Below are 57,671 nucleotides of genomic sequence, written 5' to 3'. Positions count from 1 at the left end.
TTGATAATAATTGGGCTGAGAGATCACTGCGTACCATTATTTTACAAAGGAAGAATTCATTATTCTTTAAAACAATCAATAGTGCTGAGATACATAGTGGTCTGTATAGTATAGTAAAGACTTGTAGTGAGAACGAGATCAATGCCTTTAAATATTTAAATTGGCTACAAGAGCATAGTAGCAAAGCAAAGAAGCATCCTGAGGATTATACGCCTTTTGCCTATGCAAGATATATGAATAATACGGAATTAATCGAGACAGCAGCTTAAACGACAGGAAGCCAATCATTAGAGAATTTGGCAGAACTAGGATCGCCATTATGAATAAGAATGTGTAAGGTTCTATAACAAATTTGGTAAGATGAATTATCAGATGGGAAAAGTTTTGCCGTAAATTTACCTTTGGATAGGCGTTTAGAGCATAGCCAAAAGCCTTGACCGTCAAAGGACAAAATTTTAATGGCAGTTCTGTTTTTATTATAGAATAAAAACAAGGAACCATTAAGAGGGTCAGAAGAAAGTTTTTGTCTACAAACAGCGATTAAGCCATCGATACCCTTGCGAAAATCGATGGCAATAGTGGCAACAAAAATAACTGACGCCGGGGTTAGTTGCAGCATAAAAATGTCTGAATTATAGTTTTTGGCTCTAGTGTTTGGATAATAAGCTTGGTACCATTTGGTTTAATAATGTGACAAGTATAGTGATTTTGCTTGGGAGCAGCTACAGGATCGGTATCTATAGAATTTACTAGTTGAAATGGGAGAAAATTAATATTTTGTTGTAGGGATTGATTTGAAGTTGAGACAGAAGAAGTTTTGATGGTAGGTTCATGGGCTTTTTTAGTTGAACTAATTGTTGCTTTATTAATATTAAGATGTTTAGCTATCTCTTGGTAAGAATAATGATGGAGTAATTGGTGAACTAATTCCTTTAGATGGTTTGGTATAGGATCAAACTTATTAGTTTTAGTTTGACGCCAAGCTTTAAATTGCTGAGCTACTTGCTCAATAGTAATCGATGGTATTTGCATAGTATGAAACCCAAATGTATAAAAAATTCATACTAACAAAAAAATTAGATAAAGTTATGCAGTTTTGCTGCAAGTATACATTGCATCGGCTTTAATAATAAAAAATGGGCTAATACAAAACGAGATAAAACCCATAAGAATTAGAACTCAGAAAACTTATCCAAAACAATTAGTGTCATTTTTTACATACGGATTGGATCATTTAAGGAACTGCTTGAAACAGGCAAGTAACAAGGCAAAAGCGGTATTAAAAAGAATTTTGGAGTATGACTCAATTACCGATTTTGATCCCTACTTCCCTACATTGTTACAAAAATTGTAGGGTACTATGGCTGTCGCCATATTGCTATTATTAAATTTATTCATTATCTATCATTATAACTTATATTAACCTCTATGTTAAGTGCTATAATAATTGATTTTGACGCCACTGATGATGAAATTCACAGCAATCAAGAGGGGAAGTTTTATCATGGATATTATCGTTATAATTGCTTTCTGCCTTTATATGTTTTTTGTGGAAAAAAGCTGTTAGTAAGCTATACTCAAATGATTTGAAGAATTGGAGCGAAAAACAAGGGGTAAGCGAGCTTAGCGTGCAACTAGTCACACTACGCCCTGCCTTGATACGAAGATTTATGCTTATTTCTTTGCGAAATGTCCTGAGCCATTGATGAACACTCAGAGAACTTACTATCATGTCCCCCTAATTCTTTCAACGCTTTTCTAAACAATGCCATTTTTATATTAATATCGCTTGACTTTCCCCTAATAACAGTAGACACAATCGAAGCAGCAGCCTTGATTACATTAACAATTTTTTGCCAAGTTGAAGGCATTTTTGTATCTTGTATTTTTATGCAGTCATCAGCTAATTCTTTGAATCCTTGATCAACACCCTTTATATCGCCTTGCTGATGTTTCTCTTTTATTGAGTTAATTTTGTTTTGCAGAGATTTTCCCCTTTCGTTTCCAATCACTTCAGACAAAGGCTCTTGATTAGCAACTACTGTCTCTACAATATTGATTGTTGATGCAATAGTATTAATACTATTTTGTTGGGTTAAATTATTTGCTATCAGAGTTGCTTTTTGACGTAACTCTTTAGATAATTGGGAATTAAAACCTGGCGTAACAGATTGCACAATAGTAGGTTTTAACGGTGGTATAAGCTGGTTCTGTGGTTCAATAATTGGCGTAACAGATTGCACAATAGTAGGTTTTAACGGTGCTATAGGCTGGTTATCTAGTGTTACATCCTGTTGCTTAGCAGTCTGTAGTTGTATAACCTCCTGCTTTAGTAACTGAGTTATCTTGCCTTGAACTTCCTTGCCTTCAAGGGATTGCAATTCAGCGTCTGTTAATTTTCTTAGGAAACCTATATCATCTACCACAGCTTTAATAGAAGGTTTGTTTTCCATAAAAGCCTTCTTCAGCATTGTTTCTAATTCTTCTTTTCTATAAGATTGTTCAAGAATTTTCTGCAGCTCTGTTTTTTGAAATTTACTCTCAAGGGTTGTTTTTAGTTTTGTTTTATAAAGTTGCTTAGTCAGCACCGCTTCTTTAGCTTCTTGATTCGTTATATTATTACTAAGTAGCTCTAATTCTTGGGTATACAGAGAGCGTTGCTCTCTCGGAATGTTATTCCTAAAAATATCTTCCATTTCACTTTTACCACTGCGGGTTCTACTTAATACCTCTTCATTATAATTGTCAATAAAAATTTCTGCTAGTTGGTTGATATCAAACTTTTTAATAATAATTGTTATCCCTTGCTTCTTGTCTCCGTTTTTAATTGCGCTTAATTCTTTATCAGTAAAGTTATCAGTAATAATTTTTGGAAATAATTCTTCACTCCTGCATTTAGTAATAAATGTGTCTGCTAATTCTTCATGAGTAAAGTTATTAGTAATAATTTTTGCTAGTGCTTTGTTATCAAAATTGCCGCTAGTAAGTAGTTTTATTTCTGGAATATCGTTAAACTTATTCAAAGATTCCTTTAAGCTTTGTTTAACCTTCTCATTAAGGTACTTAACTTGTACGCCAAAGTCATCAACAAAAATTTTTGCTAATTCTGATTTAGAATAACTACCATCACGAATTTTCTTTATTGTTTCTACATCACTGCTATTAGTAAAAAATTCTTTTAAATCTAGTTTCTTGTTAATATCACCAAGAGGAATTTGTTCTAATCCTACTTTCTGCTCATTCTGTTCCATGACCGCACATGTAGCATTAAACCTAGATGATGCCATACGAGATAGCGGAATTTCTTCTGCTGCATGAGTTAATGCCTTATGAACATCAAAATTTTCTTTTATTAAGTCATCCGCAAAAAACATTAATCCATCTAAACATCCAGCCAAATTACCCTCTACCTGGTAGACACCATGCCGAAAATCTATATTCTGTTCATCAATCTTTATATTTTGATGTTGTCCCTTAATAGCCGAGTGGATACCTTTGATAAATCCTTTATATTTCTCTTGGTATTCTGGTTTAGCATCTGAATTATTCTTAAATGATGTTTGATCAAGAACGGTTGTCTTATATTGACCATCCGTATCTTTGTATATTACTACTCCTACACTATGAGCTGAGCTGCTAGTACCTGTTGTAAAGCTTCCCAAAAATATCTCCTTAGATTCTCCGTTAACACTAATTTGTTTAATATCATACATATCACTATTATTAAAAATACCTGTGATACCATTTGCTTGATTATATCCTAATACCATAGCATTAGTTGTTTGGTTCTCAAGCCAGACTAAATATTTGTTATCATCTTTTACACATACAGCATATTTCTGGTTGTCAATATTTACAATAACAGGATCAATCTGTGAAACATTTGGTTTATTTGACCGATCAATTTTGTCATTATTTAACACAGTCCTACTAATTGGAGATTTAATATCTGTTCCAGCATACTGAGTATCATTACGACTAGGCTCTGTAATAGCCGGATTATTTACTGCTAAATCTTGTTGCTTGTCAAATAAGCCATTCAGTTTTGCACGTAAATTTTCTAATTCATTGGAAGGAACATTACCATATTTTAATATTGTTTTAAAACATTCCTCCTTTTCATCAGAATTGATAGTATCAAAAAATTTAGTTAACGCACTTTTTAAGGAGCTTTTAGCTCGTTCATCTTCTTCAGTAAACAGAGAATAATTTTTTACTATCTGCACTGCTTTTGAAATTCTATCATTACTCATAAATATACTCCCTATTTGGTTCATTGTAACGGAACGCGTGAAAAATACAATACATAACTTATATCCATCAGGGCTGCCTCATATAAAAATATGTTGTAAAATATTAATACCAAATCACTATCTAATTAACAAGATACTATCCAATTCCAAGCACATATAGATTTGACAATTGCAGGATTATTTTCATAATAATTACATGCTGTGATTAGTTGATTTTCTATAGCATTCATTGAATCAAAAGCTAGGTTATAAAAGAATTTTTCCCTCATATCATCCCATATATTTTCTTGTGGGTTTAATTGTGGGCTATATGGTGGCAAGTAAGCTAGTTTAATATTATTAGGTAATAATTCTTTATCGAGTTTATGTGCAGCAGCTCCATCGCATACTACTAAAAGAAAATTATCCTTATAACGCTTTGCCATTTCTTGTAGCATTAACATCATCCAATCTTGGTTCATTAAAGGCAAAATAAGGAAACAACTAGCACCGTCAAATGGACAAATTGCCCCATAAGTATAAGTATATTCACGAATAATTTGTTTCTTAAGTAAAGGCCTGATTCCAGCCGGAACCCAGCAACGCCTTAATGAATCTATACGACCAAAACGTGCCTCATCTTGGAAGAATATCTTTAATTCCTTGCCTTCAGTTGCTGCTGATACTCTTGCTTCTTTAACCATATCAGGCCACTTTTTTTAAAAGTTTCTACCGCATCCTTCTTTTGTTTAGGATGGTATGGTCTTGGTGCAATTTTACGCCACCCATGCCTATGAAGCAGCCTATAAGCTGTGTAACGTGCTATTTTACTACCAACCGTTTCCTCAAAAATCTTATGCACCTTGCTAATTTCTACTATCCCACCATTAACGGCATTCTGTTCTATCTTTTTAAGCATCTCACGTTCTTGCTCTTGAGTTAGATAACTTCTGTATCTCCCACCTTTCTTCCTGCTACATAGTGCCTTTAAGCCTTTTTTCCGACATTGACTATGGGTTCTGTGAACATGACTTTCTGATAATCCTGTAACTTTAGCAATCAATGATGTCGGCATTTTTTCACTCACTCTTAGATAGATTGATTGATAACGTCTAAATTCTTCTTTAGTCTTTGCTTCATTCATTAATTGTTTCACTTCTTCTACATTAACTTCTAATACCTTATACCCTCTAGACATCTTAATTAACACTATACTATCTTAAATAACACACTATAGCATCTATATTATTAAATAGATAGTGATTTGGTATAAGTAGTTGATTATTATCCCATCCCGCAGCTTTTCGAAGCCGCTTAATAGAATCCCTTTTTTGTTTGGCTTTTTGTAATAAATTTAATGCCATATGCTTAACAATAGCTATATTATGCGGAGCATTACCTTTTCTAATATAGTCAATTCAGGAGAATTTGGGGCTAGGAGCGATGGAGCGACGCCTATAAGTAATAGGCGAGCGATGAGTGACGACGTCACCAACTTCTCATCAATTGACTATATCCGGTCTAAAACCACTTCCTCTTCTAACTTTCAACAGTTGTGGGGCATAGTCCATTTTTTAGATGCATTTTGTAGGGCTAAAAATATTATTTTCTGGAGTCAATCATTTTATCTTCTCTGAGCCATAGGGCTAGATGGTCTTGATGACACTTTAACAAAGCCCTCCTTTTTTATGGGCAGATTACTTACTGTAGCCACATGAGAAGCTAATGCTGTGGCTGCTGCTTGTAGCTCAGGATTTTGTGCTACATTCGATAATTTAATACGCTCCAGTGGCGTTTTTAATGCAGGATTATCTTTAGCCAATTGTTCTAAAGTCGTTACTAGATACTTTTTTGTTTCCTCAGGGCTGTTGTCTGCTCCTTTGTTAGTAACCTGTCTAGAGATAGCTAATTTGTCAACAAAATCATTAATTGCTTTATTAAACTCCGGGCTGTTATCAGGATATTCCCTTGTTATAGCTTCTACGCATTTTTTTATTTGCTGCTTATCGGCTTTGGTAGGATTAGCTTCATATGTATCTGCTAATTTTTTTCCTTCTTCTAGACCACAATGTTTTAGGAGGGTGAAAGCAACTCCTCTAGCGTAATTTCTTTGTGCCTCATATGATATCAGATATTGTATTTTCCCTAACTCTGTATCCTTTAGATCATCAAATGTAGCACGCTGTTCCTCATACATGTTTAATACAGTTGGTGACATCAAAAGCTTTATTTTATCTGATTCTAAATTTTCTAATTGATCAAATGTTGCATACTTCTCCTTAAATATTTTTACCGCACTATCTGATGTTAGTGCTATAATGTCATCTGGTTGTAATTTTGCTAGCTGAATAAATTTAATACCAGCTGCATACAATTCTGTCGCATTATCTGATGTTAGATATCTAATTTTATCGTCTGTTTTTTCAAAGTCTTGTTGTTCAAGTAATTTTGATGCTAAAACAAATTTATTAGAAGAATTAAGATTTTGTAACCAATTTTCTGAATTATTTATCAATATCTCATTAAGAGTGGTATGGAGAGTATTTTTATCTTGTAACTTAAAAAGCTCCTCTATAAAAAACAATTGTGTGTTTTGATCTAGAACGCTTACTAAATCTTTTGAGCCTTGGATTAATATATCTTTGAATAAGTTTAAAGATTTATCATCTGCACTATTTTGCAATGCAAAGAGTTTATCTATAAAAATCTCTTTATTATAAGGGGATTTACTTTTTAAGAACTCCCATGTTGAACTATTAAGTGTTTCTTGGTTATCTAAGATGTTATCTATATAAAGATTTGGTAATTTTTCAGCTAACGATCCCAAATTACCTATAACAGCCCTAACTAGTTCATTTTTATTGCAAAACTGAAACAATGTTGTAAGTCTTTCAAGGTTACTATCACCCAATAACTCAAATTGACCAAACTGCTCTGGTTCCATTAGTATAATCTTTGCCATATTAGCAACTTTATTTAATTCTGCATTAGAGAATTTGCTCAATAAATCTAACCTATCAACTAATAGCTCTTGTTTTACCTCAGAGGCTTGGGGTTTATTTTCTACAGAAAGTTTATAGCTAATATCTATAGATTTATTTATCATATCTATTAATGATTCAATTTGTTCTTCTTTAATTTTGATTTCATATTCAAATATTCCCTTTTCTTTATCATGACGTGGTGGTATTACAAATTCTATCCCTGCTTTAGTAAATTGAAGGTAAGTATCTAGCGTAATATTATCCCACCTATTCTGTTCATTAAAACCGAGCATAGTAAATTTAACAAATGCTCCATCTTTAACATTATATTTAATACTGGCTATACAGGAATGGGCACGTAGTGGAATATTTTTTTCTATTATTAAAGTCTGATTTTTTAAACTAATCATAGTAGAAAGATTTGATATTCTGTCAGAATAATAAGGATTACTTGAATCTAGAAGCTCATTATTAAAAGCTATATCCAAATTTTTAACCAAATTAGGCAGTTGTTGGTACAGAATTTTATTTGTCTCTGTTGCCAGATCGGTAATAACAACAATCATATTTTGGTGTATTAAGGTCAATATATCTTCTAAAGTATCAGGAATGGTTCTATCTCCTGTAATATTTATCGTTGCTCGGTTTACAGAAAAATAAGGAGAGGGATTGAATTGATTTTTGGTTAATATTTGCTTACCTTGTACTTGAAATGATCTAATTATCTCTTCCAATGAGTTTTGTGCTAACTCATCGCCCTTAAACTTCCCTTCAGCCACCCAGACTTTCATCAAATCATAAAACTCACCGACCATATCTTTGAAATGGGCTACTTGTAGATCATTGCCATTCTTGTCTTTGGCATTGTCTGGATAAAGGGTTGAGCGCTCAAGCGATTTGGTACTTTTATCAAGAATATCAGTTAATTGATTAACTTGCTCTAATATCAAGATTTTTTCTAGATTACTTGCTTGAGAATTCCATTTTAACTGTCGGTTAAGGTTGCTAATATTTTCCTGTAATCCCTTAAATAATTCAGAGAATTTGGCTGGGTCACTCCATTGCGGAATTTGGGCTTGCATACTATCAATCGTTGCTTTAGCTTTCTGGATTTTGCTAAGATCAATATCTTTAAAATCTTGTTCTAATTTATTTAGTGTCTGTAGTGAATGCTCAGGTTTATTATCTGCGGTGAAAATTAAATTAAGCCATTGTTGATGCACTCCCAGCGATACTAGTTGATTTACTAATTTTCCTAATCTTTCAGCTGGCAACTCGTTTAATTTATTATCGTCTGTTCTTGCCGTACAAATCTTTCCACAAAATTGCAGCCATTCTTGCTGCTTTTCTTTACTGAGGAAATAATCTGCAAGCTTTATGCTTTCAGTTAGGTAAGCTTTTTGCTTGTCGGTTGCTGTTCCATCTGGCAAAAATTTATTGATTAGCTCCTCAGCTTGCTTAGCATATTTATTTTGTTTTAAACTAATTGCCAAGGAATCAGCTAAAATATTCTTGCCGCCAACCCCAATAATCATACCGGTAAATTTCTTCTGAACATTAAAATATTCTAGATAAGCTTGCTCTCGCTGTTGTTGAGTATGGCTAGATAGATGCTGCATTTTATCAAGCAGTACCGACAATTCAGCTCCGGCTATCATAGTTTGTTTAAATAGATCAGCCGAGATTGTCCCTTTCTTATAGCTATCAGTTACAGCTCTTAAATTATAGCCTAGTGCCTCTTTAGCTTGATCATTACTCTCACCTATTTTAGGTAACGATAATGCGGCAATATTATCTCGTAATTTTTCAGCATTGTCTTGAGATGGCGCTTCAACATTTTGTGGTAATCTAAAATTCATAGCTTGGTAAGCCAGCGATAATAATTGATCGGCACTAAGCTTATTGCCAGCTTGTGCCTCGTTTGCTAATTTCCCAATACTAGGGTTTTTATCTAAAGTTACTGGATTTTTACTTAGATTTTCTTTAGAAAAACTATAATTAATCGGTGTTACATAGCCAGACAAGCTTGAAGCATATATGCCTTTGGCAACAATTCCTTTATCATATAATGCTTTCTCAATATTTATTTGATCAAGCTCTCGAAACTTTGCTTCTGATAATTGGTAGACACTACTATGTTGTGGATCGATGATTAAATGATTATTTTTCTTCAATAATTCCTGCACTGCCACAATATCACTCACTTGCATTACCGGTATAGCACTAGCATTAAACACTCCAGCCTCATGCGAAGTATCAGGCGATGGTTGTTGCACTATAACCCCTACTATCTTATCATGGTTCTTATTATATTGAGTCAGAGCTTCTTCAATGGTATTACAGATTATTACTTGATTTGGCTCGGTAATAACTACCACCTTATTGATTTCTGGAGTAATCACCTGCAAACCTTGTATGGTAGTCATATTAGCTTTATTATCAGCCAAAAATTGTGGAGAAATAGCGGATGGTTCAAGCCCTTTTCTTGACCCTTCTGGAATTGCCCGAGCTTGTACTATATTAATTTGATGATCATCAGGATTATAAACAAATTCTATATCCATCCTCTTGCCATATTTCCCTACCAAATACTGGGCAAACTGATGGGCGTAATAAGCCGCATCACTAGCAATTGATGGTTGGTATTTCAGCTCAGCTGGATTCTCTTGTCGCTGTAAAATAATTTTCTTATTATTTTCATCTAACTTTGGCTGCAAACGAAAATCTTTAGCAGCAATTTCAGAATATACTACCCCTTGGGTACTAATATAAAAATTATCTACCCGTCCTTTACTATTAACGACATATTCACCATGACCGGGAGCTACTTGCAATCTGCTTGCCCCGTCTTTACTATAGATCACCCCTGATACAGGTACTTTATTTTGCCTATCTGCAGACTGACTAACATCCATGCCCTCACCAATCATTTGTTGAATTAACCCTGGCATTACTGGAAAGTCAGTAATGTGCTGATCACGAGCTATCAAACGTTGTGCCAAAGATTTAGGACCGACATATGAAGCAGCAACTCGACCAAGTGCCTGAGATATCTCGCGAATATTAGCCTTGCAAGGCAGACTCTCATTGCCACCAGGATTAGCCATATCCGCCTTATCCTCATGAACCCCTGTACTACGTATCATTAATAATTGCTCAGGCTGAATCTTATTTTTTTCTAAGAACTTGTTAAATAACCCCGGTTCTAGCTCATGTTGATTAAAACAATTAATAATACACTCTTGTAATTTTTTTAAACATTCAATACTAGCTTCACTTAAAGTGTCTAGATTGGACTGAGCTTTGTAAGTATCAGCAAATTCCTGGAAGAGGTTTACCCATTCCGGAGCATGTGTATCTAAATGCTGTTTTATTATATCACCATTTATTGGCTCAAATGTTGGCACTTGAACCTTGATAATATTATCCCCTAATTGACTATCTTGGTTTGTCGCAAGTAATTCATTAAATTCCTTAACAACCTCCCGCAAATTGAGTAAATTTGCTGCTTTATAACCAAATGATTTAGCATCATCCTCAATCTTCTCCGAGTAACGCGATGTTCCACCTGCAACATCTACAACCTCATTATTCTCTTCTCCTGCCACAATCCCTCAATTGCTATTTTTTAATTATTATAACATATTTTTTACCCTCACTAATATAAATTCTCAGAATATTAAAGGAAAGACAATATGAATTAACTGAATTAATTAAGAGTTATGACAAAGTAGATGATAAGCTTTCTAAAAAGCTTGCAGAGCTTATAAGTATCAGCCAAAACGCCTATGAAACTTTTAAAGGTTCGACAATTGTTGAAAAAAGGGAATTATTAAATTTTATATTTTCGAACCTAACACTCGAGGGCTGTAAACTGCATTACGTTCTGGATTTTCCATTCACAGAATTGCAAAAAGTAGCAAATTGTGCCGAATGGCGGGGCGTAGTGAACAATTTCCGAACCCAGTCAGATACCCAATTGCTTATTATACAAGTGCTTACGCTCTATTATTAGAGCTTCGTTACCTCATATTGCAACTCCATATTTTTTCCACAAAATGCCATCGAAATTTTTAATATTTGTTTTACATGTGAATGCTCTTTTATTTTACTATCATATTTTTTATTAATAATTTGTTGTAAACCAGATTTAGCTATATCTGCTAGCTCTTCTGAGGATTTAGCGATTTTATACTCGATAATCATCGCTTTATCACCTTTGCCAATTTTTGGAATCATCATAACGTCGGCTCTGCCATCCCCTGATTCTTGTTCACTTGATATTATATAATTAGGAGCTAACATATTAACAAAGCCGAGCATAAAGCCACTATAAAATAATTCGGCTTTTTTCTCTCCTGTTTGATGAAAACTAGTAGAATTAACTAACAATTCCTGCAGACGCTCTTTAAACGCCTCTATTTTACCATCTGGTAATAGAGTAACAAAAGAATAATAGCCAGAATTATCAATTTTTATTTGTTTAGTAACCCATTGTAGCATTCTCTTTTCATAAATATATTTCACCTCGTAGTTAGGAGCAGATAAATCATAAATATCTCTTTCTGGCATCTTGGTAGTTGTGTTTAGGTAGCCACTAAATAATAATAAGCTAAATAACCCTTCTGGTTGGTTGATATCAGCAAAATTTATATGTTTAGTAATAGAAGAAGTAATAGTTTTACCTGCAGCTAAAGCCTGAATATCTGTTTGCATCTCATCTGAGAGTAGTATATGATCAATCCAATCAGTTCCACCACTATCAATCCAATAATGATCAAGCTTGCCTTTACTTGCCAAACATTGCATAATCGACCATGGATTATAAATGACTTCTCCGCCAAAATTATAGCCATTATACCAATTTTTAATTTCTTCTGGCTTTGTAGTGGTTGGTACTTTAGTTAATAATTCATCAACTTCTGCTTGAGTAAACCCGTAACTGCTAGAAAATCTTTCATCTAGTAAACTACATTCAGTTAAATTATTCAAATCTGAAAACAAATTAGCCTTAGCAACACGCAATATGCCGGTAATGATGCCTTTTTGTAATGAATCATTGGTTTTAAGACTATTACCAAATATTGCCCGGAATAGTTTAAGTACCTGTTTAAATTCTTCTTTATGACCAAATTCCATGTAGGAACTATTAATTGGCGTATCATATTCGTCAATTAGTATGTAAACTTTCTGATTAAAATGTTTATAAAGTAAGTCGCTTAGAAATTTCAAACTATTCTCAAGTTCTACTTTGTTAAATTCTCCAGAAAAATATCTAGTTAATTGTTTCTTTTGTGCATCATTTAATAAATTTTCCTTATCTGTTAAATAAGTCTCCAAATAACGATAATTACTAAATAACTGTATTACTTGATAATTGATTTTACTTTCAATTTCCTCATAACTACTACCCCTAATCCCCTTAAAACTTATAATAATAACTGGAAATTGACCTTGATAGTCTAGAAGAATATCTGGATACTTAGATATTTTAAGTGGTTTAAGCAACTTTTTTCTACCACTTGCTAATCCCAAATCCACCTCTCCACCAGCAAATAGTTTATAGTTCACTCTTTGTTCTTGTGGTATAGGATTGCCATGTTGATCTACCTCTATCTCAAAAAATCTCCGCACCATATCCATATTTAAGCTCTTCCCCCATCGCCTTGGACGGGTGATTAAGGTGACATCTCCAGCATCAACCAATAGTTCTTTGATCATTAAACTCTTATCAACAAATACGTTGCTATTAAGCAATAATTTCTTAAAATCATCAGTACCAACTAGCATGGTTGGTTGATCATCAACATTATTTTTGTTTGTTTCTTCTATCATTGTTTTCATCTGTTCCTTTCGACTATAATATCACTATACTACTTTTTTATTGTCCACTAATAGCTAATTAGCAAAATTTTTATAATTTTTTGTTTTTTTATAGTGAATTAACCTGAATTAACACCCAGTACGATATAATTATGCAGCCTTAGAAAATGTTATAATTTCAGTGCCGTTGGTAGTTGTTATGTGCAACTCTGCTTTATCCACCTGACTCGGTGTAAAAATCTTTCTGCCCAAATGAAATTTATAGTCAATTTAGAGGAATTTGGGGCTAGGAGCGATGGAGCGACGCCTATAAGTAATAGCCGAGTGACTGTAACAACGTCACCAACTTCTTATCAATTGACTATATCACATACAAATTAAGAATAATGAAAATAAGGTTAATTTATGTACAGCACACTCCACCCCTTGTTTATCGTCCCCATTCTTCAAGTTATTTGAGTATATCTCTTATATTATTTAATAAATAGAAACATTGGTTAACTCCTATTCATTTGACAACATATAAATTTTTGTGAGTTTCTTGACATTTATTAATTATTTTGTGATAATCTATATTAAAGCTATTTATAGTCAATTCAGGAGAATTGGGTAGCAGGAGCGATGGAGCGACGAAGTCACCAACTTCTCACCAATTGACTAAAGTTAAATTAACGCAGTGTGCAAGTTTATTTTGTTGTTCCATCAAAATGCCTAAAGGCAAAGAGAGAATGCATCTTCATGGTCAAAAATCATGCTAAAATCCATAAATTTTTCTAAATTTTCAAATTTAACCACAGAGCAAAGCTTGTCATCCCTACGAAAGCAGGGATATATAAATAATACTCAAAAAGTCATTAGATATAGTCAATTGACGAGAAATTTGTAATGTTGTCACTCGTCGCTCGCCTATTACTTATAAGAATCACTCCGCTTTTGCTGCCCAATTTTCCTGAGTTGATTATAATTTAACTTGACAATGAGTTTTTAATGTGTATATTGCATACAAACCGGATAAAACGGATGACTTTGAATAAAAATGCTCAGATTAGTTATCTCCTAGAAGTCTGCCTACGATAACTAATTAATTATATTTTGAGCTATTTTTCGGCGAGAATATATATGATTTTTGCAGGAATAGTGTAGCTATTTCAAAAAAATTATGTTTATTCGCAGCCAAAGAGAGCCAAATATAGAATTACTTTAGTTATAGTCAATTGATGAGAAGTTGGGGACGTTGTAACTCGTCGCTCGCCTATTACTTATAGGCGTCGCTCCATTGCTCCTAGCCCCAAATTCTCCTAAGTTGACTATATTGCCGGCAGACTCCTATGGAGAAGAAAATGCTACCCCTTATAAATCAAGGGATGTTTAATCAAATAACATAGAGTTATAAGAAACTAATTTATAAAGGTTATTTTCTCAAGACTCTCAAGGTAGGTAGATATGGCGTTAATGAGTCGAAGAAAAGTTATATATGGGATATTATTTGTTATAACAGCGATTGTTGTGGTGATAGTTTTTATCAAAAAAGCAAATGATAAACAAATCCCCGCTCAGCAAGTTGATAATCAAGCGACCATGGTTCCTGTTGAGGTGGTTAAGGCTCAATATTCAGAAGAAACAAATGATATATTGGTTACAACAGGCAAAACCTTGCCATATGAAACACATGCAGTTAAAGTCAATGTAACAGGGAGAATTAAAGAGCTTGATTTGCCGATAGGTAGTTATGTCAATAAAGGTGATATTTTAGCAGTATTAGATACCACGCAAATTGACTACCTGATTGAACTGGCAAATGAAGAGTATCGTCTTAAAGAGAAAAAAGCTAATGCGATGAAACAGCTATCAGATAAGAATCTCATTAGCTATACAGAATATGTAAACCATCGCATAGAATATCTTGATGCTAAACATAAATATTATACATTACTTGATGACAAGACCAATCATTATATTGTTGCTCCGTTAAGTGGCATTGTTGAACGAAAACTTGTTGCTGACGGAGAGCTTGTTACACAAAAGGATAAAATTGCCGTTCTTTACGATATTCATATTATCAAGGTTGCATTTGAGCTCGATGAGAGCGACTATCAGAAATTTAAAAGTTCTCCGGATAGCTATGTTAACATCTATATTCCTGCTTTAGATTTAGCCCTTAAACTAAGCGATTTTAAAACTTCAGAAATTGCTCAAGAGAAGAATCACTCAGTCTATATTGAGGCGTTTATTCCAAATGATGACAATTCAATCACGCCTGGCTTATTTGTTAATGTAAATGTTGTTTTCAATAGCAATAAGCAACGGATAAAATTACCAAACTCAGCTATCTTTTTTGAATCCTATTATTTTGTCTACGTTATTGAAAATAATATAGCTAAAAAAGTAAAGGTTGAAATAGGTGATAGTGATAGTCAAAGTGTAGAGGTAGTTAGTGGCATCAAACCAAATGACCAAGTGGTTATTTCAGGAAAAAAGGGATTGGGTGATGGGGCTAAGGTTCTGATTGAAGATGAGACAACTAGGTCAGAATTATAATATAAGAATAATGAAAATAGCTATTAGTGGATCATAAAAATCTGCTATATTATAGAATACTTAGTAATAGGGTAATGTTAACTTCCCCTTATTTATATTGAAAACTAAAACAAATATTAATTAGATAAATGAAAAAACTATACTTTTTTATAATACTATTATTCTGTAGTTCTGTTCATGCTGGTGAGGTTGATAATCCAGCTCAACTTAGGAGAATGAATGTAATACAAGCTGGGGAAATACAGACACTAAACAAGAAAAAACAGGCTCTTGAGCAAGAACTGAATGAGAAAAAGGCAGAGCTAGAAGATTCCAAAAATAATAATAACGATAATAATAGCTCGAGTAATTCAAATTCTTCATCAAGTACTGGGCAAAGAGCTGCTCCTAGTAATAATCCTACCCCGGAACAATATACTGGTAGTAATAAGCGTATTACTCAAGAGGATACAAACCCTCAAAGGGATTTTAAAAAACATGTAAATGAAGATGAAAATCTTGATATTACTACAAAAGAGCAAAATACTAAAACTAATCAATCACCAAGTCAGGTAACTGAGAATTCTAGTCAACAAGCAATAATTTTAGATGATAATAAGCAACCAGACAGCCAAATTGTTCAAAGGGAAGAAGTAAATTTAGAACGGCAAGCACCTTCAGAAAATACTGTGAAATTGCATGAGGAGGATATCAAAGCAGCTGAAGAAAAATTAGCAAAGTTACTAAGCAACATAAATGATTTGGATGATAAATACACGAAGAAAAGACTAGAACTTGAGAAACTAGAAAAATTAGAATCCCAATTATCTAAGCAACCTGAGATAAAAACTAATTCATTTAGTCAGCAGGCTCAACAAAATAGAGGTGGTTCACAAGATGATTCAAAGGTAAAAAAGGAATTGCTTGCTAATAATTCACAACAACAGATGGCAGGTTTTGTTCAAAAAGAACCAGAATTAAAGAATGCACAGGCTGAGGTTAAAGCAGCTGAAGCTATAATACCAAAGGAGGACAAGGTATTAGCAAAGGCTACTGAAAAAACACAACAACAGACAAAAGTTTTGCCTCGACAACAAAATGCTGCAGATCAAGCTGCAAAAGATGAGGTAGATAACGCTGCACAAGTTAAGAGAGCAGCTTTGGATAAAGAAAAAGCTGCAGCGGTTAAGCAAGAACAACAACGGAAAGCAGATTTGGCTGCAAAAGACGCAGATTTACATAAGGCTAATGATATAATACGGCAACAGACAGCAGACTTGGATATACAAGCATCAGCTTTGAATAAAGCGGTTCAAGATAAGGATCAGGCAAAGAAGAGTTTAGCGGCGGCTAATGAAACAGTACGGCAACAGACAGCAGATTTGGCTAAAGCGAATAAAGAGAAAGATGAAGCGGTTAAAGCTGCAGCAGATGCACAGACTGTGATAGCAAAGAAAAATGAGGAATTAGACGCTTTGAATAAAAAACAAGATGCTGTACAGGCTGCGATGAAAGAGAAAGACAAGGAATTAGAAGATACTAAACTACTTGCCAAAACTGAACAAGATAATTTGCAAAAAGTTCAGGCTAAGCTGGATAAAGCGGAGCAAGATGTACAACAACAGACAGCAGCTTTGACTACACAAGCAGCAGATTTGGCTGCAGCGGTTCAAGAAAAGGAGCAGACGGAGAAGAACTTAGCAGCGGCTAATGAGACAACACGGCAACAGAAAGAAGACTTGGATATACAAGCATCAGCTTTGAATAAAGCGGTTCAAGATAAGGATCAGGCAAAGAAGAGTTTAGCGGCGGCTAATGAAACAGTACGGCAACAGACAGCAGATTTGGCTAAAGCGAATAAAGAGAAAGATGAAGCGGTTAAAACTGCAGCAGATGCACAGACTGTGATAGCAAAGAAAAATGAGGAATTAGACGCTTTGAATAAAAAACAAGATGCTGTACAGGCTGCGATGAAAGAGAAAGACAAGGAATTAGAAGATACTAAACTACTTGCCAAAACTGAACAAGATAATTTGCAAAAAGTTCAGGCTAAGCTGGATAAAGCGGAGCAAGATGTACAACAACAGACAGCAGCTTTGACTACACAAGCAGCAGCTTTGGCTAAAGCGGAGCAAGAGAAAGATGCAGCGGTTAAGGCTGCAGCAGATGCACAGACTTCGATGGCAAAGAAAAATGAGGAATTAGAAGCTACTAAACAACTTGCACAAACTGAGCAAGATAAGTTGGATAATTTGCAAAAAACTCAGACTGAAGTTCAGGCTAAGTTGGCTACAGCGGAGCAAGTTGTACAACAACAAGCAGCAGAGTTGGCTAAACAAGCAGCAGCTTTGGCTAAAGCGGAGCAAGAGAAAGATGCAGCGGTTAAGGCTGCAGCAGATGCACAGACTTCGATGGCAAAGAAAAATGAGGAATTAGACGCTTTGAATAAAAAACAAGATGCTGTACAGGCTGCGATGGCAGAGAAAGATAAGGAATTAGAAGCTACTAAACAACTTGCACAAACTGAGCAAGATAAGTTGGATAATTTGCAAAAAACTCAGACTGAAGTTCAGGCTAAGTTGGCTACAGCGGAGCAAGTTGTACAACAACAAGCAGCAGAGTTGGCTAAACAAGCAGCAGCTTTGGCTAAAGCGGAGCAAGAGAAAGATGCAGCGGTTAAGGCTGCAGCAGATGCACAGACTTCGATGGCAAAGAAAAATGAGGAATTAGAAGCTACTAAACAACTTGCACAAACTGAGCAAGATAAGTTGGATAATTTGCAAAAAACTCAGACTGAAGTTCAGGCTAAGTTGGCTACAGCGGAGCAAGTTGTACAACAACAAGCAGCAGAGTTGGATAAACAAGCAGCAGCTTTGGCTAAAGCGGAGCAAGAGAAAGCTGAAGCGGTTGAGAAAGAACAACAACAGAAAGAAGAGTTGGCTATACAAGCAGCAGCTTTGGCTACAGCGAAGCAAGAGAAAGCTGAGGCGATTAAAGAGACGAAAGATTTTGCAGCAGCTGCGGCTACAGCACAAGGACATGTACAGAGTCTAGCGAGACAGTTAGATGAAGCGGCTCAAGAGAAGGACAAACTGGGGAGAAAGTTAGCAGAGGCTAATGATAAAGAACAACAACGGAGAGAAGAGTTGGTTGCACAAAACGAAGAGTTACAGTCGGTACGGGAGCAGTTGACTGCAACGGAGGAAGAGAATGCTGAAGTTGTTCAAGCTATGCAAACCGCAAGACAACATTTAGACGATTTGATTGGAAAAGAAGAAGAGTTAAAGGGTATTAAAGAGAGTTTTGCTGTATTGGAGCAAGCTTACGAAGATGCGATAGCAAAACAAAAAGGTGATGCACAAAATAAGTTACAGGCGGATAATACAAACGACCAAACTGATCTTGCCAATCAACGCGATAAATTAGCTAAAGATTTAAAGGCAACAAAGGATAAGTTAAACAATGCACGAGCTAAGATAGCACATAATAATCCACAATTAAAACCAAATTCGGTAAAGAAGAAAAGAGTTAACGTTTCACTTCCGTCTAGTGGAGCAAGTAATACACCTTTAAATCAGAAGCAAAATGCTGCAACTATAGACCCTCAGGCAAAAAATTTATTGGCTGGGGCTAATAAGAAGCTTGAGGATGCTAGGCAAGAGGCTAGAACAATAGAGAGCCAAGCAGATATAATAAAAAAAGAGGCTGATAAGAAACTTGAGAGAGCTAGGCAAGATGCTAGAATGAAAGAGAGCCAAGCAGATGGAATAAAAAAAGAGGGTGAAAAGAAGGTTGTGAGTGCTAGGCAAGATGCTAAAATGAAAGAGAGGCGAGCAGATGGAATAAAAAAAGAGGGTGAAAAGAAGGTTGTGAGTGCTAGGCAAGATGCTAGAATGAAAGAGAGCCAAGCAGATGGAATAAAAAAAGAGGGTGAAAAGAAGGTTGTGAGTGCTAGGCAAGATGCTAGAATAAAAGAGAGCCAAGCAGATGGAATAAAAAAAGAGGGTGAAAAGAAGGTTGTGAGTGCTAGGCAAGATGCTAGAATAAAAGAGAGCCAAGCAGATGGAATAAAAAAAGAGGGTGAAAAGAAGGTTGAGAGTGCTAGGCAAGATGCTAGAATGAAAGAGAGGCGAGCAGATGGAATAAAAAAAGAGGGTGAAAAGAAGGTTGAGAGTGCTAGGCAAGATGCTAGAATGAAAGAGAGCCAAGCAGATGGAATAAAAAAAGAGGGTGAAAAGAAGGTTGTGAGTGCTAGGCAAGATGCTAGAATGAAAGAGAGGCAAGCAGATGGAATAAAAAAAGAGGGTGAAAAAAAGGTTGAGAGTGCTAGGCAAGATGCTAGAATGAAAGAGAGGCAAGCAGATGGAATAAAAAAAGAGGGTGAAAAGAAGGTTGTGAGTGCTAGGCAAGATGCTAGAATGAAAGGGGGCAAAACAACTAAGGGGACAAAAGAGATGATGACCCCAAATGTTCATCAAAGAGAACTTGCAAAAACCCTGAAAACGCAAGAGGCTTTAAAGTCAAGCTCAGGAAATCAAGTGGCTAAGAGTGAACAAGTGACTGGAGAAGTAAGTGACTACTCTCCATTGGTCAAGACTCCAAGCAGACTACCGGTAAGACAGGGAAAGGAACTAGCAGTTAATGATAAAGGTCGATTAATAATACAAGAACAAGATCAACATCAACATCAAAAATTACTTAAACCAAAAAATGAAGTTGTGGAGTTAAAGCAAGAAGGCGGGGTACAACCGTTCAATAATCTAAAAACTATAGATGAAACTGTACCCCCTGATACCAAGAGTTCAATTAAAACAGAACCAACTGCGGAAATTGCAGAGCTAAAGAAATTGAAATTTGAGGTAATCAGTCCAGAGATAGTGGTAGGAGCTGCTGTTACTAAAATCGAAAAAAAAGGAGGGGCAAATACCAAGCATAAATCCAGCGTTATGGAAAGAAAAATACCAATAGTAGTACCTAAAGCAGTAGAGTTTAAAAAAACTGGATTGAAGAAAGTTGGGCAACAATAAATGGATATATGATAAAAAAATTGTTGGAACATAGCAGTATTTTTGTGGTGATCAATATTGTGGTGGTGCTGCTTGGGATATACGCATATTTGCAGCTGAAAATTCAACTTTTACCCAATATCCCTGCTTCAAATATTTACATTTCGATCATCAACCCGAACGTCAGACCGGATTTGATAGAGAAATACATTACTAAACCTTTTGAAGAGGTTTTTTCACATGTTGATGGTCTTGAGTCGATTCTTGCTGTTAGTCAGCTAGGAGAAAGTAAAATAACGTTAAGTATTGCCAAAAAAGTTCCGATAGAACAAGCAATTAACCAAGTTAGAGATTTGATACTAAAAAATAAGGCTCTCTTGCCAGAGGGAGCTAAAGACCCGATAATCTCGACTGAAAGCTTTTCTGCTTTACCAATGATGTATATTGCTGTGGGGTCTAATAATAATTTGTTAGTTACCGCTGAGGATATTGAAACAATCAAGAAAAAGCTTAAATATGTTGATGGTGTAGCCAATTCATCTGGTTTTGGTGTGACAGAAAAAGTGGTTAATATCGATATTGATCCGGAAAAAATTGCAAAATATTATATTCCTTTAGATAGTGTCCTTGCTTCGTTAACACTACAAAATACTGATTTTTCTGGTGGTAAATTATCAAATCAATATAAAACAGAGTATATATCTTTTGATACGACAATCAATAAGTTGAGTGATTTTGGCGATATCAATTTGGAAAGTAATAATGTTGCTATAAAATTAAAAAATATTGCTAGCATTACGCTATCAGATAAAGAGGCACTTAGTTTTGCCTATTTTGGCACGAATAAAATTGTTTTATTAGGTATTTTTGCTAAGTCAGATGCCAATCCAGTTGATGTATCAAAAAATGTAAAACATTTCCTAGAATATTACGAAAAAGCTAATCCACACTTTACCTTTCAGGTTGTTATTGATGATAGCCAAGATATTTTACAAGCTTTTCAAGAAGTGAAAAAAACTTTGATTGAATCGGTATTGTTGGTGTCAGTAATTGTTTTACTGCTAATGGGATCAGTGCGATATTCAATTATTGCAATCTGTGCAATTCCAGTCTCAATGGCTGCTTGTTTGGTTATGCTATATTTGTGTGGTTTTACACTCAACTCGATAACGATGTTGGCAATGGTCTTGGCTATAGGGTTGGTGGTTGACGACTCTATCGTAGTGATTGAGAATGCTGAACATTACTATCAGAAAAATAAAAATGCTTTAACTAGTATATTGCAAGCAATTTATGGTCTCTTTTTATCTGTTTTAATATTGATGCTTACGCTAGTAGTAATATATATCCCTATTTTGTTTATTAAAGGAGAGGTAGGAAAAATTTTACAGGAATTTTCTCTATCAATCATTGCTTGTTTAGTGATGTCCTTTATCGTGGCGTTTACTTTAACACCTATATTGTTCTTAAAACTAGCAAATAATACGCATGAAAGCAAATTTGCTCAAATTGTTAATAAGACGCTGGATATGATTACGGACAAATATAAAAGTTCTTTATTTTTTATTATACGCTATGCCAGAGTATTTTTATTCTTAGTAACTATAGTTGTAGCAGCTGGTACATATGTTGCATCAAACTCTATGAAAATAGAAATTGAGCCATTTGAAAAAAAAGATATGATTATACTTACCAACATCTTTATGCCTAATACCAGTTTAAGTTATATCCATCGTTATATGGAGAAAATTACTAAAATAGTCAATAGTAGTGATAATATTAAATATACCCTAAATATTGAAGAATCGCCACGTTCAACAATTTGGATAATATTAAAAGATAAAACTAAAGCGGTGCAAACCTTGCATGAAATTGAAGCTAAACTCGCAAGAATAGCAGTAGGTGGAGATGTTTCAGTGAAGTTTGCCCAGGGGAAAAATACTGGTTCAGCAAAGGGTAACGTTGAGTTGAGCTTTTATGTCAATAACCATTCATCTATGGAGAAGGCTTGGCAGGATGTTCATTTTATACAGGCTAATTCACAGAATTTATTTACTAGTGTTATAGCTATTGCGACTTCACTTGTGCAAGATTATAAAATTTGGTGTAATCAAGATAAATTATTCAAATATGGCTTAAGTCAGAAAGATATATCAAATACTTTAGATATTCTGTTTAATGCTAGAAAGATAGGAAACTTTAAGCATTATGATAATACTTATGATGTTGTTGCTAAATCAGACCCTAAATTTGGTAAAATGCTAAGTAATATACAAAATATGTTTATTACAACACAGAAAAATGGAGAAAACCTTATTCAGCTTAAGGATATATGCGATATTGATAGGGTAAATACAGTTAATCAAATTATGCGTTATAATGAGCAGTATTCCATTGAAGTAATTGCCACTGCTAAACATGGCGTTAAATTGCAAGATGCAGTGCATTCTATTGATCAGTTAAATAGTAAATTGCCAAGTGATAGTGATATTAGCTATAGTGAACAAACGAAAATGCTTATTGATTCAACATCATCATTTACATTACTAATTTTAGTATCTGTATTTGGACTCTACTTATTAATGTTTGCACGCTTTAACGATTTAATGCTATCATTTATTATTCTAATTGGAGGAATTCCAGCTGCTTTAAGTATAGCTTTATTGAGTTTATATTTTACTCAAGGGGGGTTAAATATCTATACTCAAATATCACTTATCACATTAGCGGGATTAATGACTAAGCATAGTGTATTGTTATGTAGTGCAATGCATCAAGGGAAAGGAGGGATAAAATCAATAGTAACAGGAGCCACATCAAGAATCAGGGCAATTTTAATTACTTCTCTGGCTATGAGTATTGGCTTGCTGTCACTTTTCTTTGATAGTGGGAATTATGCCAATAGTCGCTTCCAAATGGCTATGGTTCTAGTAACAGGCATTGCTGTTGGATCGATATTAACACTTTATGTAACCCCTTTACTTTATATTAGTTTTTATCGTATTCGTTACCAACAACAGCTGTCGAAAGTTAGAAGGTAGAGCGGGTTTTAGGTAAGCATCTGGTGAGAGTGGTTTATCAATTGGCATAAGTTTGTAGTAATATTATTTGAGAATAAAATAATTATAGAAATACAAACAATTGTATACTTGCAGCAAAACTGCGTAACACTATCTAATTTCTTTGCTAGTATGAATTTATTGTATAAATTTGGATTTCTACTATGCAAATATCACCGATTAATAAAAAACAGATTAATAAAAAAACTAGTTGAAAAAGTAGCAGTCATATTATAATATTTGAAATATTAATAATAATGATAATTAATCAAATGAAAAAACCAAAAGTAGCGACCTTAAGTGCTGAAGAACGAGAAGAACTAATACAGCATGTCAAGGAAAGTTCATTAACGGGAGATGAACAGCAAACGATAGTAGAGCTTGTGAAATTTTGTAACGAGCTAATAGACAAGCTAGCATCATCAAATATCAGTATAAATAAGCTTAAGGAAATGCTGATTGGTTTTAAGGCAGATCACAAAAAAAAGATAGTTCAGATTCATTAAAAGAACCGCCAGGTGAATCTGATAACGGGAATGGTGGTAATGAAGGAGAGTGCGATAAGCCCAAAAAGATAGATCGTAGTAATTGGCAAGGTAAATATGGGTTTGATGATTATAAGGATGCGAATACCAGCTATTTAACTCCTGAGAATTTTTGTAGTGGTGATAGCTGTCCTCACTGCTATAATGGCAAACTATATAATAGTGAAGCTAGAAAATTGCTACAATTTACAGGTAATGCTCCAATTACAGTCAACAGATATGTAAAGAAAACGTTACGCTGTAATGCTTGCGATTATACAGTTATGAACAATAAAAATATCAACAAATGGACAAATAGTAGCAGAAGTGCAATAGTGTTACAAAAGACCTATGGTACTCCTTTCTACCGTTTATCTAGGCTACAGAGTTTAAGCGGGGTTCCTATAGCATACAGCTCGCTCTGGCAACAATATTTAGATGTTTGGCAAGAAGGTGGTGGAGCTGAAATTTACGGGGTATTATTGGAAATGGCTGCCGAATGTAGTTCACTGAACCTTGATGATACTAGAGCTAGGATTTTAGAAATTACTATAGCCAATAAAAAATTACGTACTCAAAATAAGAAAGGACGCAGCTGTTATACTACTACAATATGTGCTAAGACTGCAAATAATGAGGTAATAGTTTTATATTTTACCGGTAATAGGCATGGTGGAGAAAATATAGGTAACGTACTAAAGAATCGTAAGAATAGAACAGATTCTATCCAATTAATGACTGACGCAAGTAACAATAATAACCCGGTATTATCAGAAGCAGATAAAGAATTACTGGCAATAATAGTGATGATCAATTGTTTGTCACATGGTCAGAGAAAATTTACAGAAAATGAACTATATTACCCTGAAGAATGCGGATATTTTCTCAAACAAACACGTGGGATTTACCACAATGAACATCAATGTAAAGAGATGAGTCCTGAAGAGAAACTTGGGTATCATCAGGAACATAGCAGTAAATATATAGAAAACATATATAACAAAATAGACGAATTATTTAACGACAAGAAAGTTGAGCCTAATAGTAGGCTTGGACAAGCTATGAAATATTGGATAAATAATAAAGAAGGTTTGACCCAATTTTTAAAAATCCCAGTTAGCAATCTTGATAATAATTGGGCTGAGAGATCACTGCGTACCATTATTTTACAAAGGAAGAATTCATTATTCTTTAAAACAATCAATAGTGCTGAGATACATAGTGGTCTGTATAGTATAGTAAAGACTTGTAGTGAGAACGAGATCAATGCCTTTAAATATTTAAATTGGCTACAAGAGCATAGTAGCAAAGCAAAGAAGCATCCTGAGGATTATACGCCTTTTGCCTATGCAAGATATATGAATAATACGGAATTAATCGAGACAGCAGCTTAAACGACAGGAAGCCAATCATTAGAGAATTTGGCAGAACTAGGATCGCCATTATGAATAAGAATGTGTAAGGTTCTATAACAAATTTGGTAAGATGAATTATCAGATGGGAAAAGTTTTGCCGTAAATTTACCTTTGGATAGGCGTTTAGAGCATAGCCAAAAGCCTTGACCGTCAAAGGACAAAATTTTAATGGCAGTTCTGTTTTTATTATAGAATAAAAACAAGGAACCATTAAGAGGGTCAGAAGAAAGTTTTTGTCTACAAACAGCGATTAAGCCATCGATACCCTTGCGAAAATCGATGGCAATAGTGGCAACAAAAATAACTGACGCCGGGGTTAGTTGCAGCATAAAAATGTCTGAATTATAGTTTTTGGCTCTAGTGTTTGGATAATAAGCTTGGTACCATTTGGTTTAATAATGTGACAAGTATAGTGATTTTGCTTGGGAGCAGCTACAGGATCGGTATCTATAGAATTTACTAGTTGAAATGGGAGAAAATTAATATTTTGTTGTAGGGATTGATTTGAAGTTGAGACAGAAGAAGTTTTGATGGTAGGTTCATGGGCTTTTTTAGTTGAACTAATTGTTGCTTTATTAATATTAAGATGTTTAGCTATCTCTTGGTAAGAATAATGATGGAGTAATTGGTGAACTAATTCCTTTAGATGGTTTGGTATAGGATCAAACGTATACTTGCAGCAAAACTGCATAACTTTATCTAATTTTTTTGTTAGTATGAATTTTTTATACATTTGGGTTTCATACTATGCAAATACCATCGATTACTATTGAGCAAGTAGCTCAGCAATTTAAAGCTTGGCGTCAAACTAAAACTAATAAGTTTGATCCTATACCAAACCATCTAAAGGAATTAGTTCACCAATTACTCCATCATTATTCTTACCAAGAGATAGCTAAACATCTTAATATTAATAAAGCAACAATTAGTTCAACTAAAAAAGCCCATGAACCTACCATCAAAACTTCTTCTGTCTCAACTTCAAATCAATCCCTACAACAAAATATTAATTTTCTCCCATTTCAACTAGTAAATTCTATAGATACCGATCCTGTAGCTGCTCCCAAGCAAAATCACTATACTTGTCACATTATTAAACCAAATGGTACCAAGCTTATTATCCAAACACTAGAGCCAAAAACTATAATTCAGACATTTTTATGCTGCAACTAACCCCGGCGTCAGTTATTTTTGTTGCCACTATTGCCATCGATTTTCGCAAGGGTATCGATGGCTTAATCGCTGTTTGTAGACAAAAACTTTCTTCTGACCCTCTTAATGGTTCCTTGTTTTTATTCTATAATAAAAACAGAACTGCCATTAAAATTTTGTCCTTTGACGGTCAAGGCTTTTGGCTATGCTCTAAACGCCTATCCAAAGGTAAATTTACGGCAAAACTTTTCCCATCTGATAATTCATCTTACCAAATTTGTTATAGAACCTTACACATTCTTATTCATAATGGCGATCCTAGTTCTGCCAAATTCTCTAATGATTGGCTTCCTGTCGTTTAAGCTGCTGTCTCGATTAATTCCGTATTATTCATATATCTTGCATAGGCAAAAGGCGTATAATCCTCAGGATGCTTCTTTGCTTTGCTACTATGCTCTTGTAGCCAATTTAAATATTTAAAGGCATTGATCTCGTTCTCACTACAAGTCTTTACTATACTATACAGACCACTATGTATCTCAGCACTATTGATTGTTTTAAAGAATAATGAATTCTTCCTTTGTAAAATAATGGTACGCAGTGATCTCTCAGCCCAATTATTATCAAGATTGCTAACTGGGATTTTTAAAAATTGGGTCAAACCTTCTTTATTATTTATCCAATATTTCATAGCTTGTCCAAGCCTACTATTAGGCTCAACTTTCTTGTCGTTAAATAATTCGTCTATTTTGTTATATATGTTTTCTATATATTTACTGCTATGTTCCTGATGATACCCAAGTTTCTCTTCAGGACTCATCTCTTTACATTGATGTTCATTGTGGTAAATCCCACGTGTTTGTTTGAGAAAATATCCGCATTCTTCAGGGTAATATAGTTCATTTTCTGTAAATTTTCTCTGACCATGTGACAAACAATTGATCATCACTATTATTGCCAGTAATTCTTTATCTGCTTCTGATAATACCGGGTTATTATTGTTACTTGCGTCAGTCATTAATTGGATAGAATCTGTTCTATTCTTACGATTCTTTAGTACGTTACCTATATTTTCTCCACCATGCCTATTACCGGTAAAATATAAAACTATTACCTCATTATTTGCAGTCTTAGCACATATTGTAGTAGTATAACAGCTGCGTCCTTTCTTATTTTGAGTACGTAATTTTTTATTGGCTATAGTAATTTCTAAAATCCTAGCTCTAGTATCATCAAGGTTCAGTGAACTACATTCGGCAGCCATTTCCAATAATACCCCGTAAATTTCAGCTCCACCACCTTCTTGCCAAACATCTAAATATTGTTGCCAGAGCGAGCTGTATGCTATAGGAACCCCGCTTAAACTCTGTAGCCTAGATAAACGGTAGAAAGGAGTACCATAGGTCTTTTGTAACACTATTGCACTTCTGCTACTATTTGTCCATTTGTTGATATTTTTATTGTTCATAACTGTATAATCGCAAGCATTACAGCGTAACGTTTTCTTTACATATCTGTTGACTGTAATTGGAGCATTACCTGTAAATTGTAGCAATTTTCTAGCTTCACTATTATATAGTTTGCCATTATAGCAGTGAGGACAGCTATCACCACTACAAAAATTCTCAGGAGTTAAATAGCTGGTATTCGCATCCTTATAATCATCAAACCCATATTTACCTTGCCAATTACTACGATCTATCTTTTTGGGCTTATCGCACTCTCCTTCATTACCACCATTCCCGTTATCAGATTCACCTGGCGGTTCTTTTAATGAATCTGAACTATCTTTTTTTTGTGATCTGCCTTAAAACCAATCAGCATTTCCTTAAGCTTATTTATACTGATATTTGATGATGCTAGCTTGTCTATTAGCTCGTTACAAAATTTCACAAGCTCTACTATCGTTTGCTGTTCATCTCCCGTTAATGAACTTTCCTTGACATGCTGTATTAGTTCTTCTCGTTCTTCAGCACTTAAGGTCGCTACTTTTGGTTTTTTCATTTGATTAATTATCATTATTATTAATATTTCAAATATTATAATATGACTGCTACTTTTTCAACTAGTTTTTTTATTAATCTGTTTTTTATTAATCGGTGATATTTGCATAGTAGAAATCCAAATTTATACAATAAATTCATACTAGCAAAGAAATTAGATAGTGTTACGCAGTTTTGCTGCAAGTATACGATCAAACTTATTAGTTTTAGTTTGACGCCAAGCTTTAAATTGCTGAGCTACTTGCTCAATAGTAATCGATGGTATTTGCATAGTATGAAACCCAAATGTATAAAAAATTCATACTAACAAAAAAATTAGATAAAGTTATGCAGTTTTGCTGCAAGTATACTATTATTTGAGAATAAAATAATTATAGAAATACAAACAATTTAATGCTATAGTCACATGACTTGGAGAGGTGGCCGAGAGGCTGAAGGCGACGGTTTGCTAAACCGTTATACGGGTAACCGTATCGAGGGTTCGAATCCCTCTCTCTCCGCCATTCGGTACGAGTTGTCGTTTTTTCAAAAATATCGAACGGGAAACGTAGAGAGGTCTCAAGTTTTTTGCCCCTAAGCTCCAGGTTCTGAAATACGAATTTTATCATTTTGCGTTTTTGGGGCATTTCAGAACCTTTGAAGGTTTCATAGGCTTCAGAAGCTAGAGTTATCAAGGTTGAGGCGGCATCGGTAAATTTGTCATCTGCTTCTTCATAAATTTTTAACAAACGCACAATTTCATATTGACGATCTTTTAATTGTTGTTTTTTTGCTTGAAATTCTTCTGTACTCAGTTCACCATTAAGTCGTAAATCTATTAATGAGTTCAATCTTTTTTCGTTTTCAGTATGTTCTTTTTTAAAACTAGCTGTCGCTTTATCATGTTCATCTTTTTTTAGCTCATTAGTGTTTTTAAGGTGTTCTAGCGTGTCTTTTAATAGCTCGGGGTCTCTTATACCTATTTTCTTAAAAACCTCTTCTACCTTCGCTAAAACCTCATCTTCCCTAACATATATTTTTTTGTTTGGATTTTTTGGATCCCATGCTACCAAATAAACCCATTGATCTACCTTACCATTAGAATATGTTTTACTATGAATTTCCGATGTCACTATCTTGCCTGTTGTTGCACAAGTAATTAACCCTCTAAATAGGAAATCTTTACCTCCATATTTGAAAGGCTTTTTATTCCAACCTAAACGTACTTCTTTACATGCCATAAATGTTTCTCTTGTAATAATTGGTGGATAATTATGCAGCCACATCTCTCCTTTTACTAACATTTCACCGTAATAAAATGGCTGCTGCATTAAACGGTGTAATACTGTTTTATTTAGGTAATAATTCTTTTTACTCCTTAACCCTAACTCTTTTGCCATGTTCACTATGCTTCCAAGAGTATATTCTCCTGTAGCATATTCTTCAAATAATTTTTTTATAATAAAAGCTCTAGATGAATCTAGAATTACTGTACTATTGCCATGTGCATCTCTGCTATTTAGATAACCAATAGGAGCAGGACCTATCCATTCTCCTTTACGTAATTTATGATCTAAACTCCTTTTGACATTATCACTTAAACTATCAACATAAGATTGAGCCATTAATACGTTCATCCCCCATACCAATTTTTCATGAGATTGAGAATCTTTTGTTAATATATAACCTTCTGTTCTAAAATGTAATTCTATTTTACCATCTTTTATTGGTCCTTCCAATAATGAAATTTCTGAAATTCGTCTTTGAACGCGATCAACTTTATCAGCTACAATAGCAATGGTTTCTCTATGGCTTTTAGCAAATTTGATCATCTCTTTAAATTGTTTGCGATCACCTCTGCTTGAAGATTCGATAATTTCAAAAGTTTTGATAACTTCAAGATTTTTACGTTGGCAATATTCTACTAATCTATATTTTTGAGCTTCAATTGAATGCCCCTCTTCTTGCTCCCTTGTTGAAACACGAACTAAAATTATAGCATTTGTTGCTTTGTCTGTCATATATTCTTCCTATTATAATATTAGTTTAATTGCTTAAAACAATCTCCATCATGGATAAACCGTATAATTAGATCAGTCAAGTAAAGTATGTGCTTAATTGTCTCATTGTAGTGAGTCATTGCAGGTAAATGTAACATTTTTAGCCTATACAAATTTTCCAAGAGATTTTGAGGCTTATCTTCTGGCAAATCAGATTATTACTTATTTTTCTTGTTCTTTTTTCTGTTTCATTTTGTAGTCAATAATTATTTGATAAAAACCAATTAAATTCTTAGCTGAGTCATGAAGTTCCTCGTCACTCAATTGGTTGTTAGACATAGTTTTTAGTTTGTTAACTATTGACAGGTAAGTTTCTTTGGAAGAGCGTTTATCCTTATCTATTTCCTTTACTATCTTCTGTATATCGGCTTTGCTCATAATATCCTCATCTTATTAAATGTTATTTTATATTCAGGAGTTTTAGACTTTGTAAAATTATGCTAAATTTTTTATTTTTTAAGCAAAAATTAAATTATAAAGTGCTATATGCTATAATTTTAAAACCTTAATATGCAATCAAGTTACCCTCAAGTTATATAGTCAATTAACCTGAATTAGTGCCGAACAAGCACCCATCGGGCGAGACATAGCCGACGAAGTAATCCATTTAATCGTTTTTTTGGATTGCTTCGTCGCCACTAAAGTGGCTCCTCGCAATGACGCTGAGGCTAAATAATAATCGGATTTATAACGTTGCCAATTCAAGTTAATTCACTATAATATTTAATGGGATAAGCATTTTTGACTTTTTACTAAATGCGAAACTCCCGATATTCTTATTCATTTCTTTTTTGAGAGTGGTGGTTGTTCAAATATTCCAGCATCATAGCCATAAAAATCATTAGGTGTCACAGCTCCTTGGGTTATTTTAAAAATATTCATCATAATTTTCCTTTTTGGGATAGTACCTTCATATAAATATTTATGAATATGGGCTTGGCTAATATTAAATAATTTCGCTACTTCACCAGAATTTTTTTTATTCCACTGCATCCATATCTCAAGTCTCATAAAAATATACCTTACACCTTTAGCTTAACTACAGGTGATAAATTGTAACTTACTATATTATGGTTAATAAGAATTTTTCTTAGCTATAACTTTATCTTTAACGTTATTATATGGTTTTGACTGTAATAAAAATTTTGAAGCTTGTGTAAGGAACTTACCAGCAGTAATTTTTTATTACAGTTATTTTTGATTGAAACTAGGGGCGGAATCTACGCAAATTCGGAATAAGTACTAGAAAAGCAGACATATAGGCACTATAAGAAATCATTATGTGTGAATTCACAGAAATGTAATTTATACATATCCTTGTAGTACTTATATCTAAAGCGTTTTTACTAATCCTTATCCCAAATTCACGTAATCTACAAAAACTTACTCACAGTTAAATAGTATTGTGATAGGTAAAATTATAAGTAATTTTCATATATACCACTTTTATATTTCTAAATAATTAGCTTAATAATGAATGAAAATAATATTTTACACACAATTGGTTGGTTAGCGAAATAAATGCTGGAGTGAACAATATAGGTAGAGAAATTTAAAGAAAATCATGTTACAACAATCACAAGATTATTTAAAAACTTACTTTTACGTAGTATTTGGCTATTTAGAAGGTTTTGTACCATTTCGCTCTTTTTCTGAAAAAGGTAATAGCAATAGGAGACCACCAAGTAATATTTGGGTCAAGGCTGATGATCATATAGTAGAAGAGGCATTAAAATTTGCTAAGCTAACTAATCAACGAAGCACAGCCTTTTATGTTATTCCAGGTACTGTTGGTAAAGTAGGGGTAGCTTGCAGTCAAGATGTTATGCAAATGCAAACTCTGCTTATTGATATTGATGAAGGAGATACTGACCACAAATTAGCAGAGTTAACAGCTACTATAGGTGAGCCAACTATGGTGGTGGAATCTGGAGGTATTACTGAATTAGGTCATGCCAAACTGCATATTTATTGGCGACTGGATAAAGCGGTAATGGGTAATAATTTGCAGCAATTACTAAAACTTAGGCAACAAATCGCTAAAATATTTGGTGGCGATAGTCATTTTAAGTCTGCACATCAACCAATTAGAGTAGCTGGTTCAATTTACCATAAATTTGGCAAAAATAGTGTAGTTAAGATTAGGACGTATAGTCCAGTAGAATATTCGATAGAAGAGCTAATAACCAGAGTAGAAGCAATAAGCCCCTACAAACATTTTCATGAAGTAAGCAATAATACAAAAACTAATAACACCAACAAGCTATTGCCTATTGAAAAAGTCCTTACCAATAAAGTTTATCAGGGAGGTAATGGAGAGCAGACCAGGTTTAATCATTTAAGTCGAGTAATTGGCTACTGGCTGCGGCGGTGCCATGATGGGTTAATTAGCAAGGACAGGGCGATTGAAGAAATTTATGGATATAACCTAACTAATGTAGTGCCTCCCTGGTCTGTAGAGAAGATACAGCAAAGCGTTAATGGTTTATGGAAGGTGCATTTGCAAAAATATGGTGAACCACAAAAAACATCTTTTCCAGATTCTAGAAGTCTAGATAATGACCAATTGCCAATAATTACCAGTTTTTCATTAGAGTCTCTTTTATCAGATAAAACTGCCTTACCTAAAGATATAATTGCTCCACGTATTTTAACACCAGGTGGCATATTAGTTTTTGGTGGTGCTCCTAAAGTTGGTAAAAGCGACTTCTTGCTGTCATTATTTGTTCATATGGCAGCTGGTCAAGAATTTATTGGTTTTATACCACCAAAACCACTGAAAATTCTCTATTTTCAAGTAGAAGTTGGTTACCATTATTTACGTGAAAGACTACAAAACATACAATTATCAGAAGAGATAATTAATCTAGCTAAAGATAATCTATATATCTCAAGCAACTTAAAGTTAAGTTTGAATGAAAAAACTATAGAAGAACTGGCTAGACATATTAAACAGACTTTGCCAGATAAACCAGACATCATTGCTATTGATCCTATAAGAAATGTCTTTGATGGAGGTAGAAGTGGCTCCACAGAAAACGACAATGATGCTATGCTATTTTTTTTGCAAAAAAGGATTGAGTTACTGCGAGATCAAGTAAACCCAGATGCTGGGATTATACTGGTACATCACACTCGAAAAATCACTAGAATGCAGTTTGAAGAAGATCCATTCCAAGCATTTAGTGGGGCTAGCAGTTTGCGTGGTTATTACAGTGCAGGTATTTTGTTATACAAGCCTGATGTGGAAAATAACAACCGTAAATTGATCTTTGAACTACGTAATGGTCCAGAAATTCAAACTAAAATTGTCTGCAAAAAAAATGGATTATGGATAGAGCAACCTATTGCAAATGACAGAAGAATAGCATTTAAAAAAAGTGGCTTATTATTTGATAGAGAACGACAGAGAAGAATTGAAGTGATCATTAATTTGCTTGAGTCTGAAGCTATTAAAGGCAAGTTTTATTTAATGAAGCAGTTTGGTGAGAAATTTCGTAATACTCATGATTTAGGAAATAAAAGAGCTATTTGTGATGATTGTTCTGCAGCTGCTACTAAAGGACTTATTAAATTTTTTGATAACCCAGAAGATTATGGATTAGACCTTGTTAAAGAAGGTAGGGCAAATTTTGGTTTTATGTGTACGCAAAGAATGAAAATGTATCTAGGCAGCTCTGTAGATGCCAATATTGGAACAATTGCTCCAAATTATAAAACAATATTACCTACACATTATAAGCGTGACGGTGATGGTAAAAAAGAGGAAGTAGTTGATCCTGAAATTTGGAGCATAGATTTTGAGCAGTGTATACTTGCAGCAAAACTGCATAACTTTATCTAATTTTTTTGTTAGTATGAATTTTTTATACATTTGGGTTTCATACTATGCAAATACCATCGATTACTATTGAGCAAGTAGCTCAGCAATTTAAAGCTTGGCGTCAAACTAAAACTAATAAGTTTGATCCTATACCAAACCATCTAAAGGAATTAGTTCACCAATTACTCCATCATTATTCTTACCAAGAGATAGCTAAACATCTTAATATTAATAAAGCAACAATTAGTTCAACTAAAAAAGCCCATGAACCTACCATCAAAACTTCTTCTGTCTCAACTTCAAATCAATCCCTACAACAAAATATTAATTTTCTCCCATTTCAACTAGTAAATTCTATAGATACCGATCCTGTAGCTGCTCCCAAGCAAAATCACTATACTTGTCACATTATTAAACCAAATGGTACCAAGCTTATTATCCAAACACTAGAGCCAAAAACTATAATTCAGACATTTTTATGCTGCAACTAACCCCGGCGTCAGTTATTTTTGTTGCCACTATTGCCATCGATTTTCGCAAGGGTATCGATGGCTTAATCGCTGTTTGTAGACAAAAACTTTCTTCTGACCCTCTTAATGGTTCCTTGTTTTTATTCTATAATAAAAACAGAACTGCCATTAAAATTTTGTCCTTTGACGGTCAAGGCTTTTGGCTATGCTCTAAACGCCTATCCAAAGGTAAATTTACGGCAAAACTTTTCCCATCTGATAATTCATCTTACCAAATTTGTTATAGAACCTTACACATTCTTATTCATAATGGCGATCCTAGTTCTGCCAAATTCTCTAATGATTGGCTTCCTGTCGTTTAAGCTGCTGTCTCGATTAATTCCGTATTATTCATATATCTTGCATAGGCAAAAGGCGTATAATCCTCAGGATGCTTCTTTGCTTTGCTACTATGCTCTTGTAGCCAATTTAAATATTTAAAGGCATTGATCTCGTTCTCACTACAAGTCTTTACTATACTATACAGACCACTATGTATCTCAGCACTATTGATTGTTTTAAAGAATAATGAATTCTTCCTTTGTAAAATAATGGTACGCAGTGATCTCTCAGCCCAATTATTATCAAGATTGCTAACTGGGATTTTTAAAAATTGGGTCAAACCTTCTTTATTATTTATCCAATATTTCATAGCTTGTCCAAGCCTACTATTAGGCTCAACTTTCTTGTCGTTAAATAATTCGTCTATTTTGTTATATATGTTTTCTATATATTTACTGCTATGTTCCTGATGATACCCAAGTTTCTCTTCAGGACTCATCTCTTTACATTGATGTTCATTGTGGTAAATCCCACGTGTTTGTTTGAGAAAATATCCGCATTCTTCAGGGTAATATAGTTCATTTTCTGTAAATTTTCTCTGACCATGTGACAAACAATTGATCATCACTATTATTGCCAGTAATTCTTTATCTGCTTCTGATAATACCGGGTTATTATTGTTACTTGCGTCAGTCATTAATTGGATAGAATCTGTTCTATTCTTACGATTCTTTAGTACGTTACCTATATTTTCTCCACCATGCCTATTACCGGTAAAATATAAAACTATTACCTCATTATTTGCAGTCTTAGCACATATTGTAGTAGTATAACAGCTGCGTCCTTTCTTATTTTGAGTACGTAATTTTTTATTGGCTATAGTAATTTCTAAAATCCTAGCTCTAGTATCATCAAGGTTCAGTGAACTACATTCGGCAGCCATTTCCAATAATACCCCGTAAATTTCAGCTCCACCACCTTCTTGCCAAACATCTAAATATTGTTGCCAGAGCGAGCTGTATGCTATAGGAACCCCGCTTAAACTCTGTAGCCTAGATAAACGGTAGAAAGGAGTACCATAGGTCTTTTGTAACACTATTGCACTTCTGCTACTATTTGTCCATTTGTTGATATTTTTATTGTTCATAACTGTATAATCGCAAGCATTACAGCGTAACGTTTTCTTTACATATCTGTTGACTGTAATTGGAGCATTACCTGTAAATTGTAGCAATTTTCTAGCTTCACTATTATATAGTTTGCCATTATAGCAGTGAGGACAGCTATCACCACTACAAAAATTCTCAGGAGTTAAATAGCTGGTATTCGCATCCTTATAATCATCAAACCCATATTTACCTTGCCAATTACTACGATCTATCTTTTTGGGCTTATCGCACTCTCCTTCATTACCACCATTCCCGTTATCAGATTCACCTGGCGGTTCTTTTAATGAATCTGAACTATCTTTTTTTTGTGATCTGCCTTAAAACCAATCAGCATTTCCTTAAGCTTATTTATACTGATATTTGATGATGCTAGCTTGTCTATTAGCTCGTTACAAAATTTCACAAGCTCTACTATCGTTTGCTGTTCATCTCCCGTTAATGAACTTTCCTTGACATGCTGTATTAGTTCTTCTCGTTCTTCAGCACTTAAGGTCGCTACTTTTGGTTTTTTCATTTGATTAATTATCATTATTATTAATATTTCAAATATTATAATATGACTGCTACTTTTTCAACTAGTTTTTTTATTAATCTGTTTTTTATTAATCGGTGATATTTGCATAGTAGAAATCCAAATTTATACAATAAATTCATACTATAGTAAATCAAATTGAATTAGGTGATAAGATGTGGTATAAATAAAGGAAAAAATGTCAACAAGTCCATATAGTCAAGATTTAAGAGAAAAAGTAATAAATTATATAGAAAAAGGTAATAGTCAAGAATCTGCTGCTAGAATATTTGCTATACATAAAAATACAATTAGCCGTTGGAACGTAAGGAGAAGAAAAGAAGGAACAGTGCTGGCAAGAGCTAGACTAGGATTTAAAAGTAAGATTGATAAAAAAGCATTGGAATATTTCGTAACAAATAACCCTAATAGTAAGCTACAAGAAATTGGTAAGAATTTTGGAATTACAGGTTCTCAAGTAGCTAATATATTAAAAAAGTTAGGATTTAGTTATAAAAAAAAACCTTTAGCTATTTGGAAGCAAGTGCAGAGAAACGATCTGATTATTTAGAAAAGATCAGTAAATATGATAAAGATAAAATAGTATATCTTGATGAAAGTGGGATAGATATGACAATTTGCCAAGATAGAGGTTGGGGTAAGATAGGAGAATTATTGATTGGCAAGAAGAGTGGGAAGCATTATCAAAGGACTAATATAATAGCTGGTTTAGTAAATAACAAACCAATAGCCCCTTTTGTTTTTAATAAAACTTGTAATACAGAACTATTTAATAATTGGGTTGAAAAATTTTTGATTAAAGAGTTAACAGCAGGACAGGTTGTAGTGATGGATAACGTTAGTTTTCATAAATCTCAAAAGACAAAAGAGCTAATAGAATCAGTTGGTTGTGAAGTTATTTTTTTACCCCCATATTCTCCAGACTTAAATCCAATAGAAAAATTTTGGGCTAATATGAAGCGATGGATTCGAAACAAAATAGCGGAAATTGGTACATTATCTAAAGCTATTTCTGCATTCTTTGTCACCTAATTCAATTTGATTTACTATAGCAAAGAAATTAGATAGTGTTACGCAGTTTTGCTGCAAGTATACGAAATTTGGAGCATAGATTTTGAGCAGTGAGTAAAACTAATGAAGATAATGTAACACGGTAAACTGCAAATTTTTTAAATGCAGTAAATTAAAACTGTGAAATTTAAAAATGCAGTAAAAAAGCACTGTCCTTTTGAAATTCTTGTAAGTCCTATCAGAGATCAGGATATGAAGCAAGATTAAAAAAGCAGTTAAATTAATATAACAAACTACTTGTATTATACAGACTAGATGCTATGCTAATCCAATTAAGGTTATTATTAGTATAATATATTAGTGATTTTTCATACAAATCACGTTGGTATGTCTTAATGTTAGTTAAACTCATTTTATAATCGTAATATCTTAGCTAAAATTGATATCATTGATTGCGAAATTTGGTCTTTATTATTACTATAGTAAATCAAATTGAATTAGGTGACAAAGAATGCAGAAATAGCTTTAGATAATGTACCAATTTCCGCTATTTTGTTTCGAATCCATCGCTTCATATTAGCCCAAAATTTTTCTATTGGATTTAAGTCTGGAGAATATGGGGGTAAAAAAATAACTTCACAACCAACTGATTCTATTAGCTCTTTTGTCTTTTGAGATTTATGAAAACTAACGTTATCCATCACTACAACCTGTCCTGCTGTTAACTCTTTAATCAAAAATTTTTCAACCCAATTATTAAATAGTTCTGTATTACAAGTTTTATTAAAAACAAAAGGGGCTATTGGTTTGTTATTTACTAAACCAGCTATTATATTAGTCCTTTGATAATGCTTCCCACTCTTCTTGCCAATCAATAATTCTCCTATCTTACCCCAACCTCTATCTTGGCAAATTGTCATATCTATCCCACTTTCATCAAGATATACTATTTTATCTTTATCATATTTACTGATCTTTTCTAAATAATCAGATCGTTTCTCTGCACTTGCTTCCAAATAGCTAAAGGTTTTTTTTTATAACTAAATCCTAACTTTTTTAATATATTAGCTACTTGAGAACCTGTAATTCCAAAATTCTTACCAATTTCTTGTAGCTTACTATTAGGGTTATTTGTTACGAAATATTCCAATGCTTTTTTATCAATCTTACTTTTAAATCCTAGTCTAGCTCTTGCCAGCACTGTTCCTTCTTTTCTTCTCCTTACGTTCCAACGGCTAATTGTATTTTTATGTATAGCAAATATTCTAGCAGCAGATTCTTGACTATTACCTTTTTCTATATAATTTATTACTTTTTCTCTTAAATCTTGACTATATGGACTTGTTGACATTTTTTCCTTTATTTATACCACATCTTATCACCTAATTCAATTTGATTTACTATAGCCTAACAAATAACTATGAAGAATGATCAAAGATTAATGAATAACTTCTTTACTTTAGAGCAATCGGATCCTCATATTAAAGTGCCTATAATTTACAGCAGTAATTCTAAGAAGTATATTTCTATAAAAATAAATCACGATGGAGTAAAGGTAATATTACCTTTACTATTACAAGATGTAGATGATAGATATAAACCAGGTATTAGAAGTATTGTGCATAAATTTCTTCTAGAAAGAGAACCATGGATTAGAAAAAGTTTAAATAAATTTGTAAAACCAGAAATTATTATAGATACTCTATCTGTACCCATATTTGGCGAAACATATTCATTACATAATATTGAAGCTAATTATGATAAAATCGAGATTAACCAAAACAGTATCCAAATATATTCCCAAAATAATCAATATCAAAATATATTAATAAAGTTTTTAAAAGATACTTTATTATCAGAAGCCTATAAATTAGCTATTATATTTAGGGAAAAACATAATTTATATTTTACTGGAGTTAAACTGATTGATAATAGGAATAACTGGGGTAGTTGTAATTACTTAGGTGAACTATCATTTAACTGGCGGTTAGTTTTTGCACCCAAAAACATTTTGGAATATTTAGTAGTTCATGAAATGTGCCATTTAGTAGAAAAAAATCATAGTAAACGTTTTTGGAATCTTGTAATGCAGGACTACCCAGATTATAAATCAGCTATACTATGGCTTAAGCAAAATGGAGATAGGTTGAATCAATATTTTAGATAAAATGCGTGATTCGTATATCTCATTATAACAAAAATTATGCTAAGCTAAAATTAAAAAAGCAGTACGCTTTAAAATAATAATGTGCTTTTGAAATCCCTATAAACCCTGTTATGAATCAGGATTTAAGACAAAACCAAAAAAGCAGTACACTTTTAAATGAAAATGCTCTTTTGAAATCCCCGCAAACCCTATTATGAATTAGGATATGAAGCAAGCTCAAAAAAGCAGAACTCTGCTTTTTTAATACGTTTTTGGAACCCCTGCAAATCCTATTATGAATCGAGATACGAGGCAACATTAAAAAAGCAGTACGCTTTTAAATAATAATGTGCTTTTGAAATCCCTGCCAACCCTGTTATGGCTCAGGATTTGAGGTAAAATCAAAAAAGCAGTACGCTTTTAAATGAAAATGCTCTTTTGAAATCTCCGCAAACCATATTATGAATCAGGATTTGAGGTAAAATCAAAAAAGCAGTACACTTTTAAATAATAATGTGCTTTTGAAATCCCCGCCAACCCTGTTATGGCTCAGGATTTAAGACAAAATCAAAAAAGCAGTACGCTTTTAAATAATAATGTGCTTTTGAAATCCCTGCTAACCCTGTTATGGCTCAGGATTTAAGACAAAATCAAAAAAGCAGTACGCTTTTAAATGAAAATGCTCTTTTGAAATCCCCGCAAACCATATTATGTATCAGGATAAGAGGCAAGCTCAAAAAAGCAGAGTTCTGCTTTTTTAATACGCTTTTGGAATCCCTGCAAATCCTATTACAAATCAGGATTTGAGGTAAAATCAAAAAAGCAGTACGCTTTTAAATAAAATGCGTTTTTGACCCCTCAACAAAGCTCATATCACAGCACTTTAAAGAGGTATCAAAAAAGCAGAATTTTGCATATATATAAATATATATAATAGCAGACTATAAAAGTCTGCTGTTGATATATTTATGCATTTTTGCTTGCAATGATTTTTCCGAGCTAACAAACTACAGTACCAAACTCAGCAGGTTGAATATAATTACTAGAAGTAAGAATTTTTACCTAAGTTCCAGTATGATCCTGATGGTAAGCTCTAACTGACAGTAATTTTTAATTGCTAGCTATTGCAATTTAGAAGCTTTAGGGTACAATAAAAGATGCAGTAGTAAAGGCAATTAAGGTAAAAAATATGAATCAAAAAAATATTTTAAACAAAGATAAAGAACAAACTAAGCAAACGATTGACGGTCGAATAACGAGCGAGTCAGCAATAGATCAGTGTTCAATTGATGATTCTGTTTTTACTGCATTAGTTGCAAATGAAATATTTGCAGAGTTAACAGCTCAATTGGCTGCCTGCTTAAACCTACCAATTCAAGAATTTGGCTATCGCCAATTTTTAAACAATGGAGCAACGATGGGCTTTTGCACAAGAAATATCAAAAACACCCAAAGCAAAAATCTAGGCTACGAATACGAAACTTTGAGAAGATTCTATAATCAGGAAGCATGTAACAGCTTTATCATCTACCAAAGAACAAAAGATAAAATTGAAGGTTTTTACTTTTTGTCTTCAAGCAATAATTCAGAGATTATTAGCTATTACATTAATCACCTTGAATCTTTTGAACAGTTTATTAACATTGTCAGTCTTTATGTTAGTATAGTTATGAGTAGCATAAGATGCAATAATTCATACTGTGAAACTTTACAGCACAATGATTTATACGTAAAAATTTTTAGTCAAAATAGCTTGGACGAATTATTTCCTGCAAAGCTTTCAAGCAGTAACTAAAAATGGTTCCATTATGAAAATAACTAAACTTAACATAAAGTATCTAGGCAAATCTTTCATTCTTACCCAAAGAGCTATGGAATGTCTTATACTTGCAGCTCTTGGGTTTCCTAAAAAGCACATAGCAAGTAGATTAGGCATATCGTACAGAACTGCAGAAAAACATATAACAAATGCTAAAAATAAAATTGGCATTTATAATCATAGACAATTAATTGATTTTTTATTTTCTAGTGAAATATTTAAGCACCCTACTACTGCTACTATTGCAAGCAACATCAATCAATATAAAAATTAATTATTTTAAATTGCTCATTCCTTAATTTTCTATAACATGAGGTTTATTAGCAAGAATAATAGGTGAAAATGCCAACTATTCGTTTTTAATTAATCTCTTATGCTTTTCTAGAGAATAATTAAAGAATGAACTAACATGATGCAACAACAAACTTTTATAAATGACAATACAAGCACAGCGATTGATAAAATAACTACTATTAACCCTACTAACCCAATTATTAGACCATTTTTTCAATGGGTAGGAGGCAAAAGAAAAATAGTTGATAAACTGATAGAACGCATTCCGCTAGGTTTAAATAATTATTATGAGCCTTTTCTTGGTGGTGGAGCACTGTTTTTCCAAGTAAAAAATAGATTCAATAAATGTTTTCTATCTGACATTAATCTTGAGCTTGTCACCAGCTATAATGCTGTCAAAAAGTATCCAGCAAAAATTATAGAGTTATGTGAATCATATCGGTTAAAACATAGTAAAGAATATTATAACCAAGTTAGAGATAATAATATTAATAGCAATGATCCTACTGAAATTACTGCAAGATTTTTATATTTAAATCGATATTCTTTTAGGGTGTGTCGTCACGAGATTTTAGCCCACATTAGTAATCCCCTTAGACAAAGACCCGCCATGTATGATTTTGTGTTTTTAGCATATCTTGTTGCTATACCACGCCATTCTTTAAATTTTTGAAATGTATTTTCAATAATGTGCCTTAACTTATATAAATCCTTATCTATCTCTCTTTGAATCTTTCTGTTTCTTTTTGATGGTATTACAGGAATTATATTTGCTTGCTCAGCAAATTCTACGATGCTATTTGTGTCATAAGCTTTATCCGCTATAAGGTACTCTGCCTCTATATTTTGGGTTAATTCACAAGCTTGAGTACAATCGTTTCTGGAACCTTCTGTAACAATAATTCTGACCGGCATACCATGCGCATCCACGGCCATATGTACCTTTGTATTGATCCCCCTTTTGTGCGGCTAATCGTTTGATTCCCGCCTTTTGCCCCAAGCCCTGCTTTATGGGCTTTTACAAATGTAGAATCTATCATTAACCATTCGAAATCAGGATCATTTATAAAAATATTTAGTACATTCTCCCATACTCCATTATCTCGCCATCTACAGAATCTTCTGTGTACATTCTTCCAATTCCCATAATCAGGTGGCAAATCTCTCCATGGAGCTCCTGTCCTAAATATCCACATTACTGCATTTACAAAGGTTCTATTATCTCTTGCAACCCCTCCCCAACAACCTTCCCTACCAGGCAAATGGCTTTGTATTTTATTCCAAAGTTCATCGTTTATATCATGTCTTCTATGTGCTAGCCTCATAACTCTTATCCCTATTTCTATTACTATAATTAGTATAAACAACTTCACAATTTATTCAATTACAATCTCGTGACGACATACCCTAGGGGAATATACCGAGTGAATAAACATGATCAAGTTCGAATGTCTTGCTCTACCAGAAACTATGCTACTTTTGGTAATTTTACTACTATACTTAACCAATGTAGCCGTACTTTACAAGATACGACAATTTACGCAGGAGATTTTTCTTTTATAGAACCGCAAGCGAATGATCTTGTTTACTTTGATCCACCATATCATAAATCAGGTGAAGTTTTTTATACCAGATTACCATTTAGCGAAGATGATCAAGTAAGACTTAATAAATTTGCTATGGAATTATCTAATAAAGGAATCAAGCTTATGATTTCTAACAGTGATACTAGCTTTATTAGGGAATTATATAAAGATTTTAACATTAGTACGTATACTTGCAGCAAAACTGCGTAACACTATCTAATTTCTTTGCTAGTATGAATTTATTGTATAAATTTGGATTTCTACTATGCAAATATCACCGATTAATAAAAAACAGATTAATAAAAAAACTAGTTGAAAAAGTAGCAGTCATATTATAATATTTGAAATATTAATAATAATGATAATTAATCAAATGAAAAAACCAAAAGTAGCGACCTTAAGTGCTGAAGAACGAGAAGAACTAATACAGCATGTCAAGGAAAGTTCATTAACGGGAGATGAACAGCAAACGATAGTAGAGCTTGTGAAATTTTGTAACGAGCTAATAGACAAGCTAGCATCATCAAATATCAGTATAAATAAGCTTAAGGAAATGCTGATTGGTTTTAAGGCAGATCACAAAAAAAAGATAGTTCAGATTCATTAAAAGAACCGCCAGGTGAATCTGATAACGGGAATGGTGGTAATGAAGGAGAGTGCGATAAGCCCAAAAAGATAGATCGTAGTAATTGGCAAGGTAAATATGGGTTTGATGATTATAAGGATGCGAATACCAGCTATTTAACTCCTGAGAATTTTTGTAGTGGTGATAGCTGTCCTCACTGCTATAATGGCAAACTATATAATAGTGAAGCTAGAAAATTGCTACAATTTACAGGTAATGCTCCAATTACAGTCAACAGATATGTAAAGAAAACGTTACGCTGTAATGCTTGCGATTATACAGTTATGAACAATAAAAATATCAACAAATGGACAAATAGTAGCAGAAGTGCAATAGTGTTACAAAAGACCTATGGTACTCCTTTCTACCGTTTATCTAGGCTACAGAGTTTAAGCGGGGTTCCTATAGCATACAGCTCGCTCTGGCAACAATATTTAGATGTTTGGCAAGAAGGTGGTGGAGCTGAAATTTACGGGGTATTATTGGAAATGGCTGCCGAATGTAGTTCACTGAACCTTGATGATACTAGAGCTAGGATTTTAGAAATTACTATAGCCAATAAAAAATTACGTACTCAAAATAAGAAAGGACGCAGCTGTTATACTACTACAATATGTGCTAAGACTGCAAATAATGAGGTAATAGTTTTATATTTTACCGGTAATAGGCATGGTGGAGAAAATATAGGTAACGTACTAAAGAATCGTAAGAATAGAACAGATTCTATCCAATTAATGACTGACGCAAGTAACAATAATAACCCGGTATTATCAGAAGCAGATAAAGAATTACTGGCAATAATAGTGATGATCAATTGTTTGTCACATGGTCAGAGAAAATTTACAGAAAATGAACTATATTACCCTGAAGAATGCGGATATTTTCTCAAACAAACACGTGGGATTTACCACAATGAACATCAATGTAAAGAGATGAGTCCTGAAGAGAAACTTGGGTATCATCAGGAACATAGCAGTAAATATATAGAAAACATATATAACAAAATAGACGAATTATTTAACGACAAGAAAGTTGAGCCTAATAGTAGGCTTGGACAAGCTATGAAATATTGGATAAATAATAAAGAAGGTTTGACCCAATTTTTAAAAATCCCAGTTAGCAATCTTGATAATAATTGGGCTGAGAGATCACTGCGTACCATTATTTTACAAAGGAAGAATTCATTATTCTTTAAAACAATCAATAGTGCTGAGATACATAGTGGTCTGTATAGTATAGTAAAGACTTGTAGTGAGAACGAGATCAATGCCTTTAAATATTTAAATTGGCTACAAGAGCATAGTAGCAAAGCAAAGAAGCATCCTGAGGATTATACGCCTTTTGCCTATGCAAGATATATGAATAATACGGAATTAATCGAGACAGCAGCTTAAACGACAGGAAGCCAATCATTAGAGAATTTGGCAGAACTAGGATCGCCATTATGAATAAGAATGTGTAAGGTTCTATAACAAATTTGGTAAGATGAATTATCAGATGGGAAAAGTTTTGCCGTAAATTTACCTTTGGATAGGCGTTTAGAGCATAGCCAAAAGCCTTGACCGTCAAAGGACAAAATTTTAATGGCAGTTCTGTTTTTATTATAGAATAAAAACAAGGAACCATTAAGAGGGTCAGAAGAAAGTTTTTGTCTACAAACAGCGATTAAGCCATCGATACCCTTGCGAAAATCGATGGCAATAGTGGCAACAAAAATAACTGACGCCGGGGTTAGTTGCAGCATAAAAATGTCTGAATTATAGTTTTTGGCTCTAGTGTTTGGATAATAAGCTTGGTACCATTTGGTTTAATAATGTGACAAGTATAGTGATTTTGCTTGGGAGCAGCTACAGGATCGGTATCTATAGAATTTACTAGTTGAAATGGGAGAAAATTAATATTTTGTTGTAGGGATTGATTTGAAGTTGAGACAGAAGAAGTTTTGATGGTAGGTTCATGGGCTTTTTTAGTTGAACTAATTGTTGCTTTATTAATATTAAGATGTTTAGCTATCTCTTGGTAAGAATAATGATGGAGTAATTGGTGAACTAATTCCTTTAGATGGTTTGGTATAGGATCAAACTTATTAGTTTTAGTTTGACGCCAAGCTTTAAATTGCTGAGCTACTTGCTCAATAGTAATCGATGGTATTTGCATAGTATGAAACCCAAATGTATAAAAAATTCATACTAACAAAAAAATTAGATAAAGTTATGCAGTTTTGCTGCAAGTATACTGATCAAGTAAGACTTAATAAATTTGCTATGGAATTATCTAATAAAGGAATCAAGCTTATGATTTCTAACAGTGATACTAGCTTTATTAGGGAATTATATAAAGATTTTAACATTAGTACTATTACAATCAAATATCCGATATCAAATTACCGAAGAACATCTAATGAAGTGTTAATAACAAATTATGTGTGATAATAAATACCGAACAGTAATGGTGACATATAGGGACCGTTGAAAGATAAAAAATTGGTCTAATTTCAAAAAAAGAAAAAATCTTTTGTCTAAAAAATTACAAAAAAAATCATCGACTCTGATGTTTTTAAAAGATTGCAATTTTTTTTCATAAATTTTAGCTTTTTGTTCTGCCAGATACTTAATTTTACATAGCCAGAACGGTTAAGCGTTTCAAATTAAAACATATTGCATTCATAAATTCAGTAAATTGATTTTTTGCAATACCTATATATCTCAGTCGCTTATTTTCTTGTGAAAACACCCTCTCAAATGGAGACCTAATAAAAGTATAATATCGATCAAGAGCAAAATTCTTCTCTTTCATGTTATTTTTCTTAATGGCACATAGATGAATTCCTCTACCAGCAGCAACGACCTTTGCTGTTGCAACACAATAACCTTTATCAGCATATACCGCTCCGCTAGTTGGTAAAACATGGGCTAAACCTTTTGCATCTGTAACGTTAGCAGGAGTTACAGCAACTTTATTAATCAATCCAGATTGAATATCCACGCTAACATGTTTCTTGTAACCATACCAAAACTTATTGCCACCTTTGCAACCAATCCTAGCTTGTTTATCATATGCAATTTTCGGCAGAGATTCATTGTTCAACTTCTCATATTTTTGCCTTCTAGCTTCATCTCGCTCTTCCCACAAGCTAGCTTTAGAAATTAAATGGCTTGCGTCAACGAAAGTAAATACTTCACTCATATAACCTTTTGAACGTAGTTGTTCTCTGAATAATCTAAAAATCTTAGATAACATATTTGTACCTATCTTGGCTCGAACTTTACTAAAAACACTATAGTCAGGTGTAGTTTCAGTAAGCTCAAAATCACAGAACCACTTAGCTGCATTGCTATCGTTTAAATATCTTTCTAGTTCACGATCTGATAAGTCTTCCATAAACTGTAACAGTAAGCATTTAAAAAGTCGCAAAATGCCATAACCTTTATAATTAGCTCTGGATTCAATAGTTTTTAATTCTTTAGCTGCTACTTCAAAATCAAATAATTCTTTAAATTTACGATATTGATGATTTGCGTTAACTAATTGATTTAGACATACCATCGTCATTTGATTCGAAGACATTCTACAACTCTCTTTTTTCTTTTTTTTCATTATACCATACCTATCTCTTCTTTCAACAGTCCCATAATTTATCATCTTAAGCTTAGTTATGACGCTACAACGGAGAAAGTAGTAAGAAAAAGCAATAGCAAATAATTAACAAAAGAGGAAGATTATGGTGGATTCGAAGAAAATACCAAACACAACTAACAAAATAACTAGCAAACAAAAAGATCAGCATTGTCTAGATAATAACTGGGGCGATACTCTCTCATATTTCAGCTATGGAATAATTATCATTTTACTTAGCACTATTGCCTCTGAAAGTTTAGCGGTAGATTTAGGTAGATTTGGCAAAGGTGTCGTCGAACCACTGGTAAAATTTGTAACGGATTACTGGGTTTATGGAGCTGGGCTTGGTGGTATTTTCACAACTATTCTATCTGAAGGTGATGGTCGCGTTCGAGTAGTTCGTGGCGGTACAGTTTTTGTCGGTAGTAGTGCTATTTGTATGGGTATACTAGCTGCTATAGCTTAAATCAAGGATAAATTGTTACAATATTTGATTTTTAACTTTTTTACTTACGAGATTCAATTATGGAAAGAGTACGCTTTAATAATTGCTTAAACAAACCAGTGAGATTTTGGAACATATCTATTGGGTCAATAGTAGGGGGTATTAGCTTTGGGTTAATCATTTTATGTTTTAAAGGAGTGTTATGGTCTTTTTTGGCGAGTAGCATTGGTTTTACGATAGGTGGTTGATTTATGGATAAATGGTGGATTGGCATAATCCAGCGTTGGCTCTATTGGCATCTGCCATTTGGTAGGCTGGTTATATCAGCCAATTTACCAGAGTCTCACATAAGGTTGTTTATGTAGTAATACTAAATATTAAATGTAAATAGACATGGAATAACTAGGGATTAAAGAATGGAAAAGATAATAGCTATAGGTAACATCCAACAAGTAGCAAAACAGCGGAATTTGTTTTTAATATTAACGATGCTACTTTGCGTTAGTTGCTTAGGGTTATCAATTAAATTATTGACGAGCAATGAAAAAGTAATTTTGGTACCAAGTCTTAGTCAAGAAATATGGACTAGTAATAGTGGAGTTTCCAAAGGATATCTGGAAGAAACAAGCCTAATGTACCTACCAATGCTCCTTGATTTAAATTCAGAAATAATAGATTACAAAGCAGCTATCATCTTTAAATATATTTCACAAAGTGATCCTACTTATATGAAAAATATCCAAAACTATTTTGCCGATAGCAAAGAAACATACAAAAAATTTGCCTTATCAACATACTTTTCCATCAAGAATTTAGAAGTTGATAGTAAGAATTTGCAAGTAATAGCAGCTGGCATGCTAACCTCAAGATTTGGCGATAAAGGTTTTGAGGTCATTCCTACTTCTTATCAATTATCTTATGAGTGGCTAGGTGGACAGCTTAGACTGAAAGAATTTGTAAGAATCAATGAAAATCAAGAAGCAGAGATAGTACGGCACAACAGAGAAAATGATAAAGAGAAAAAATAAAGGATCAGAAAACTAGAGAATAACATGATGAGCAAAATAATGACCAAAATAACACTAATGATTGCCATGATATTAACGAGTAGTGGAGTACTTGCAGCACAAGAATTTGAATATATACCAGGAAGAAAAATCAAGGCTAAAATAAGTGCAAGTAACGTTAACAGAATAGAATTTGGAAAAATAGCTATAGCACAAATTATTGGTGATGAAAGTAAATGGGACTGTTGAAAGAAGAGATAGGTATGGTATAATGAAAAAAAAGAAAAAAGAGAGTTGTAGAATGTCTTCGAATCAAATGACGATGGTATGTCTAAATCAATTAGTTAACGCAAATCATCAATATCGTAAATTTAAAGAATTATTTGATTTTGAAGTAGCAGCTAAAGAATTAAAAACTATTGAATCCAGAGCTAATTATAAAGGTTATGGCATTTTGCGACTTTTTAAATGCTTACTGTTACAGTTTATGGAAGACTTATCAGATCGTGAACTAGAAAGATATTTAAACGATAGCAATGCAGCTAAGTGGTTCTGTGATTTTGAGCTTACTGAAACTACACCTGACTATAGTGTTTTTAGTAAAGTTCGAGCCAAGATAGGTACAAATATGTTATCTAAGATTTTTAGATTATTCAGAGAACAACTACGTTCAAAAGGTTATATGAGTGAAGTATTTACTTTCGTTGACGCAAGCCATTTAATTTCTAAAGCTAGCTTGTGGGAAGAGCGAGATGAAGCTAGAAGGCAAAAATATGAGAAGTTGAACAATGAATCTCTGCCGAAAATTGCATATGATAAACAAGCTAGGATTGGTTGCAAAGGTGGCAATAAGTTTTGGTATGGTTACAAGAAACATGTTAGCGTGGATATTCAATCTGGATTGATTAATAAAGTTGCTGTAACTCCTGCTAACGTTACAGATGCAAAAGGTTTAGCCCATGTTTTACCAACTAGCGGAGCGGTATATGCTGATAAAGGTTATTGTGTTGCAACAGCAAAGGTCGTTGCTGCTGGTAGAGGAATTCATCTATGTGCCATTAAGAAAAATAACATGAAAGAGAAGAATTTTGCTCTTGATCGATATTATACTTTTATTAGGTCTCCATTTGAGAGGGTGTTTTCACAAGAAAATAAGCGACTGAGATATATAGGTATTGCAAAAAATCAATTTACTGAATTTATGAATGCAATATGTTTTAATTTGAAACGCTTAACCGTTCTGGCTATGTAAAATTAAGTATCTGGCAGAACAAAAAGCTAAAATTTATGAAAAAAAATTGCAATCTTTTAAAAACATCAGAGTCGATGATTTTTTTTGTAATTTTTTAGACAAAAGATTTTTTCTTTTTTTGAAATTAGACCAATTTTTTATCTTTCAACGGTCCCCTTTTATAAAACCCACAATGGTTGAAATAGAATGTTTGGGAGGAATGGATATTAACATATGCACGTGATCTGGCATTAGATACCCCTCCTCTATCTTACATTCTTTTTGTTGTGCTAAACTATGGGATACATCTTTTAACTCTTTCGCGTCAGTTCGGGATAAGGATGTTGCAAACATGTAGATTAACATCAAGTTTTGTTGAAGGTTTATTTTTCTTTAATGAATATGCAACAAGAGTAGATAATATATGAACAAAGGCATTTATCGGAGACCTATGTCTAGTATGTTCAAGAGCCATTTTATTTTTTAGATAATCAAAAACTGTTTCAATTAAGTTACGCTTTCGAAGTAAGATTTTTTCTTTTAAATCCATTAATTTATTTTCCATATTTTTCTTAATTCCATGAATCATTTTCAAGCCTTTCTCATATAAATTTAAGAACAAATTTTGCTTGATATATCCTTTATCAGCCACCATAATTCCAGTTAATCCTTTTGTTAATTCTGGCACTGGAACCCTATCATCTACGTTACCTTTTGTCACTTTTAACACCATAAACTCCCCTTTATTGTTGATTATCAAATGTAATTTAAAACTACTCTTGTTGCTTACTCTATGAAACCTACCAAACCTGCTATATCAAAAAATTATCTAATCCAGAATTGAGGTTATTAAGTCGCATGTTAATAAAAATTATTTCAAAGTAAAGAATATATGTTATTGCAAACATATAAAAAAAATAGTAACTTTATATTTGAGGTTTATTGCATTGTTATAGTTTTTGTAGAAGTGAAACTTTTAAATATATCTTAGTTGTTATGACAAAAACAAGTGCTAAAATTTGTTCAGGTAAACCTCTGTAATATTAAATTAACATTCTTGAGTGATGGAGGAATATATGAAAAACCATAAAAAAGCTAAAGAGTTCTGTGAGAAAGGAATTTACATGGAAGAAGGAGCTAAAGCAAGATTAATTGATGAACTAAGGAATGAAATTACAAACGCAAGATCATTAAAAGAGGTTATGCAAAAACTTGGTGAAGAGTATGGAAATAAGGAATCAAAAATGGCAATTGGTATTTTAGAAACTATGTATGAACTCTTAGGATTAAAGGATTTCCAAGACCATATTTATGATTTAGAAAAATTTTGTCTAGAATGGATGCTCACTAACAGAAATGATTTATTTGATGAAGCTTTCAATAGTATGCATAAAACAGCAGAACAGAAGAATAACGAAGACCTATTAAAGCACTTGGCAACTTATAATGAATATATAAAAAATCATATCCAAGCTAAGGAATTATATGAAGAAATAGATCCATACAAAGAGTATTTGATTATGGTAACTGATAAAATCCATAAAGCACCTGGTAATTATACATTAAAAGGATTGATGGAAGATCTTGGTGCAAGATTTGCTCATAATGAGCCTGCAGAGGCAATTAGTATTTTAGAAGCTATATATGAAGCTTTAAGTATAGAAAAAGATTTTATTGAACAAAATCAATTAAACTTAAAAGATAAAAATAAATCTTTAGATGAGGACAATAAATTAAGTATAGATGCTTTATTTTCTGAAGCTTTTTATAGTATGCATGAAATTGCAGAACGTCATCATGATCAGAAATTGTTACAAAAGCTAGAGGAGTGTTATCCTACAGAGGAAATACCTGCTATTGGTGAAGTTTACAACATGTAAGTTTAATTTTATTTAGGAGGGTTAAGATGCCAAGAGTTATTAGTCAAATAGGAGATAGTACCGATGGAGAAGATTATGAACTTGATGAAAATAACCCAAGTTCTAAAAAACATAAAGTTATTGAAAAGATGAATGAATATAATTATAACTATCAATATAAATATAGAGATGTATCTAATAAACTTGTAGATGGTTATGTAAACATTAATGTATCTTGTATATTAAAAGAAATGGGAAATCAACTTTTACAGAGTGAGAAAGTTAGAACTGAGTACAGAGAAAATATTAAATCCAAGTTTATTTCCAAAAACAGGAAAAAATATGAAGATTTGGATAACAAACTTGGGCGTGGATGGGGTCTAATTGTTAAATATTATGATCCAACTAATAATACAGTATTATCAGAAGGTGCAAGTGATTATTTTAAAATGAATGAAGAACACATTAATAAGAACTGTAAGAATGATACTGGTTATAATAATTTGGTAAGAACTAATGCAGATAGTGCAATTAAAGGAAACTACTATTTGAAGAAAACAATGAATATTCAAAACTCGTTTAAAAACATATATAAGCTCCATAAGGAAATAAATATCCAAAAACAAAGGCAAAATACAGAACTATTTGTATTTGATACTAATACTTCTCATAATATAACAGATGCTAGCTCATTCTTAGCAAGAATAAAAGCTAGTAAAAAGTTAGATAAAGACTTAGGAAAAAATCATTTGTATGATTATAAACATGGTACAAAGAGGCTTATATCTAATTCTATTACTAAGAAAACTACACAACAAAATGAAACTTTAGAGGTTAGTAAAGGAGGGGCATTTATACACTTTAAGACAAATGAAGGTGCTTATGATACTATTGGGCAAGAGTTGAAAAGACTTATAGATGACCAGTTTATTTATAAAAGTAAACTGAAAGAATTTTTTCTATCATCTTTGAGAGGAAAAATATGTTTTGAAATTGTCAAGAACAAGACAACAGAAACTGATTTAATAGATCAGCTCAAAACAGATGTAGAGTTAATATTTGGAATAGAAGTAAAAAGAAATCCAGCTGTACTTCTAACCAATGCAATGTTTTTTGATTTAGTAGACAAAGGAATATATAAAATAGAGGAAATTGCCGACAAGATGCCAATGGCCATGAAAGGAGCTGTAGTTGCCTCTGTTATAATTGATAAAAGTATGGGTAAATCAATATATGATTATAGGGAAAAGCCAACAGGGTACAAAGAAGTAAAAGAATTAGTAGAAAAAGATGAGTCTATTTTACAAGATTGGTTAAAGTGGAAGTTAGCAATTAATAAAAAAATAGAACAAAAAGATGCTGGTAATAATTTCTCAAAGTTAGGTCTCAATGATGTTATAGAAAAGCTTAAAAATTTAAAGCTTGAAGATAAAAGTTTAGATTTTATTAAGACTGATAAGTGTAGTAATAAAGCAAAAATTAAGGATACAGAAATACCTTTTGAACTAGATACTTGTAAAGGTACATTTAGATTAGAATGGAATACAACTAATGTTAAATATAACGTTAAGGTATGTCAAATACAACAAATTTCAGCTAAAGTTTTTTATGATCTAATAAAAGATTGGTATGGAATAGAGTTATCCTGTTTAAATAAAGATGATTTTATATTACTTAAAGCAGCAGCGGAACCAAAAGATCCAGAGCTAGATCGTAGCTCTCAAGGTGACTTCAAGGTTTTGGCTGTAGATGAAGGAACGGCAGTATCTGAAATAGAGTTGTTAAAATATAAACAAAAATATAGCAAACTTAAAACTTCACTAGATAAAATGGACTCTAATAAAGTGATAACTGATAAACTCCCTAAAGTTACTGAAAAGATTAATAAAGCACTACAAGATTATGATTATTTGACATCAAAACAATTAATTGACTCCCTTGGAAAACTATTTGGGGCTACTAATAAGAATAAATCTCCTGACGAAATAATGAGTTGTTTAAAAGCTATACACTCAGGTTTAGAATCCTCAGAAGAAACTATACGTACTAAATTAAATCTAAAGGATCCCAATAAACATTTTGGTAAAGGTAAAGTATTAAGCATAGATGATTTATTTTATGAAATACTTGGTAGAATAAATGATGCAGCCACAGAGAATAACAGGGAAGATATACTGACTACTTTACAAGAGTATTCCTATGCTCCACAAGAACAAATGAACATTGTAGGTGATATAGGAATATTATAAAAGAAACAATGCTTTTATTCCAGAATATGTTCAATTAACAAATCTTCTTAGTTAACTAAAAGATAATTGAAGTATTACATGTATCGGCTAGCAATCATAAATGCAAATTTCAGCAATCGAGGAATATTTTTGGCTAAGATTAATTGCAACTATAAAATAAATTAGACTAACATTAAGTGAGAATATAATTTTCTTGGGGTCTATCAGAAAGATCATACGCATCAAGTTAAGCCATAATTGTTAATAATTTTAGTGTATTTAAGGAAGATAATCTAGTTTTACGATATTTATCTTTCAAAGAAAATTTCCCCCAATCTACAATTAATTTCTTAAGGAACTGCTTTAAATCATTAAGACGTCCAGTAATAGACAGGAATAATTCTCTTGCCCTTTTCTGTAGTTCAATAAATGCTTTGGTTAAACTAATTTCTCTATCATTTGCTAATTTTACACAATTCGATAATCCATGAAAAATAAGAACACTACATAATTTACCATATAATTCACACAAAACTCTTGCAGGTTTACTTCTCCCTTTAAGATTTTCAATTTTTACATGACTTTTATATAATTTAAATAATAATTCAATTTGCCATCTTGCTCGATAAATTATCATTATATGCTCAGCATTAACCATATCCTCTGATATATTAGTGATAAATATTGACCAATCTAGTAATCTCTGATTTCTTGAAGAAGATTTATATTTATGAGACTTAGCTAATAAATTGTATACTTGCAGCAAAACTGCATAACTTTATCTAATTTTTTTGTTAGTATGAATTTTTTATACATTTGGGTTTCATACTATGCAAATACCATCGATTACTATTGAGCAAGTAGCTCAGCAATTTAAAGCTTGGCGTCAAACTAAAACTAATAAGTTTGATCCTATACCAAACCATCTAAAGGAATTAGTTCACCAATTACTCCATCATTATTCTTACCAAGAGATAGCTAAACATCTTAATATTAATAAAGCAACAATTAGTTCAACTAAAAAAGCCCATGAACCTACCATCAAAACTTCTTCTGTCTCAACTTCAAATCAATCCCTACAACAAAATATTAATTTTCTCCCATTTCAACTAGTAAATTCTATAGATACCGATCCTGTAGCTGCTCCCAAGCAAAATCACTATACTTGTCACATTATTAAACCAAATGGTACCAAGCTTATTATCCAAACACTAGAGCCAAAAACTATAATTCAGACATTTTTATGCTGCAACTAACCCCGGCGTCAGTTATTTTTGTTGCCACTATTGCCATCGATTTTCGCAAGGGTATCGATGGCTTAATCGCTGTTTGTAGACAAAAACTTTCTTCTGACCCTCTTAATGGTTCCTTGTTTTTATTCTATAATAAAAACAGAACTGCCATTAAAATTTTGTCCTTTGACGGTCAAGGCTTTTGGCTATGCTCTAAACGCCTATCCAAAGGTAAATTTACGGCAAAACTTTTCCCATCTGATAATTCATCTTACCAAATTTGTTATAGAACCTTACACATTCTTATTCATAATGGCGATCCTAGTTCTGCCAAATTCTCTAATGATTGGCTTCCTGTCGTTTAAGCTGCTGTCTCGATTAATTCCGTATTATTCATATATCTTGCATAGGCAAAAGGCGTATAATCCTCAGGATGCTTCTTTGCTTTGCTACTATGCTCTTGTAGCCAATTTAAATATTTAAAGGCATTGATCTCGTTCTCACTACAAGTCTTTACTATACTATACAGACCACTATGTATCTCAGCACTATTGATTGTTTTAAAGAATAATGAATTCTTCCTTTGTAAAATAATGGTACGCAGTGATCTCTCAGCCCAATTATTATCAAGATTGCTAACTGGGATTTTTAAAAATTGGGTCAAACCTTCTTTATTATTTATCCAATATTTCATAGCTTGTCCAAGCCTACTATTAGGCTCAACTTTCTTGTCGTTAAATAATTCGTCTATTTTGTTATATATGTTTTCTATATATTTACTGCTATGTTCCTGATGATACCCAAGTTTCTCTTCAGGACTCATCTCTTTACATTGATGTTCATTGTGGTAAATCCCACGTGTTTGTTTGAGAAAATATCCGCATTCTTCAGGGTAATATAGTTCATTTTCTGTAAATTTTCTCTGACCATGTGACAAACAATTGATCATCACTATTATTGCCAGTAATTCTTTATCTGCTTCTGATAATACCGGGTTATTATTGTTACTTGCGTCAGTCATTAATTGGATAGAATCTGTTCTATTCTTACGATTCTTTAGTACGTTACCTATATTTTCTCCACCATGCCTATTACCGGTAAAATATAAAACTATTACCTCATTATTTGCAGTCTTAGCACATATTGTAGTAGTATAACAGCTGCGTCCTTTCTTATTTTGAGTACGTAATTTTTTATTGGCTATAGTAATTTCTAAAATCCTAGCTCTAGTATCATCAAGGTTCAGTGAACTACATTCGGCAGCCATTTCCAATAATACCCCGTAAATTTCAGCTCCACCACCTTCTTGCCAAACATCTAAATATTGTTGCCAGAGCGAGCTGTATGCTATAGGAACCCCGCTTAAACTCTGTAGCCTAGATAAACGGTAGAAAGGAGTACCATAGGTCTTTTGTAACACTATTGCACTTCTGCTACTATTTGTCCATTTGTTGATATTTTTATTGTTCATAACTGTATAATCGCAAGCATTACAGCGTAA

53 protein-coding genes, 1 tRNA gene and 7 pseudogenes (1 of these 61 cut by a window edge) are annotated in these 57,671 nt (G+C 33.1%); 35 read left to right on the top strand and 26 right to left on the bottom strand.

Annotated elements, in window-relative coordinates; genetic code table 11:
• Positions 1-269, top strand: the 3' end of a protein-coding gene (locus ACQH6S_RS00985) for an IS66 family transposase (RefSeq protein WP_425364395.1). Its footprint begins 841 nt before the window's first position; only the last 269 of its 1,110 coding nucleotides appear in the window; the start codon falls outside the window, past its left edge; the stop codon is at positions 267-269.
• On the opposite strand, the gene tnpB (ACQH6S_RS00980) is transcribed toward ACQH6S_RS00985, so the two are convergent.
• Positions 266-619 (bottom strand): IS66 family insertion sequence element accessory protein TnpB, encoded by a 354-nt coding sequence (tnpB, locus tag ACQH6S_RS00980; protein WP_341752109.1) that lies wholly within the window; start codon positions 617-619, stop codon positions 266-268. The two genes, ACQH6S_RS00985 and tnpB (ACQH6S_RS00980), sit on opposite strands and share 4 nt — an antisense overlap.
• Entirely contained in the window at positions 607-1,032 is a 426-nt protein-coding gene (locus ACQH6S_RS00975) for a hypothetical protein (RefSeq protein WP_341758053.1), read from the bottom strand. The genes tnpB (ACQH6S_RS00980) and ACQH6S_RS00975 overlap by 13 nt, the downstream gene beginning before the upstream one ends.
• A 64-nt stretch (positions 1,033-1,096) precedes the next feature.
• Between ACQH6S_RS00975 and ACQH6S_RS00970 the strand changes: the two genes are divergently transcribed.
• Together ACQH6S_RS00970 and ACQH6S_RS00965 are read left to right on the top strand one after the other, a co-directional pair.
• Positions 1,097-1,354 (top strand): hypothetical protein, encoded by a 258-nt coding sequence (locus ACQH6S_RS00970; RefSeq protein ID WP_425364617.1) that lies wholly within the window; start codon positions 1,097-1,099, stop codon positions 1,352-1,354.
• Positions 1,355-1,440: 86 nt separating this feature from the next.
• Positions 1,441-1,566: pseudogene (locus ACQH6S_RS00965) on the top strand (transposase); the annotation flags it as partial.
• A gap of 77 nt (positions 1,567-1,643) precedes the next feature.
• Here the strand turns inward: ACQH6S_RS00965 and ACQH6S_RS00960 are convergent.
• The 3 genes from ACQH6S_RS00960 to ACQH6S_RS00950 all read right to left on the bottom strand — a co-directional run bounded on the left by ACQH6S_RS00960 (position 1,644) and on the right by ACQH6S_RS00950 (position 5,430).
• Positions 1,644-4,253 carry a hypothetical protein gene (locus tag ACQH6S_RS00960; RefSeq protein ID WP_425364616.1) on the bottom strand — a complete coding sequence of 870 codons (2,610 nt, stop codon included), beginning with the start codon at positions 4,251-4,253 and terminating at the stop codon, positions 1,644-1,646.
• 125 nt (positions 4,254-4,378) lie between these two features.
• Positions 4,379-4,936, bottom strand: a complete 558-nt coding sequence (locus ACQH6S_RS00955) for an IS630 family transposase (protein ID WP_425360101.1) — start codon at positions 4,934-4,936, stop codon at positions 4,379-4,381.
• A complete protein-coding gene (locus ACQH6S_RS00950; RefSeq protein ID WP_425360100.1) occupies positions 4,888-5,430 on the bottom strand; it encodes a helix-turn-helix domain-containing protein in 543 nt (180 codons plus the stop codon). The genes ACQH6S_RS00955 and ACQH6S_RS00950 overlap by 49 nt, the downstream gene beginning before the upstream one ends.
• A gap of 166 nt (positions 5,431-5,596) precedes the next feature.
• Between ACQH6S_RS00950 and ACQH6S_RS00945 the strand changes: the two genes are divergently transcribed.
• Entirely contained in the window at positions 5,597-5,869 is a 273-nt protein-coding gene (locus tag ACQH6S_RS00945; RefSeq protein ID WP_425360559.1) for a palindromic element RPE2 domain-containing protein, read from the top strand.
• On the opposite strand, the gene ACQH6S_RS00940 is transcribed toward ACQH6S_RS00945, so the two are convergent.
• Together ACQH6S_RS00940 and ACQH6S_RS00935 are read right to left on the bottom strand one after the other, a co-directional pair.
• Positions 5,857-10,824, bottom strand: coding sequence for a PEP/pyruvate-binding domain-containing protein (locus tag ACQH6S_RS00940; RefSeq protein ID WP_425364615.1), 4,968 nt, complete (start codon positions 10,822-10,824; stop codon positions 5,857-5,859). The genes ACQH6S_RS00945 and ACQH6S_RS00940 overlap by 13 nt on opposite strands.
• 403 nt (positions 10,825-11,227) lie before the next feature.
• Entirely contained in the window at positions 11,228-13,051 is a 1,824-nt protein-coding gene (locus tag ACQH6S_RS00935) for an AAA family ATPase (RefSeq protein WP_425360556.1), read from the bottom strand.
• A 240-nt stretch (positions 13,052-13,291) separates the two neighbouring features.
• Here ACQH6S_RS00935 and ACQH6S_RS00930 point away from each other — a divergent pair, with 240 nt between their 5' ends.
• From ACQH6S_RS00930 to ACQH6S_RS00900, 7 genes are all read left to right on the top strand, one after another.
• Entirely contained in the window at positions 13,292-13,420 is a 129-nt protein-coding gene (locus ACQH6S_RS00930) for a hypothetical protein (protein ID WP_425360555.1), read from the top strand.
• 224 nt (positions 13,421-13,644) lie between these two features.
• Entirely contained in the window at positions 13,645-13,797 is a 153-nt protein-coding gene (locus tag ACQH6S_RS00925) for a hypothetical protein (RefSeq protein WP_157905714.1), read from the top strand.
• 685 nt (positions 13,798-14,482) lie between these two features.
• The gene (locus ACQH6S_RS00920; RefSeq protein WP_341749121.1) at positions 14,483-15,577 is read left to right on the top strand and encodes an efflux RND transporter periplasmic adaptor subunit; all 1,095 of its coding nucleotides are present in this window, start codon (positions 14,483-14,485) and stop codon (positions 15,575-15,577) included.
• Positions 15,578-15,705: 128 nt separating this feature from the next.
• Positions 15,706-20,583, top strand: coding sequence for a hypothetical protein (locus ACQH6S_RS00915; protein ID WP_425364614.1), 4,878 nt, complete (start codon positions 15,706-15,708; stop codon positions 20,581-20,583).
• Between the two features lie 8 nt (positions 20,584-20,591).
• Positions 20,592-23,603, top strand: a complete 3,012-nt coding sequence (locus tag ACQH6S_RS00910) for an efflux RND transporter permease subunit (RefSeq protein WP_425360553.1) — start codon at positions 20,592-20,594, stop codon at positions 23,601-23,603.
• Between the two features lie 275 nt (positions 23,604-23,878).
• The gene (locus ACQH6S_RS00905) at positions 23,879-24,127 is read left to right on the top strand and encodes a hypothetical protein (protein ID WP_341758049.1); all 249 of its coding nucleotides are present in this window, start codon (positions 23,879-23,881) and stop codon (positions 24,125-24,127) included.
• A gap of 302 nt (positions 24,128-24,429) precedes the next feature.
• Complete coding sequence (locus ACQH6S_RS00900) at positions 24,430-25,539, top strand: IS66 family transposase (protein ID WP_425364395.1); 1,110 nt, start codon at positions 24,430-24,432, stop codon at positions 25,537-25,539.
• Here the strand turns inward: ACQH6S_RS00900 and tnpB (ACQH6S_RS00895) are convergent.
• Positions 25,536-25,889 carry an IS66 family insertion sequence element accessory protein TnpB gene (gene tnpB, locus ACQH6S_RS00895; protein ID WP_341752109.1) on the bottom strand — a complete coding sequence of 118 codons (354 nt, stop codon included), beginning with the start codon at positions 25,887-25,889 and terminating at the stop codon, positions 25,536-25,538. The genes ACQH6S_RS00900 and tnpB (ACQH6S_RS00895) overlap by 4 nt on opposite strands.
• Positions 25,877-26,293 (bottom strand): hypothetical protein, encoded by a 417-nt coding sequence (locus ACQH6S_RS00890; RefSeq protein ID WP_425364613.1) that lies wholly within the window; start codon positions 26,291-26,293, stop codon positions 25,877-25,879. The genes tnpB (ACQH6S_RS00895) and ACQH6S_RS00890 overlap by 13 nt, the downstream gene beginning before the upstream one ends.
• Before the next feature lie 14 nt (positions 26,294-26,307).
• On the opposite strand from ACQH6S_RS00890, the gene ACQH6S_RS00885 reads away from it, so the two are divergent.
• Complete coding sequence (locus tag ACQH6S_RS00885) at positions 26,308-26,733, top strand: hypothetical protein (protein ID WP_341758053.1); 426 nt, start codon at positions 26,308-26,310, stop codon at positions 26,731-26,733.
• Entirely contained in the window at positions 26,721-27,074 is a 354-nt protein-coding gene (gene tnpB / locus ACQH6S_RS00880) for an IS66 family insertion sequence element accessory protein TnpB (RefSeq protein WP_341752109.1), read from the top strand. Before ACQH6S_RS00885 ends, tnpB (ACQH6S_RS00880) begins: the two co-directional genes overlap by 13 nt.
• On the opposite strand, the gene ACQH6S_RS00875 is transcribed toward tnpB (ACQH6S_RS00880), so the two are convergent.
• Positions 27,071-28,180 carry an IS66 family transposase gene (locus ACQH6S_RS00875; protein ID WP_425364395.1) on the bottom strand — a complete coding sequence of 370 codons (1,110 nt, stop codon included), beginning with the start codon at positions 28,178-28,180 and terminating at the stop codon, positions 27,071-27,073. The genes tnpB (ACQH6S_RS00880) and ACQH6S_RS00875 overlap by 4 nt on opposite strands.
• 302 nt (positions 28,181-28,482) lie before the next feature.
• Positions 28,483-28,731 (bottom strand): hypothetical protein, encoded by a 249-nt coding sequence (locus tag ACQH6S_RS00870; RefSeq protein WP_341758049.1) that lies wholly within the window; start codon positions 28,729-28,731, stop codon positions 28,483-28,485.
• A gap of 397 nt (positions 28,732-29,128) precedes the next feature.
• Here ACQH6S_RS00870 and ACQH6S_RS00865 point away from each other — a divergent pair.
• Positions 29,129-29,218: transfer RNA gene (locus ACQH6S_RS00865), tRNA-Ser, on the top strand.
• 759 nt (positions 29,219-29,977) lie between these two features.
• Here the strand turns inward: ACQH6S_RS00865 and ACQH6S_RS00860 are convergent.
• The 3 genes and pseudogenes from ACQH6S_RS00860 to ACQH6S_RS00850 form a co-directional block, all read right to left on the bottom strand.
• Positions 29,978-30,715: pseudogene (locus ACQH6S_RS00860) on the bottom strand (recombinase family protein); the annotation flags it as partial.
• A gap of 201 nt (positions 30,716-30,916) precedes the next feature.
• Positions 30,917-31,132: a hypothetical protein gene (locus ACQH6S_RS00855; RefSeq protein WP_425360550.1), complete on the bottom strand. Its 216-nt coding sequence runs from the start codon at positions 31,130-31,132 to the stop codon at positions 30,917-30,919.
• Positions 31,133-31,534: 402 nt separating this feature from the next.
• Positions 31,535-31,747: a hypothetical protein gene (locus tag ACQH6S_RS00850; protein WP_425364612.1), complete on the bottom strand. Its 213-nt coding sequence runs from the start codon at positions 31,745-31,747 to the stop codon at positions 31,535-31,537.
• Positions 31,748-32,318: 571 nt separating this feature from the next.
• Between ACQH6S_RS00850 and ACQH6S_RS00845 the strand changes: the two genes are divergently transcribed.
• Genes ACQH6S_RS00845 through tnpB (ACQH6S_RS00835) form a run of 3 tightly spaced genes read left to right on the top strand, consistent with a single transcriptional unit; the run spans position 32,319 to position 35,409 of the window.
• On the top strand, positions 32,319-34,598 hold the full coding sequence (locus ACQH6S_RS00845) for an AAA family ATPase (RefSeq protein WP_425364611.1): 2,280 nt from the start codon (positions 32,319-32,321) through the stop codon (positions 34,596-34,598).
• A gap of 44 nt (positions 34,599-34,642) precedes the next feature.
• Positions 34,643-35,068, top strand: coding sequence for a hypothetical protein (locus ACQH6S_RS00840; protein WP_341758053.1), 426 nt, complete (start codon positions 34,643-34,645; stop codon positions 35,066-35,068).
• A complete protein-coding gene (tnpB, locus tag ACQH6S_RS00835; RefSeq protein ID WP_341752109.1) occupies positions 35,056-35,409 on the top strand; it encodes an IS66 family insertion sequence element accessory protein TnpB in 354 nt (117 codons plus the stop codon). The genes ACQH6S_RS00840 and tnpB (ACQH6S_RS00835) overlap by 13 nt, the downstream gene beginning before the upstream one ends.
• On the opposite strand, the gene ACQH6S_RS00830 is transcribed toward tnpB (ACQH6S_RS00835), so the two are convergent.
• Together ACQH6S_RS00830 and ACQH6S_RS00825 are read right to left on the bottom strand one after the other, a co-directional pair.
• Entirely contained in the window at positions 35,406-36,515 is a 1,110-nt protein-coding gene (locus tag ACQH6S_RS00830; protein ID WP_425364395.1) for an IS66 family transposase, read from the bottom strand. The two genes, tnpB (ACQH6S_RS00835) and ACQH6S_RS00830, sit on opposite strands and share 4 nt — an antisense overlap.
• Positions 36,516-36,817: 302 nt before the next feature.
• Positions 36,818-37,066: a hypothetical protein gene (locus ACQH6S_RS00825; RefSeq protein ID WP_341758049.1), complete on the bottom strand. Its 249-nt coding sequence runs from the start codon at positions 37,064-37,066 to the stop codon at positions 36,818-36,820.
• Positions 37,067-37,247: 181 nt separating this feature from the next.
• Between ACQH6S_RS00825 and ACQH6S_RS00820 the strand changes: the two genes are divergently transcribed.
• On the top strand, positions 37,248-37,619 hold the full coding sequence (locus tag ACQH6S_RS00820; protein WP_425364376.1) for an IS630 transposase-related protein: 372 nt from the start codon (positions 37,248-37,250) through the stop codon (positions 37,617-37,619).
• Positions 37,583-38,101 carry an IS630 family transposase gene (locus ACQH6S_RS00815; protein ID WP_425364377.1) on the top strand — a complete coding sequence of 173 codons (519 nt, stop codon included), beginning with the start codon at positions 37,583-37,585 and terminating at the stop codon, positions 38,099-38,101. Before ACQH6S_RS00820 ends, ACQH6S_RS00815 begins: the two co-directional genes overlap by 37 nt.
• Before the next feature lie 476 nt (positions 38,102-38,577).
• Here the strand turns inward: ACQH6S_RS00815 and ACQH6S_RS00810 are convergent, their stop codons facing one another.
• Together ACQH6S_RS00810 and ACQH6S_RS00805 are read right to left on the bottom strand one after the other, a co-directional pair.
• Positions 38,578-39,096 carry an IS630 family transposase gene (locus ACQH6S_RS00810; protein WP_425364377.1) on the bottom strand — a complete coding sequence of 173 codons (519 nt, stop codon included), beginning with the start codon at positions 39,094-39,096 and terminating at the stop codon, positions 38,578-38,580.
• A complete protein-coding gene (locus ACQH6S_RS00805; protein WP_425364376.1) occupies positions 39,060-39,431 on the bottom strand; it encodes an IS630 transposase-related protein in 372 nt (123 codons plus the stop codon). Before ACQH6S_RS00805 ends, ACQH6S_RS00810 begins: the two co-directional genes overlap by 37 nt.
• Before the next feature lie 69 nt (positions 39,432-39,500).
• On the opposite strand from ACQH6S_RS00805, the gene ACQH6S_RS00800 reads away from it, so the two are divergent.
• From ACQH6S_RS00800 to ACQH6S_RS00785, 4 genes and pseudogenes are all read left to right on the top strand, one after another.
• Complete coding sequence (locus tag ACQH6S_RS00800) at positions 39,501-40,247, top strand: M48 family metallopeptidase (RefSeq protein WP_425360547.1); 747 nt, start codon at positions 39,501-39,503, stop codon at positions 40,245-40,247.
• 1,168 nt (positions 40,248-41,415) lie between these two features.
• Positions 41,416-42,021, top strand: coding sequence for a hypothetical protein (locus ACQH6S_RS00795; RefSeq protein ID WP_425360546.1), 606 nt, complete (start codon positions 41,416-41,418; stop codon positions 42,019-42,021).
• A 13-nt stretch (positions 42,022-42,034) separates the two neighbouring features.
• Complete coding sequence (locus ACQH6S_RS00790; protein ID WP_425360545.1) at positions 42,035-42,319, top strand: helix-turn-helix transcriptional regulator; 285 nt, start codon at positions 42,035-42,037, stop codon at positions 42,317-42,319.
• A gap of 138 nt (positions 42,320-42,457) precedes the next feature.
• Positions 42,458-42,892: pseudogene (locus ACQH6S_RS00785) on the top strand (DNA adenine methylase); the annotation flags it as partial.
• A gap of 8 nt (positions 42,893-42,900) precedes the next feature.
• On the opposite strand, the gene ACQH6S_RS00780 reads toward ACQH6S_RS00785, so the two are convergent.
• Positions 42,901-43,664 (bottom strand): IS5 family transposase gene (locus ACQH6S_RS00780; RefSeq protein WP_425364712.1). Its coding sequence is split into 2 segments (ribosomal slippage): positions 42,901-43,307 and positions 43,307-43,664, totalling 765 coding nucleotides; the frame shifts between segments, so codons are not numbered across the junction.
• An 84-nt stretch (positions 43,665-43,748) separates the two neighbouring features.
• Here ACQH6S_RS00780 and ACQH6S_RS00775 point away from each other — a divergent pair.
• The 3 genes and pseudogenes from ACQH6S_RS00775 to ACQH6S_RS00765 all read left to right on the top strand — a co-directional run.
• A pseudogene (locus tag ACQH6S_RS00775) lies at positions 43,749-44,135 on the top strand (DNA adenine methylase); the annotation flags it as partial.
• A gap of 148 nt (positions 44,136-44,283) precedes the next feature.
• The gene (locus ACQH6S_RS00770) at positions 44,284-44,532 is read left to right on the top strand and encodes a hypothetical protein (protein WP_341758049.1); all 249 of its coding nucleotides are present in this window, start codon (positions 44,284-44,286) and stop codon (positions 44,530-44,532) included.
• Positions 44,533-44,834: 302 nt separating this feature from the next.
• Positions 44,835-45,944 (top strand): IS66 family transposase, encoded by a 1,110-nt coding sequence (locus tag ACQH6S_RS00765; RefSeq protein WP_425364395.1) that lies wholly within the window; start codon positions 44,835-44,837, stop codon positions 45,942-45,944.
• On the opposite strand, the gene tnpB (ACQH6S_RS00760) is transcribed toward ACQH6S_RS00765, so the two are convergent.
• Positions 45,941-46,294: an IS66 family insertion sequence element accessory protein TnpB gene (tnpB, locus tag ACQH6S_RS00760; protein WP_341752109.1), complete on the bottom strand. Its 354-nt coding sequence runs from the start codon at positions 46,292-46,294 to the stop codon at positions 45,941-45,943. The two genes, ACQH6S_RS00765 and tnpB (ACQH6S_RS00760), sit on opposite strands and share 4 nt — an antisense overlap.
• Complete coding sequence (locus tag ACQH6S_RS00755) at positions 46,282-46,707, bottom strand: hypothetical protein (RefSeq protein ID WP_341758053.1); 426 nt, start codon at positions 46,705-46,707, stop codon at positions 46,282-46,284. Before ACQH6S_RS00755 ends, tnpB (ACQH6S_RS00760) begins: the two co-directional genes overlap by 13 nt.
• Positions 46,708-46,721: 14 nt before the next feature.
• On the opposite strand from ACQH6S_RS00755, the gene ACQH6S_RS00750 reads away from it, so the two are divergent.
• The gene (locus tag ACQH6S_RS00750; protein WP_425364610.1) at positions 46,722-46,979 is read left to right on the top strand and encodes a DNA adenine methylase; all 258 of its coding nucleotides are present in this window, start codon (positions 46,722-46,724) and stop codon (positions 46,977-46,979) included.
• Between the two features lie 187 nt (positions 46,980-47,166).
• Here ACQH6S_RS00750 and ACQH6S_RS00745 read toward each other — a convergent pair whose 3' ends face one another.
• Positions 47,167-48,117 carry a transposase gene (locus tag ACQH6S_RS00745; RefSeq protein ID WP_425364608.1) on the bottom strand — a complete coding sequence of 317 codons (951 nt, stop codon included), beginning with the start codon at positions 48,115-48,117 and terminating at the stop codon, positions 47,167-47,169.
• Positions 48,118-48,271: 154 nt separating this feature from the next.
• Here ACQH6S_RS00745 and ACQH6S_RS00740 point away from each other — a divergent pair, with 154 nt between their 5' ends.
• The 4 genes from ACQH6S_RS00740 to ACQH6S_RS00725 all read left to right on the top strand — a co-directional run bounded on the left by ACQH6S_RS00740 (position 48,272) and on the right by ACQH6S_RS00725 (position 50,872).
• Positions 48,272-48,634, top strand: a complete 363-nt coding sequence (locus tag ACQH6S_RS00740) for a hypothetical protein (protein WP_341759821.1) — start codon at positions 48,272-48,274, stop codon at positions 48,632-48,634.
• A 395-nt stretch (positions 48,635-49,029) separates the two neighbouring features.
• Positions 49,030-49,641, top strand: a complete 612-nt coding sequence (locus ACQH6S_RS00735; protein WP_425360543.1) for a TraE/TraK family type IV conjugative transfer system protein — start codon at positions 49,030-49,032, stop codon at positions 49,639-49,641.
• Positions 49,642-49,680: 39 nt separating this feature from the next.
• Positions 49,681-49,869, top strand: coding sequence for a hypothetical protein (locus tag ACQH6S_RS00730; protein ID WP_425364609.1), 189 nt, complete (start codon positions 49,681-49,683; stop codon positions 49,867-49,869).
• 52 nt (positions 49,870-49,921) lie between these two features.
• Complete coding sequence (locus tag ACQH6S_RS00725; protein WP_425364608.1) at positions 49,922-50,872, top strand: transposase; 951 nt, start codon at positions 49,922-49,924, stop codon at positions 50,870-50,872.
• A gap of 153 nt (positions 50,873-51,025) precedes the next feature.
• Here the strand turns inward: ACQH6S_RS00725 and ACQH6S_RS00720 are convergent.
• Together ACQH6S_RS00720 and ACQH6S_RS00715 are read right to left on the bottom strand one after the other, a co-directional pair.
• Positions 51,026-51,160, bottom strand: a pseudogene (locus ACQH6S_RS00720) (transposase); the annotation flags it as partial.
• A gap of 16 nt (positions 51,161-51,176) precedes the next feature.
• Positions 51,177-51,623 (bottom strand): annotated as a pseudogene (locus tag ACQH6S_RS00715) (IS982 family transposase); the annotation flags it as partial.
• A gap of 304 nt (positions 51,624-51,927) precedes the next feature.
• Here ACQH6S_RS00715 and ACQH6S_RS00710 point away from each other — a divergent pair.
• Together ACQH6S_RS00710 and ACQH6S_RS00705 are read left to right on the top strand one after the other, a co-directional pair.
• Positions 51,928-52,731, top strand: coding sequence for a hypothetical protein (locus tag ACQH6S_RS00710; RefSeq protein ID WP_425360536.1), 804 nt, complete (start codon positions 51,928-51,930; stop codon positions 52,729-52,731).
• Positions 52,732-52,757: 26 nt separating this feature from the next.
• The gene (locus ACQH6S_RS00705; RefSeq protein ID WP_425360535.1) at positions 52,758-54,959 is read left to right on the top strand and encodes a hypothetical protein; all 2,202 of its coding nucleotides are present in this window, start codon (positions 52,758-52,760) and stop codon (positions 54,957-54,959) included.
• A gap of 226 nt (positions 54,960-55,185) precedes the next feature.
• On the opposite strand, the pseudogene ACQH6S_RS00700 reads toward ACQH6S_RS00705, so the two are convergent.
• A pseudogene (locus ACQH6S_RS00700) lies at positions 55,186-55,689 on the bottom strand (transposase); the annotation flags it as partial.
• A 79-nt stretch (positions 55,690-55,768) separates the two neighbouring features.
• Here ACQH6S_RS00700 and ACQH6S_RS00695 point away from each other — a divergent pair.
• Positions 55,769-56,194 carry a hypothetical protein gene (locus ACQH6S_RS00695; protein ID WP_341758053.1) on the top strand — a complete coding sequence of 142 codons (426 nt, stop codon included), beginning with the start codon at positions 55,769-55,771 and terminating at the stop codon, positions 56,192-56,194.
• The gene (tnpB, locus tag ACQH6S_RS00690; RefSeq protein ID WP_341752109.1) at positions 56,182-56,535 is read left to right on the top strand and encodes an IS66 family insertion sequence element accessory protein TnpB; all 354 of its coding nucleotides are present in this window, start codon (positions 56,182-56,184) and stop codon (positions 56,533-56,535) included. The genes ACQH6S_RS00695 and tnpB (ACQH6S_RS00690) overlap by 13 nt, the downstream gene beginning before the upstream one ends.
• On the opposite strand, the gene ACQH6S_RS00685 is transcribed toward tnpB (ACQH6S_RS00690), so the two are convergent.
• Complete coding sequence (locus tag ACQH6S_RS00685; protein WP_425364395.1) at positions 56,532-57,641, bottom strand: IS66 family transposase; 1,110 nt, start codon at positions 57,639-57,641, stop codon at positions 56,532-56,534. The two genes, tnpB (ACQH6S_RS00690) and ACQH6S_RS00685, sit on opposite strands and share 4 nt — an antisense overlap.
• Between the last annotated feature and the right edge of the window lie 30 nt (positions 57,642-57,671).

This window comes from Candidatus Tisiphia endosymbiont of Mystacides longicornis, from assembly GCF_964031095.1.
Taxonomy (GTDB): domain Bacteria; phylum Pseudomonadota; class Alphaproteobacteria; order Rickettsiales; family Rickettsiaceae; genus Tisiphia.
This window is presented reverse-complemented; position numbering and strand designations above follow the sequence as displayed.

Coding starts and splice junctions, on each gene's coding strand:
- ACQH6S_RS00770 (WP_341758049.1), top strand. CDS start 44,284: ATGATAATTAATCAAATGAAAAAACCAAAAGTAGCGACCTTAAGTGCT.
- ACQH6S_RS00725 (WP_425364608.1), top strand. CDS start 49,922: ATGTCTTCGAATCAAATGACGATGGTATGTCTAAATCAATTAGTTAAC.
- tnpB (WP_341752109.1), bottom strand. CDS start 46,294: ATGCTGCAACTAACCCCGGCGTCAGTTATTTTTGTTGCCACTATTGCC.
- ACQH6S_RS00820 (WP_425364376.1), top strand. CDS start 37,248: ATGTCAACAAGTCCATATAGTCAAGATTTAAGAGAAAAAGTAATAAAT.
- ACQH6S_RS00870 (WP_341758049.1), bottom strand. CDS start 28,731: ATGATAATTAATCAAATGAAAAAACCAAAAGTAGCGACCTTAAGTGCT.
- ACQH6S_RS00695 (WP_341758053.1), top strand. CDS start 55,769: ATGCAAATACCATCGATTACTATTGAGCAAGTAGCTCAGCAATTTAAA.
- ACQH6S_RS00930 (WP_425360555.1), top strand. CDS start 13,292: ATGAAATTTATAGTCAATTTAGAGGAATTTGGGGCTAGGAGCGATGGA.
- ACQH6S_RS00855 (WP_425360550.1), bottom strand. CDS start 31,132: ATGAGCAAAGCCGATATACAGAAGATAGTAAAGGAAATAGATAAGGAT.
- ACQH6S_RS00950 (WP_425360100.1), bottom strand. CDS start 5,430: ATGTCTAGAGGGTATAAGGTATTAGAAGTTAATGTAGAAGAAGTGAAA.
- ACQH6S_RS00960 (WP_425364616.1), bottom strand. CDS start 4,253: ATGAGTAATGATAGAATTTCAAAAGCAGTGCAGATAGTAAAAAATTAT.
- ACQH6S_RS00745 (WP_425364608.1), bottom strand. CDS start 48,117: ATGTCTTCGAATCAAATGACGATGGTATGTCTAAATCAATTAGTTAAC.
- ACQH6S_RS00845 (WP_425364611.1), top strand. CDS start 32,319: ATGTTACAACAATCACAAGATTATTTAAAAACTTACTTTTACGTAGTA.
- ACQH6S_RS00945 (WP_425360559.1), top strand. CDS start 5,597: ATGCTTAACAATAGCTATATTATGCGGAGCATTACCTTTTCTAATATA.
- ACQH6S_RS00730 (WP_425364609.1), top strand. CDS start 49,681: ATGACCAAAATAACACTAATGATTGCCATGATATTAACGAGTAGTGGA.
- tnpB (WP_341752109.1), bottom strand. CDS start 619: ATGCTGCAACTAACCCCGGCGTCAGTTATTTTTGTTGCCACTATTGCC.
- ACQH6S_RS00875 (WP_425364395.1), bottom strand. CDS start 28,180: ATGAACAATAAAAATATCAACAAATGGACAAATAGTAGCAGAAGTGCA.
- ACQH6S_RS00705 (WP_425360535.1), top strand. CDS start 52,758: ATGCCAAGAGTTATTAGTCAAATAGGAGATAGTACCGATGGAGAAGAT.
- ACQH6S_RS00790 (WP_425360545.1), top strand. CDS start 42,035: ATGAAAATAACTAAACTTAACATAAAGTATCTAGGCAAATCTTTCATT.
- ACQH6S_RS00955 (WP_425360101.1), bottom strand. CDS start 4,936: ATGGTTAAAGAAGCAAGAGTATCAGCAGCAACTGAAGGCAAGGAATTA.
- tnpB (WP_341752109.1), top strand. CDS start 56,182: ATGCTGCAACTAACCCCGGCGTCAGTTATTTTTGTTGCCACTATTGCC.
- ACQH6S_RS00905 (WP_341758049.1), top strand. CDS start 23,879: ATGATAATTAATCAAATGAAAAAACCAAAAGTAGCGACCTTAAGTGCT.
- ACQH6S_RS00890 (WP_425364613.1), bottom strand. CDS start 26,293: ATGTATAAAAAATTCATACTAACAAAAAAATTAGATAAAGTTATGCAG.
- ACQH6S_RS00920 (WP_341749121.1), top strand. CDS start 14,483: ATGGCGTTAATGAGTCGAAGAAAAGTTATATATGGGATATTATTTGTT.
- ACQH6S_RS00840 (WP_341758053.1), top strand. CDS start 34,643: ATGCAAATACCATCGATTACTATTGAGCAAGTAGCTCAGCAATTTAAA.
- ACQH6S_RS00935 (WP_425360556.1), bottom strand. CDS start 13,051: ATGATAGAAGAAACAAACAAAAATAATGTTGATGATCAACCAACCATG.
- ACQH6S_RS00830 (WP_425364395.1), bottom strand. CDS start 36,515: ATGAACAATAAAAATATCAACAAATGGACAAATAGTAGCAGAAGTGCA.
- ACQH6S_RS00910 (WP_425360553.1), top strand. CDS start 20,592: ATGATAAAAAAATTGTTGGAACATAGCAGTATTTTTGTGGTGATCAAT.
- ACQH6S_RS00885 (WP_341758053.1), top strand. CDS start 26,308: ATGCAAATACCATCGATTACTATTGAGCAAGTAGCTCAGCAATTTAAA.
- ACQH6S_RS00900 (WP_425364395.1), top strand. CDS start 24,430: ATGAACAATAAAAATATCAACAAATGGACAAATAGTAGCAGAAGTGCA.
- ACQH6S_RS00755 (WP_341758053.1), bottom strand. CDS start 46,707: ATGCAAATACCATCGATTACTATTGAGCAAGTAGCTCAGCAATTTAAA.
- ACQH6S_RS00735 (WP_425360543.1), top strand. CDS start 49,030: ATGGAAAAGATAATAGCTATAGGTAACATCCAACAAGTAGCAAAACAG.
- ACQH6S_RS00795 (WP_425360546.1), top strand. CDS start 41,416: ATGAATCAAAAAAATATTTTAAACAAAGATAAAGAACAAACTAAGCAA.
- ACQH6S_RS00915 (WP_425364614.1), top strand. CDS start 15,706: ATGAAAAAACTATACTTTTTTATAATACTATTATTCTGTAGTTCTGTT.
- ACQH6S_RS00800 (WP_425360547.1), top strand. CDS start 39,501: ATGAAGAATGATCAAAGATTAATGAATAACTTCTTTACTTTAGAGCAA.
- ACQH6S_RS00825 (WP_341758049.1), bottom strand. CDS start 37,066: ATGATAATTAATCAAATGAAAAAACCAAAAGTAGCGACCTTAAGTGCT.
- tnpB (WP_341752109.1), top strand. CDS start 35,056: ATGCTGCAACTAACCCCGGCGTCAGTTATTTTTGTTGCCACTATTGCC.
- ACQH6S_RS00805 (WP_425364376.1), bottom strand. CDS start 39,431: ATGTCAACAAGTCCATATAGTCAAGATTTAAGAGAAAAAGTAATAAAT.
- tnpB (WP_341752109.1), bottom strand. CDS start 25,889: ATGCTGCAACTAACCCCGGCGTCAGTTATTTTTGTTGCCACTATTGCC.
- ACQH6S_RS00710 (WP_425360536.1), top strand. CDS start 51,928: ATGAAAAACCATAAAAAAGCTAAAGAGTTCTGTGAGAAAGGAATTTAC.
- ACQH6S_RS00740 (WP_341759821.1), top strand. CDS start 48,272: ATGGTGGATTCGAAGAAAATACCAAACACAACTAACAAAATAACTAGC.
- ACQH6S_RS00750 (WP_425364610.1), top strand. CDS start 46,722: ATGTATAAAAAATTCATACTAACAAAAAAATTAGATAAAGTTATGCAG.
- ACQH6S_RS00850 (WP_425364612.1), bottom strand. CDS start 31,747: ATGCAGTGGAATAAAAAAAATTCTGGTGAAGTAGCGAAATTATTTAAT.
- ACQH6S_RS00765 (WP_425364395.1), top strand. CDS start 44,835: ATGAACAATAAAAATATCAACAAATGGACAAATAGTAGCAGAAGTGCA.
- ACQH6S_RS00685 (WP_425364395.1), bottom strand. CDS start 57,641: ATGAACAATAAAAATATCAACAAATGGACAAATAGTAGCAGAAGTGCA.
- ACQH6S_RS00975 (WP_341758053.1), bottom strand. CDS start 1,032: ATGCAAATACCATCGATTACTATTGAGCAAGTAGCTCAGCAATTTAAA.
- tnpB (WP_341752109.1), top strand. CDS start 26,721: ATGCTGCAACTAACCCCGGCGTCAGTTATTTTTGTTGCCACTATTGCC.